The 57,671-nt window shown below is 58.2% G+C and carries 43 protein-coding genes and 1 pseudogene; 17 read left to right on the plus strand and 27 right to left on the minus strand.

What is annotated here, in order from left to right; genetic code table 11:
• Positions 1 to 167: 167 nt before the first annotated feature.
• Positions 168 to 374, plus strand: coding sequence for a DUF2283 domain-containing protein (locus tag EKD05_RS18265; protein ID WP_129675501.1), 207 nt, complete (start codon positions 168 to 170; stop codon positions 372 to 374).
• Between the two features lie 256 nt (positions 375 to 630).
• Here EKD05_RS18265 and EKD05_RS27245 read toward each other — a convergent pair whose 3' ends face one another.
• Both EKD05_RS27245 and EKD05_RS27250 read right to left on the minus strand, forming a co-directional pair.
• Entirely contained in the window at positions 631 to 1,200 is a 570-nt protein-coding gene (locus EKD05_RS27245; RefSeq protein ID WP_370374914.1) for a restriction endonuclease subunit S, read from the minus strand.
• Positions 1,201 to 1,319: 119 nt separating this feature from the next.
• Positions 1,320 to 1,653: pseudogene (locus tag EKD05_RS27250) on the minus strand (type I restriction endonuclease subunit S); the annotation flags it as partial.
• Between the two features lie 372 nt (positions 1,654 to 2,025).
• Here EKD05_RS27250 and EKD05_RS27010 point away from each other — a divergent pair.
• Together EKD05_RS27010 and EKD05_RS18280 are read left to right on the plus strand one after the other, a co-directional pair.
• Positions 2,026 to 2,460: a hypothetical protein gene (locus tag EKD05_RS27010; protein ID WP_129675507.1), complete on the plus strand. Its 435-nt coding sequence runs from the start codon at positions 2,026 to 2,028 to the stop codon at positions 2,458 to 2,460.
• The gene (locus EKD05_RS18280) at positions 2,453 to 3,064 is read left to right on the plus strand and encodes an ISAzo13 family transposase (RefSeq protein ID WP_165360794.1); all 612 of its coding nucleotides are present in this window, start codon (positions 2,453 to 2,455) and stop codon (positions 3,062 to 3,064) included. Before EKD05_RS27010 ends, EKD05_RS18280 begins: the two co-directional genes overlap by 8 nt.
• 10 nt (positions 3,065 to 3,074) lie before the next feature.
• Here the strand turns inward: EKD05_RS18280 and EKD05_RS26390 are convergent, their stop codons facing one another.
• The 6 genes from EKD05_RS26390 to EKD05_RS18310 form a co-directional block, all read right to left on the minus strand.
• Positions 3,075 to 3,677: a hypothetical protein gene (locus tag EKD05_RS26390; RefSeq protein WP_205703973.1), complete on the minus strand. Its 603-nt coding sequence runs from the start codon at positions 3,675 to 3,677 to the stop codon at positions 3,075 to 3,077.
• Positions 3,674 to 5,131: a class I SAM-dependent DNA methyltransferase gene (locus EKD05_RS18290; RefSeq protein WP_129675512.1), complete on the minus strand. Its 1,458-nt coding sequence runs from the start codon at positions 5,129 to 5,131 to the stop codon at positions 3,674 to 3,676. The genes EKD05_RS26390 and EKD05_RS18290 overlap by 4 nt, the downstream gene beginning before the upstream one ends.
• A 3-nt stretch (positions 5,132 to 5,134) precedes the next feature.
• Positions 5,135 to 7,585 carry an EcoAI/FtnUII family type I restriction enzme subunit R gene (gene hsdR, locus EKD05_RS18295; RefSeq protein WP_129675515.1) on the minus strand — a complete coding sequence of 817 codons (2,451 nt, stop codon included), beginning with the start codon at positions 7,583 to 7,585 and terminating at the stop codon, positions 5,135 to 5,137.
• Positions 7,586 to 7,609: 24 nt separating this feature from the next.
• Positions 7,610 to 8,707: a glucosaminidase domain-containing protein gene (locus EKD05_RS18300; protein WP_129675518.1), complete on the minus strand. Its 1,098-nt coding sequence runs from the start codon at positions 8,705 to 8,707 to the stop codon at positions 7,610 to 7,612.
• A 107-nt stretch (positions 8,708 to 8,814) separates the two neighbouring features.
• Positions 8,815 to 12,696: a magnesium chelatase subunit H gene (bchH, locus tag EKD05_RS18305; protein WP_129675521.1), complete on the minus strand. Its 3,882-nt coding sequence runs from the start codon at positions 12,694 to 12,696 to the stop codon at positions 8,815 to 8,817.
• A gap of 105 nt (positions 12,697 to 12,801) precedes the next feature.
• A complete protein-coding gene (locus EKD05_RS18310) occupies positions 12,802 to 13,269 on the minus strand; it encodes a flavin reductase family protein (RefSeq protein WP_129675524.1) in 468 nt (155 codons plus the stop codon).
• A 489-nt stretch (positions 13,270 to 13,758) separates the two neighbouring features.
• Here EKD05_RS18310 and EKD05_RS18315 point away from each other — a divergent pair, with 489 nt between their 5' ends.
• Positions 13,759 to 14,019 (plus strand): type II toxin-antitoxin system Phd/YefM family antitoxin, encoded by a 261-nt coding sequence (locus EKD05_RS18315; protein WP_129675527.1) that lies wholly within the window; start codon positions 13,759 to 13,761, stop codon positions 14,017 to 14,019.
• 297 nt (positions 14,020 to 14,316) lie between these two features.
• Here EKD05_RS18315 and EKD05_RS18320 read toward each other — a convergent pair whose 3' ends face one another.
• The 3 genes from EKD05_RS18320 to EKD05_RS18330 form a co-directional block, all read right to left on the minus strand.
• The gene (locus tag EKD05_RS18320; protein WP_165360795.1) at positions 14,317 to 15,084 is read right to left on the minus strand and encodes a HEAT repeat domain-containing protein; all 768 of its coding nucleotides are present in this window, start codon (positions 15,082 to 15,084) and stop codon (positions 14,317 to 14,319) included.
• A 75-nt stretch (positions 15,085 to 15,159) separates the two neighbouring features.
• Entirely contained in the window at positions 15,160 to 15,447 is a 288-nt protein-coding gene (locus EKD05_RS18325) for a hypothetical protein (RefSeq protein ID WP_129675533.1), read from the minus strand.
• A gap of 59 nt (positions 15,448 to 15,506) precedes the next feature.
• A complete protein-coding gene (locus tag EKD05_RS18330) occupies positions 15,507 to 16,988 on the minus strand; it encodes a replication-associated recombination protein A (protein ID WP_129675537.1) in 1,482 nt (493 codons plus the stop codon).
• A 735-nt stretch (positions 16,989 to 17,723) separates the two neighbouring features.
• On the opposite strand from EKD05_RS18330, the gene EKD05_RS18335 reads away from it, so the two are divergent.
• Positions 17,724 to 18,485: an ABC transporter ATP-binding protein gene (locus tag EKD05_RS18335; protein ID WP_129675540.1), complete on the plus strand. Its 762-nt coding sequence runs from the start codon at positions 17,724 to 17,726 to the stop codon at positions 18,483 to 18,485.
• 153 nt (positions 18,486 to 18,638) lie between these two features.
• Positions 18,639 to 19,055 carry a hypothetical protein gene (locus EKD05_RS18340; protein WP_129675543.1) on the plus strand — a complete coding sequence of 139 codons (417 nt, stop codon included), beginning with the start codon at positions 18,639 to 18,641 and terminating at the stop codon, positions 19,053 to 19,055.
• Positions 19,056 to 19,106: 51 nt separating this feature from the next.
• Here EKD05_RS18340 and meaB read toward each other — a convergent pair whose 3' ends face one another.
• From meaB to EKD05_RS18355, 3 genes are read right to left on the minus strand one after another with little or no spacing between them, the layout of a single operon-like run.
• Positions 19,107 to 20,237: a methylmalonyl Co-A mutase-associated GTPase MeaB gene (gene meaB, locus EKD05_RS18345; protein WP_129675546.1), complete on the minus strand. Its 1,131-nt coding sequence runs from the start codon at positions 20,235 to 20,237 to the stop codon at positions 19,107 to 19,109.
• A complete protein-coding gene (scpA, locus tag EKD05_RS18350) occupies positions 20,234 to 22,480 on the minus strand; it encodes a methylmalonyl-CoA mutase (RefSeq protein WP_129675549.1) in 2,247 nt (748 codons plus the stop codon). The genes meaB and scpA overlap by 4 nt, the downstream gene beginning before the upstream one ends.
• Positions 22,477 to 24,648 (minus strand): methylmalonyl-CoA mutase family protein, encoded by a 2,172-nt coding sequence (locus EKD05_RS18355; protein WP_129675552.1) that lies wholly within the window; start codon positions 24,646 to 24,648, stop codon positions 22,477 to 22,479. The genes scpA and EKD05_RS18355 overlap by 4 nt, the downstream gene beginning before the upstream one ends.
• 423 nt (positions 24,649 to 25,071) lie before the next feature.
• Between EKD05_RS18355 and EKD05_RS18360 the strand changes: the two genes are divergently transcribed.
• The gene (locus EKD05_RS18360) at positions 25,072 to 25,272 is read left to right on the plus strand and encodes a hypothetical protein (RefSeq protein WP_129675555.1); all 201 of its coding nucleotides are present in this window, start codon (positions 25,072 to 25,074) and stop codon (positions 25,270 to 25,272) included.
• A gap of 109 nt (positions 25,273 to 25,381) precedes the next feature.
• Here the strand turns inward: EKD05_RS18360 and EKD05_RS18365 are convergent, their stop codons facing one another.
• The gene (locus EKD05_RS18365) at positions 25,382 to 26,080 is read right to left on the minus strand and encodes a Crp/Fnr family transcriptional regulator (protein ID WP_129675558.1); all 699 of its coding nucleotides are present in this window, start codon (positions 26,078 to 26,080) and stop codon (positions 25,382 to 25,384) included.
• Entirely contained in the window at positions 26,077 to 26,829 is a 753-nt protein-coding gene (gene argB, locus EKD05_RS18370; protein ID WP_129675560.1) for an acetylglutamate kinase, read from the minus strand. Before argB ends, EKD05_RS18365 begins: the two co-directional genes overlap by 4 nt.
• Before the next feature lie 257 nt (positions 26,830 to 27,086).
• On the opposite strand from argB, the gene EKD05_RS18375 reads away from it, so the two are divergent.
• The 3 genes from EKD05_RS18375 (at position 27,087) to EKD05_RS18385 (ending at position 38,783) form a co-directional block, all read left to right on the plus strand.
• Positions 27,087 to 32,480: an Ig-like domain-containing alpha-2-macroglobulin family protein gene (locus tag EKD05_RS18375; RefSeq protein ID WP_165360796.1), complete on the plus strand. Its 5,394-nt coding sequence runs from the start codon at positions 27,087 to 27,089 to the stop codon at positions 32,478 to 32,480.
• A 64-nt stretch (positions 32,481 to 32,544) separates the two neighbouring features.
• Entirely contained in the window at positions 32,545 to 34,335 is a 1,791-nt protein-coding gene (locus EKD05_RS18380; protein WP_129675566.1) for a cellulase family glycosylhydrolase, read from the plus strand.
• Between the two features lie 155 nt (positions 34,336 to 34,490).
• Entirely contained in the window at positions 34,491 to 38,783 is a 4,293-nt protein-coding gene (locus EKD05_RS18385; RefSeq protein ID WP_129675569.1) for a PAS domain S-box protein, read from the plus strand.
• On the opposite strand, the gene EKD05_RS18390 is transcribed toward EKD05_RS18385, so the two are convergent.
• The 3 genes from EKD05_RS18390 to glsA are packed head-to-tail and all read right to left on the minus strand — an operon-like array spanning position 38,784 to position 41,500.
• Positions 38,784 to 39,662 carry an alpha/beta fold hydrolase gene (locus tag EKD05_RS18390; RefSeq protein ID WP_129675572.1) on the minus strand — a complete coding sequence of 293 codons (879 nt, stop codon included), beginning with the start codon at positions 39,660 to 39,662 and terminating at the stop codon, positions 38,784 to 38,786.
• Between the two features lie 18 nt (positions 39,663 to 39,680).
• On the minus strand, positions 39,681 to 40,541 hold the full coding sequence (gene rnhA / locus EKD05_RS18395; RefSeq protein ID WP_205703974.1) for a ribonuclease HI: 861 nt from the start codon (positions 40,539 to 40,541) through the stop codon (positions 39,681 to 39,683).
• Complete coding sequence (gene glsA, locus EKD05_RS18405) at positions 40,538 to 41,500, minus strand: glutaminase A (protein ID WP_129675575.1); 963 nt, start codon at positions 41,498 to 41,500, stop codon at positions 40,538 to 40,540. The genes rnhA and glsA overlap by 4 nt, the downstream gene beginning before the upstream one ends.
• Positions 41,501 to 41,653: 153 nt before the next feature.
• Here glsA and EKD05_RS18410 point away from each other — a divergent pair, with 153 nt between their 5' ends.
• Entirely contained in the window at positions 41,654 to 42,034 is a 381-nt protein-coding gene (locus tag EKD05_RS18410) for a PPOX class F420-dependent oxidoreductase (RefSeq protein WP_129675578.1), read from the plus strand.
• 175 nt (positions 42,035 to 42,209) lie between these two features.
• On the opposite strand, the gene EKD05_RS18415 is transcribed toward EKD05_RS18410, so the two are convergent.
• The 4 genes from EKD05_RS18415 to EKD05_RS18430 form a co-directional block, all read right to left on the minus strand.
• A complete protein-coding gene (locus tag EKD05_RS18415; RefSeq protein ID WP_129675581.1) occupies positions 42,210 to 42,842 on the minus strand; it encodes a response regulator transcription factor in 633 nt (210 codons plus the stop codon).
• Positions 42,843 to 42,844: 2 nt separating this feature from the next.
• The gene (locus EKD05_RS18420) at positions 42,845 to 44,095 is read right to left on the minus strand and encodes a sensor histidine kinase (RefSeq protein ID WP_165360797.1); all 1,251 of its coding nucleotides are present in this window, start codon (positions 44,093 to 44,095) and stop codon (positions 42,845 to 42,847) included.
• 163 nt (positions 44,096 to 44,258) lie between these two features.
• The gene (locus EKD05_RS18425; protein WP_129675587.1) at positions 44,259 to 44,765 is read right to left on the minus strand and encodes a DUF4188 domain-containing protein; all 507 of its coding nucleotides are present in this window, start codon (positions 44,763 to 44,765) and stop codon (positions 44,259 to 44,261) included.
• 90 nt (positions 44,766 to 44,855) lie between these two features.
• The gene (locus EKD05_RS18430; RefSeq protein WP_129675590.1) at positions 44,856 to 45,149 is read right to left on the minus strand and encodes a hypothetical protein; all 294 of its coding nucleotides are present in this window, start codon (positions 45,147 to 45,149) and stop codon (positions 44,856 to 44,858) included.
• 326 nt (positions 45,150 to 45,475) lie between these two features.
• On the opposite strand from EKD05_RS18430, the gene EKD05_RS18435 reads away from it, so the two are divergent.
• From EKD05_RS18435 to EKD05_RS18455, 5 genes are all read left to right on the plus strand, one after another.
• Positions 45,476 to 46,921 (plus strand): FAD-binding oxidoreductase, encoded by a 1,446-nt coding sequence (locus EKD05_RS18435; protein ID WP_129675593.1) that lies wholly within the window; start codon positions 45,476 to 45,478, stop codon positions 46,919 to 46,921.
• Positions 46,922 to 47,101: 180 nt separating this feature from the next.
• Positions 47,102 to 48,403 carry an FAD-binding oxidoreductase gene (locus EKD05_RS18440; protein ID WP_129675596.1) on the plus strand — a complete coding sequence of 434 codons (1,302 nt, stop codon included), beginning with the start codon at positions 47,102 to 47,104 and terminating at the stop codon, positions 48,401 to 48,403.
• 163 nt (positions 48,404 to 48,566) lie between these two features.
• Entirely contained in the window at positions 48,567 to 49,184 is a 618-nt protein-coding gene (locus tag EKD05_RS18445) for a helix-turn-helix domain-containing protein (RefSeq protein WP_129675599.1), read from the plus strand.
• Positions 49,185 to 49,419: 235 nt separating this feature from the next.
• Positions 49,420 to 50,763 carry a BCD family MFS transporter gene (locus tag EKD05_RS18450; protein WP_240695846.1) on the plus strand — a complete coding sequence of 448 codons (1,344 nt, stop codon included), beginning with the start codon at positions 49,420 to 49,422 and terminating at the stop codon, positions 50,761 to 50,763.
• Positions 50,764 to 50,806: 43 nt separating this feature from the next.
• Positions 50,807 to 52,192 carry an amidohydrolase gene (locus EKD05_RS18455; RefSeq protein ID WP_129675602.1) on the plus strand — a complete coding sequence of 462 codons (1,386 nt, stop codon included), beginning with the start codon at positions 50,807 to 50,809 and terminating at the stop codon, positions 52,190 to 52,192.
• Positions 52,193 to 52,275: 83 nt separating this feature from the next.
• Here EKD05_RS18455 and cls read toward each other — a convergent pair whose 3' ends face one another.
• The 3 genes from cls to EKD05_RS18470 all read right to left on the minus strand — a co-directional run bounded on the left by cls (position 52,276) and on the right by EKD05_RS18470 (position 55,441).
• Positions 52,276 to 53,745, minus strand: a complete 1,470-nt coding sequence (cls, locus tag EKD05_RS18460) for a cardiolipin synthase (protein WP_129675605.1) — start codon at positions 53,743 to 53,745, stop codon at positions 52,276 to 52,278.
• 16 nt (positions 53,746 to 53,761) lie between these two features.
• Complete coding sequence (locus EKD05_RS18465; protein WP_129675608.1) at positions 53,762 to 54,532, minus strand: phosphoribosylaminoimidazolesuccinocarboxamide synthase; 771 nt, start codon at positions 54,530 to 54,532, stop codon at positions 53,762 to 53,764.
• Between the two features lie 78 nt (positions 54,533 to 54,610).
• Positions 54,611 to 55,441: a GNAT family N-acetyltransferase gene (locus tag EKD05_RS18470; RefSeq protein ID WP_165360798.1), complete on the minus strand. Its 831-nt coding sequence runs from the start codon at positions 55,439 to 55,441 to the stop codon at positions 54,611 to 54,613.
• 416 nt (positions 55,442 to 55,857) lie between these two features.
• Between EKD05_RS18470 and EKD05_RS18475 the strand changes: the two genes are divergently transcribed.
• Complete coding sequence (locus tag EKD05_RS18475; RefSeq protein ID WP_129675614.1) at positions 55,858 to 56,139, plus strand: 4a-hydroxytetrahydrobiopterin dehydratase; 282 nt, start codon at positions 55,858 to 55,860, stop codon at positions 56,137 to 56,139.
• 76 nt (positions 56,140 to 56,215) lie between these two features.
• Here EKD05_RS18475 and EKD05_RS18480 read toward each other — a convergent pair whose 3' ends face one another.
• Positions 56,216 to 57,553, minus strand: a complete 1,338-nt coding sequence (locus EKD05_RS18480; RefSeq protein WP_165360799.1) for a VanW family protein — start codon at positions 57,551 to 57,553, stop codon at positions 56,216 to 56,218.
• Between the last annotated feature and the right edge of the window lie 118 nt (positions 57,554 to 57,671).

Here is a 57,671-nt window from a genome sequence, read left to right on the forward strand (position 1 = left end):
CATCAACATTCTCAACCGGGGCGGACAGCTCCGTTGGTCGTTAAGCTCGCCAGAAGGCGGGTTGGGCCAAGAAGCCGCGCGGCTTTAGCCGCTGCGGAGTGTCACCCTGCTATCGTTGTTACGGTCTATCGCACCAGCAAAATCAGCAAATACTGGAAGACAATGCCATGAAAGTTACCTACGATGCCGAAGTAGATGTTTTGCGTCTCATCTTCAGTAATGCACCAATTGAGGAAAGCGATGAGGAGAAACCCGGTCTGATCCTCGACTATGATCAGGCAGGGAATATTGTCGGCATCGAAATCCTTGATGCCTCGAAGTGTACTGATAATCCGTTTGCAGTTGAGTATGCGGTCATCGGGAAGGCTGCTTAGTGCCGAGCCAGGCACGGGCTTCTCTACCCACGCCTGGCTTGCCAGCGTTCCCTCAGCCCTCCGCCAAGCACACGCAGAACCAACCCGGTCAAACCACAGTTCAAGGCTGCGAGGTGCCGTCATGACCCTATCAGTTCAGGCAAAGCCGCCGAACTGCTCGGCGCGGCAATCTGCAATCTAAAACCTGCAATCTAAAACCTGCAATCCAAAACCTGCAATCTAAAACCTGCAATCTAAAACGGTGTGCCACCGCCTGCTAGCCTGACCCAAGGGTTCCGTGCAGCACTGCGTCGAGCAGCCGTCGCCGTGTCGCCTCGCCCTCAACCAGGCTCGCCTCGAGCCGGTCGCAGAGGGCCATGAGTTCGTCGACCCGGGCGACGATGCGGTGTTGCTCGGCGAGAGGGGGGAGGGGCAGAATCAAATTTCCTAATGTTTGTCCATTAACATTTGGTTGGCCTGTCCCTCTCGTTCCAGCTCGTAGCTGCTCCCAATAGAGTGGCGACTCCAAAAAACATTTCAAATACTCATCAAATACATACTTAGTTCCTTGAATTCGTATCAAATAGGAAGCAAATACAGCTGTCACAGGGATATCCCGTACAAGAAAAGTTTTTCCTATTGTTCCTCCTGTTCTAGCAATGAGAATATCACCTTTTTCCAATTTGTACTGATTAACGTTTTCTTTATTAATTACACACCCGGGGACATTGAGCCAATCTACCGAATTATCTTGGATGTCCGTAATTCGTAGCATACGAACTTCTTTTAAAGCAGCATTGGCAGAGGCTGTAAAACCATAGTGTATACGGCGACTAACCATTGACATTCGGGTTAGAACCCATCCTGACTTCAGGGGGAGATCATTCTGGTCAAATTCTACTAATGTCTCATCACGTTTAGTGCGCTTCTCTCTGATTGGTTGCCCCTTCTCCTCCTTAATTCGCTCCAACAACTCCGCCGCTGGCTCGTCGCTCGGATCCTGCGGCACGAGCTTGCCGCGTACGGCGAGGTTGAGAATGGTCTGGCGCAGGGCTTTGATCTGGTCGGGGCGTGCGGTGATTGCGCCGAGATGCTCCAAGGCAAACGCGGCGTGCGCGTGCAATGTCTGCGGGTCGGGGGTGGGTTGGTTCAGTAGGGCAAGACTCGCTGCCGCCAGTCGGTCGCGGGTCGCTTCCCGCCGCGCCCGCGCTGCCTCGATCTGGTCGCAGAACGCCATGAGTTCGTCGACCCGGGCAACGATGCGGTGCTGCTCGGCGAGTGGAGGAAGGGGGAAGGGTGCTGCAACCGCATCTTCGGTTCTTAGTCTGGGCATTTTGGTGCCCTGGCCAAGCTTAGGGCTCATAAAAGAATAACTTCACCCCCCATGGTACACTGGGCTATGATCATCAGGGGGGCACCAAGTGACATCAGGAGTACGGTCCACGATTCATCAGTGTCAATGTCGCGTGTGTCAGGAAGGCTGTGACCTGGCAATCATGGAGTATCACCACACAATCAATGTGCTGCTCAGCCGGTTGACGGAACCTCAGCGGCGTTGGTACGTTGCCACCCTTGCCCAAGGGCCACACGCGCTCAGCCTTTACCAACTGGTGCGGATCACCGGGTTGGATCGGAATACCATTCGCCGGGGGTGTCGCGACGTGGCCGACGGTTGCGCCGATGTCCCACAGGGCCGCCAACGGCGACCGGGCGGGGGCCAACCCACAGCAGAAAAAAAGATCCCGCCCTCGAAGCCTTGATCCTGGGACTGGTGGCCCCGCATACGGCTGGCGATCCGATGAGCAGCGAGAAATGGCTCAACTGTCGGTTGGTCGACATCCAGGAACGCTTGGCGCACCTGGGACACCCGGCGAGCAAACCGGTGATTAGTCGGCTGTTGCGGGCGCATGACTATCGCTTGCGGGCCAATGTCAAACAGGCCGGGGGGGCGACCCATCCCGACCGTGACTGCCAATTTCGCTACATCGCGGATCACCGCACCCGGTATTTGGCGCAGGGCCAGCCGGTGATCAGCGTTGACACCAAGAAAAAAGAACTGATTGGCAACTTCAAGAATACAGGACGGACAATGGGGACAGGTGCCTGAACGAGTCGATGCGCACGACTTTCCGCATGATGCGCTGGGCCGAGCGGTTCCCTATGGCATCTACGATCTGCACGCCAATTGTGGCACGATCTATGTCGGCCAGTCGGCTGATACCCCGGCCTTCGCCGTTAGCAATCTGGCGCACTGGGTCAGGAGTGAAATGCGCGAACGGTATCCGTGTGCAACGCAGCTGTTGATCGAAGCCGATAGCGGAGGGAGCAATAGCGCCCGCTCGCGGGTCTGGAAGTATCGCCTGCAAACTCAGATTGCAGACCCCTATGGGATCACGCTCACCGTGTGCCATTATCCGCCGGGGGCATCGAAATGGAATCCGATCGAGCATCGGCTTTTTAGTGAGATCAGCAAGACTTGGGCAGGCTGCCCGCTGCGGTCGTTTGACGTGATGCTGCACTACCTGCGCGACACCACGACGCAGACCGGCTTGCGGGTGCGTGCCCATCTGGTATCTGAAGTCTATCAGACGGGTGAGCGCGTTACGGATGACGAACTGGCAACCCTCTGTCTCGAAGCCCATACCGTTTGCCCCCAGTGGAATTACACCATCCGGCCCCGCCCTCGCTCCCCAGAAGCGTCAGGGGGGTGAACTTATACTTTTATGAACCCTTAGTGACATATTCAACGAAATCAGGGCGACGGAGAGCAGTCGCACAGTAATCAGAACATAGAGGAATGAATGAGCGAATTGCTACAATCTCGGTAGTTGAATAGCCATCCTCGTCTGCCACGAGAACCTTGTTCAAATATGGCCGGAGTTTTCCATAAAGAATGTCGCCGATTAGAAACTCAGATTTTGTGCTGAGAGATGAGCGTTCATAGGCACGGACACGAACAAGAAGGCGTGAAGTATCCTTCTCAATGTCCTCAAGCTCAAGAAGCCATTTCTGAGGATCAAGGACCTTGGGATCGCGTTTGATACCTGCATCGTACAGGAAGATTTCACCCAGTGGCGCCCATACCCATGTTGATGGCAACTCAAACGGTATTGCAGCAAGTTCAACCTCTTTTTTACCCTTCACCATCCGCGCCTTCTCAGCCGCTATCCGCTTCAGCAACTCTGTCGCTGGCTCATCCGCTGGATCCTGTGGCACAAGTTTGCCGCGCACGGCGAGGTCGAGGATGAAGCGGCGCAGTCGGGCGATGGCATCAGGCGCGTCGGCGATGCGGTCGTAGTGGGTCAAGAGTTGGTCGGCATTCATCGCAGCAGCGCCTCCGCCAAAATCGCCTTTAGCTGGTTGCGCAAGGAGGCTGTCTCGCTCTCGGCCCTGGTCAGTTCGGCGAGCAGTTGTTCGGGGTCGCCGTGGTTGTCTGCGACGGTATGGGGGTTCTTGATGTCGAGGTTATAGCCGCGTGCCTTTATCTCCTCGGCGGTGACCTGCCACGCCTGCGGTGTCTCTTCGCGCCCTTGGCGCTGCGGCCCACCCCACCAGGCGATGCACGGTTGCATATGCTCTAGCCTGATCGGCTTCGTCATCGAATAGGCCTTTTGCCCCGCTGGCACCTGGTGTTCATAGTACCAGATCGTTTCGGTCGGTTGGCCTTTTTCAAAGAAGAGCAGGTTGGTACCGATTGAGGCGTAGGGTTTGAAGACCGAGTTGGGCAGGCGCACAATCGTGTGCAGGTTGCATTCGGTCATCAAGTGCTCTTTGAGGCGAGTCTTGACGCCCTCGCCAAAGAGTGTGCCATCGGGTAGCACGACAGCAGCGCGGCCACCTGGCTTCAACAGGCGGATGATCAGGGCCAGAAAGAGATCCGCCATCTCTTTCGTACGAAAGTGCTGCGGGAAGTTGCTCTCGATGCCGTCCTCTTCGCGCCCCCCAAAGGGCGGATTGGTCAGGACGATGTCAACGCGATCTTTCTGCTCCCAGCTGATGTAGGGGCGGGCCAGGGTGTTATCGTGGCGCACGAAGCTCGGCGCTTCGATGCCGTGCAGCAGCATGTTGGTCACACAGAGCATGTGCGGCAGTTGCTTCTTTTCCACTGCGCGCAGGCTCGCCTGCATCTGCTGCTCATCCTCAGGAAGCTTCACATAGCGCTCGCGCATATGGCGGATCGCACAGGTAAGAAAGCCGCCTGTCCCACAGGCCGGGTCAAAGAGAAGCTCGCCTGGCCTGGGGTCGATGCGATCAACCATAAAAGCGGTGACGGCGCGAGGGGTGTAGTACTCACCAGCATTGCCAGCCGATTGCAGGTCGTTGAGGATCTGCTCATAGATGTCACCAAAGTGCTGGCGCTCGGTCAGATTGTTGAAGTCGATCCCATTGATCTTGTTCACCACCTGGCGCATCAACTGGCCGGACTTCATATAGTTATAGGCATCCTCGAACACATCGCGCACCACGCGCCGACGGTCATCGGGCTGGCCCGTTACAGGCAGGTTCTTCAGCGCTGGGAAGAGTTCATCGTTGACGAAGGTAAGTAGGGCCTGACCAGTAGAACCTTCCGGGTCTGCCGCCCAGGTACGCCACTGGAAGCGCTCGGAGATCGGTGAACGATACGTCGCGTCCAGCAACTCCAGTTCCTGATCCTGGTCATCAATAATCTTGAGAAAGAACATCCAGCACAACTGGCTAATACGCTGAGCGTCACCATCAACACCCGTGTCCTGGCGCATAATATCTTGAATGGACTTGACGAGGGTACGAGCAGACATAGTTCAGGCGGTCTCCTGGTAGAGTGCGGCTTGCAAGTCGTGTACCGCGCGGTCGAAGTCGTCACGGGTACCAAAGGCTTTGATCAACTGCATCGGGGTGCCAAGGGCCGAAAAGGGTGGAATCTTGAGCACCTGCGGATCATCGAGGTTGAGCATGCCTTCATCCTCATACTTCGCCAACAGGGCTTCGAGCACCGCACGAGCCTGGGTGCCGTACCTGGCAAATACATCGCGCTGCTTAACATTCGCTGCCCGCTCGCGGCGCGTCAGCGGCTTTGCATCGAAAGCGAGGTAGCAGATCAGATCGAACGGGTCGAAATCCTGGCCTACTTCATCAACCAGCAGGTCAAGGCTCAACCCCTCGGCTTCCAACTCTTCGACAATCGCCTGCTTGCGCGCAGCCGACTCCCAGCGCTTCAAAAAAGCATTGAGACTGACAAACCGCTTCTTGAGCGCCTTCCTGGTATAATCGTGCAGGCTCTCGGTAATGAGCTTGCCATACTCATCGAGGTATTGTACGCGCTCAGCGATGATCTTGACCGCAACACCGTCTACATAGACCTTGCGTTGCCCGTAGTCATTCTCTGGAAAGCTAATGTCAGGCGGAACAACGACAACCGTCTCTCCCTCACCGGGTTCGGGCGCAAGCGGCTCGCCATCATCGCCAACTGGCACCTCGTCCTCAGGCGGAGTGAGCGGATCGCCCTCACCGGGCTCGTAGATCTGCACCGGCTCGCCGTCAAACTCCGGATCAGCGAAGTGGTTCGTCGCACCACGGAAGTCCATCAGAGTGAAATAATACTTGCGCGTATCTTCATGCACGCGGGTGCCACGCCCAACGATCTGCTTAAACTCAGTCATCGAGCCAACCTCACGATCGAGCACGATCAACCGACAGGTCTGCGCATCCACACCCGTCGAAAGCAGACGCGAGGTTGTAACAATGACCGGATGCGATGCCTCCGGGTCGATAAAATTGCCAAGCTGCGCCTGGCCCTCGGCGTCGGCCCCAGTAATCCGCATAACATAGCGATAATTCGCGGCCACAAGGTCGGCATTCTCATTGATCAAAGCCTGGCGCATGCGTGCGGCGTGCTCTTGATCAACACAGAAGACGATCGTTTTCTGGAAGCGGTCGCCACTCTCCTTCAGGAAAGACGTCACCTTGCGGGCCACCACCTTCGTCCGCTCATCAAGCACAAGCGTCCGATCGAAATCCTTGACATTATAGATCCGGTCTTCGACCTCATCACCCTCGCGGTCGCGCTGACCGCGCTCAGGGCGATAGCCCGTGACATCGCGGTCAATATGCACCTTGACCACCTTGTAGGGCGCGAGGAAGCCATCGCGGATCCCTTGCTTGAGCGAGTAGGAGTAGACCGGCTCGCCGAAGTAGTGGATATTAGAGACGTAGCGGGTCTCCTTCGGGGTCGCCGTGAGACCAATCTGCGTTGCCGCAGCAAAATATTCGAGGATCTCACGCCAAGCCGAATCTTCCGCCGCGCTCCCGCGATGGCATTCATCGATCACAATCAGGTCAAAAAACCCAGGCGAAAACTCCCGAAACAGCTTCTGACGCTCCTCAGGGCCAGTAATTGCCTGGTAAAGACCGAGGTAAATCTCATAAGCCGTATCAATGCGGCGCTTCTTATCAAGCGCGAGGGGCAACTCCTCCGTCGTGCCATCACTGCGCTCGATCGTCTTGGCGCTCGTCGAAAGCCGGGCCATCGCCGCACCAAACGGACGAAAATCATTAACCATCGTCTGATCGACCAGCACATTGCGGTCAGCGAGGAAAAGAATGCGCTGCTTACGTCCCGCCTTCCAGAGACGCCAGATAATCTGGAAAGCCGTATACGTCTTGCCAGTCCCCGTCGCCATAACGAGCAGAACCCGCTCCTGCCCTCTGGCGATAGCCTCAATAGCTGCATTGACCGCACTCACCTGATAATAACGCGGAGCTTTGCCGCCGCCGTCATCGAAATAATCCTGAAGCACAAGCGCCTCAGCCTCGGGCGTCAGACCCTTCCAGGCTCGATAGCGCCCCCAGAGCTCCGCCGGTGAAGGAAAGGCATGCAGGCTCAGGGTCTCCTCCAGCTGCGCGCCAGTGCCAGTGCGGTCGTGGAAGACGAAACCATCGCCATTCGACGAGAAGACAAAGGGAATATCAAGCGTCTGCGCATAGTCAAGCGCCTGTTGCATACCATCGCCAACACTATGGGTATTATCCTTCGCCTCAATAATAGCAACCGGAAGATTGGGCTTATAGTAAAGAATATAGTCAGCGCGCTTCGCCTTGCCGCGCGTAACCAACTTGCCACGCACAATAATGCGGCCATTCGTAAAGCTCACCTCTTCGCGGATCTGCGCCAACTCATCCCAACTCGCCCGGCGCAGGGCAGGCGTAATGAATTTCGTACAAATATCACGCTCGCTGAGGCTCTTTTTATCCATTGGCTTTGGGTGACCTCCAGCCCATTACCTCCCCGGCCCAACCTGCGGCGTTACCGTGGGTGCCGGGGCGAGCGGGGGGGCCAGCAGGTCGCTCAGGCGGCGCACGTCGCTCCAGTTGGTCTGGCTTTCAACGGGGGCAATTGGGGTGTAGAGGGTGTCGAGGGCAAAGACTTGCACGGCAAAGCGTTGCCCGTCAAGCATGATGATCCGGCTCTCGTCCATCGGGACGCCAAGCGGTCGCCCGGCCCGCGCTTCGGCGAGCATGTATTGGTGAAAGGCCCAGTTGGGGTAGTAGACGACTGATGAGGCCAGGAAGGTTTCGCTGATTAGCGCTTGATCGAGCGGGCCGGTATAGGCGCGGAGCGCCACATCGGCACCGGCGTTCGCACTGCCGCTCCACGAGGCGACTTGCCGCCTGATCGCGTTGATGTAGGCCGTCGGGACATTGCCGTCAGACGTGGGCGCATAGACTGGCACGGCTTTCTCGACGGTATCCATGCCCCGGTTGACATAGCCCAGCATCAGTTCTGACCAGTCACGGGCACCGTCTTGCCAGGTGGCATACCGCGCAAAGCCATCAACAAGGCCTGCGTTGCGTTCCTGTTTGATGTGCCGACGCAGCATCCCCCAGTTTTGCAGCCCCGAACGAGCACAGCGCCCGGTCGTGCAATACTGACTCTCGTGCTGAAAAAAGGCGAGCGCCACCGCCGGATCAAGCCCATAGCCACGGATAATATCGTAGAGTTCGTTGCCATACGGGGCGGCGGGTGAACCGGCATTCGCCAGGATGCGGCTGAAATTGGTCTGCGAGATCCGGGGCGTAGCCCGAAATGTCAACCCCTGGCTCTGCGCAGAGGCCGCAGGGGGCAAGGCGGTGACAACAAGGATCACCCCCGCCAGGGCTACCATCCCGACGAGCAGGCCAAGCCGACGACTCTCACGCTGCAACAGGGCAGGGAGCCGCAACACAAGCAGCGAAACCGCCACCCATGCGAGCACAATCGCAGACTGTTGCAACTGAAGCGACGTAAGCAGACCGAGGAGGCGCAAGGGCACCAGGCTAATGCCCAGCAGAACGAGGATCGTCAGCGCAAGTGGTTCACCATAGGTACGCCACCGCATGAGCTTTGCTTTCCTGGGCTCCGCCCGCAGGCCAGCTTTGCTGGCCTGCGGGCGGAGCCCAACCAACACTTTCAGCTTCCGGGAAGCTCTCAAGCTTCCCGGAAGCTTTACACGACCCCTTCCAGCCGATCTTCGAGATCGGCGTAGAGTTCGCGCAGGCGGTCGAGGGTCTCGTCATCGGTCTGCCACATACCACGGGTATTGGCCTCGAGCAGACGCCCAACAGCATTGCGCGTCGCCTCGGGATTCGCCGCCTCGAGGCGCTGGCGCATCGCATCGTCGAGCACAAAAGTAGACGCGGCCTCATCATAGACCCAGTTGTCAACCGCCTCGGTCGTCGCACTCCAGCCGAGCATATAGGTAAAGCGGTGAGCAATCTCGGCAGCCCCATTGTGCCCATGCTTGAGCATACCCTCGTACCATTTGGGGTTGAGCAACTTGGTCCGATATTCCACGCGCAGCACCTGGTCAAGATTTTGTATCTTGGTTTCGGCGGTATAGCTCTCGACATAGTTGAGCGGCACCTGCTGGCCGGTAGCGCGTTCAGCCGCCGCCTTGAGCGCCCCGGAATAGCCATAGTAGTGCTGCATATCGGTCAGGCCATACTCAACACTATCAATCTCCTGGGCCACCCGCCCCACGGTACCAAGCAACGAACGCAGGACTTCGGGCTGAGCACCGCCCGCCTTCTCGCCGCCAAACGCAAAGGCATTGCGCTTAATAAAAAGCTCTTCCAAATCCTGGCGATCTTCCCAGGCGCTGCCATCAATCGCCTCATCAACATCGGTGCCATAGGTACCCTCGGCCTGCGTAAAGATCCGCGCGGTTGCGGCCTCCAGGGTCTTGCCCTCAGCGAGCATCGCATTGACGTGCTTGCGGATAAAGTTCTGGTCTTCGGGCTCATCGGCCACCGCCGCCTCGCGCACCAACCGATCGAGAATGTCGATCGTCCCGGCGAAGGTATCACGGAAAATGCCCGACGCAGTCATCAGCACATCAATGCGCGGGCGACCGAGTTCTTCCAGCGGGATCAGGCTATAGCGCCCAATCTTGCCCTGGCCGTCTTTGACCGGGCGGGCACCCATCAGGCCAAGCACAATCCCGATGGACTCACCCTTGGTCTTGATCGCATCAAGACCCCAGAGCACCTGCGCAATCGTCTCGGGGTACTCGCCCTGATCAGCAACGTGCGCCGCGATCAGCGACTCGGCAATGCGGACACCGCGTTCATAGGCGCTATCCGAGGGCACGCGGAAGGGGTCGAGGCTATGGATATTGCGGCCCGTGGGCAACACGGCCATACCATCGCGGATCAAGTCGCCACCGGGAGCGGCGGGAATATACTTGCCTTCCAGCCCGTGCAGCAGATAATCAAGTTCTTGCGTATTATCACGGAGGGCCGTGAGCATCGCCCGCCCGTGTTCAGCCAGCGGGTTGAGCGCCATCGACCAGGGAACAACCTCGGTGAGCCCAAAGATCGCACGCCAGGCACTATCAGGATTTTCGCCATTGAGGATCGCCCGGCGCACAAACGCATGGCAACCTGCCTCAATGCGGTCACGCAGGGCAAGAGCGTGGACATCACCGCGGCGTGCGGCTGCCAGCATACCAGTATAATCACTGAAACTCGACCGCACACCATTGCTATCTGGCCCATTGCCCACAGCGGTCAGCGCCAGATCACCCAGGCCCATATTGCCATCACGCGGAATCTTGAGTGCCTCGGCGATCAGGGTCAACTGCTGATCGGGAGGCGGCGCACTCCCCATCACATGCAGACTATCGGTAATCAGCGTATTTTCGAGTTCACGGAGGTAGGCATAGGCCCGTGAGACAAACGCGCTGAACGGCTCATCAGGGAGTTGCGCCAGCTCTACATCAAGATTGAGCAACTCGATCTTCTGCTGGATCGCCAGCATCGCCGGATGCTCACCAGTCTCAGCTTCAACGTCGCCACGTTCACCACGGCTACGATGTTCTTCCAGCAGATCCTTGAGCGCCTGCAGCTCTTTATAGAGCCCAGCGCGGCCATAGGGCGGAATCGCGTGACCAATGATCGTCGCATACCCACGGCGCTTGGCGATATTAGCCTCAGCCGGATTATTGATCGGATAGACATAGAAATTGGGCAACGTACCAAGCAACACATCAGGCCAACAATGCTCGGTCATCCCGAGTTGCACCCCCGGCATCCACTCAGACGTCCCGTGCATCCCAACATGCACAAGCGCGTGGGCACCGAACTCTTCGCTGAGGTACTTATAGAAGAGCGCGTACTGATGGTGGGGCGTATTCTCGCGGTCAAAGAGCAGCCGCATCGGGTCACCGGGCATGCCAATCATCGGCTGGATACCGACATAGACATTGCCGAGGTGCATCCCACCGAGGCGCACCCGGTCGCGGCCAGCGGGGGCAATATCACCAGGGAACGCGCCCCAGCGGCTATTGATCCGCTCTTGATCCTGGGGGCGGATCCAGCGATAGAAAGCCTCATTATTGACCGTTGGCAGATTGAGGGGGGGATGGTCGGGGGGCAACTCGGGCATATCAGGCCGCAGCGTAGCCTCAAGGCAGCGGGCAAACTGAACGGGATCACGCGGATAATCACCGACCGTATAGCCAGCGGCCCGCATCCGATCAAGCAGCGCAATCAGGCTAGACGGCACGTCAAGCAGGGCTGCCGTTGCCACATTGCCCTGCCCAGGCGGATAATTGTAGACCACCAGGGCAACCTTCTTGTCACGATTCGGCGTCTTGCGCAGCCGCACATAACCGCTGGTCTGCTCACCGAGGCGATGCAGGCGGTCAGGCACCGTGCCAATCTCACTGCCACGCATCCCACCGAGCACCACCGGCGCAATTGCACCATCCATCTCGGGCAACGCATACATCATCGTCGCCTGGATCGGCCCAACGCCATGTTCGCGCCAATTCTCTTCATCTTGCACAAAGAGCGGCGAAGAGACGATATAGGGAACATCAAGCTTGCTCAGCAACTCACGGGCCACCGCAACCGTCAGACCAGCCTTGGTGGAACCAGCGGGGCCGCCAACAAGGGGAAAACCCATGGTATTGATCACCGCATCGACGTGCATCCGCCCGAGCCACTCACGCACAACGACGTGGCCTTCGATGCCCTGGACAAAAATGGGCAACACACGCAGCTTGGCCGCCTCGAGGGCGTGTACAACATCATTGTGGTAATGCGTCCCACCGAGAATATGGCTCCGGAACGAGAGCACGGCGACGGTACCGAGTGGTTCAGAGGCCTTCTTGCCGCCATTGCTACGTTTGCGCCGTTCACGCTCCCACTTCTCGTACTCATCAGGTTTCGCAAAATATTTTGGCGCATCGGGATGCGCAAAACCCATATCGGGCACCTGGACGGGAGGGGGTACCTGCAATTTGGGCATATTGCAATACTCACGAAGAATGAGCTTGAACATGCTCGCCGTATTGGCGACATTGCGCGTATTCCAATACGTCGTGACATTCGTCCAGTTGCGGAAATCGGTCAAGCGCTTGCCGGGCAAGAAATTGACCAGCTTGCTCGTAATCTTCTGGAGCTTGACATAGCCATAGAACGCATCTTCTTCGCGGTTGCCCACAAGCAACCGGGCGACATTCTGAACAGGCTTGGGCATCCCGCCGCCGCCGCCACTCTTGCCGCCCATCGCATAATTGCCAACCTTGGTGAGGCGCATAATCTCGGGGACGCCTTCGAAAGAGAAGACAATCGGCGGATCGTGGCGCTGAACCACAGGCACCAACCACTCGGTGCTTTCGGCGAGCGTAATGAGCGAAGAAAAGAAACACGTGCAGCGAGCGATCGCCGCCTCGACCTCATCGGGTCGCTGTTGAATATCACGATCTTCAAAGACCCGCAGCCGAAAACTCGGTACCTCTTTACGTACCTCAGCTTCAGCAGCCGCAAAGAGATCCTGGCTGTAACGCTGCAAACCCAGTACCATCACAAACTCATGCGCCATTGCTCCACCTCGCTTCTCAGGCACAAAACGTGCAAAGATCTAGCATACATTATCGGTGAAATGCGGTGAAAGAACAAACTTTGCATTCTATGAACAAAAGAAGAACTAGCCAAGGCGATGATAGCCTGAGCGATAGTAGAGCAACGGATTACCCTCGTAGCACTGCGCAGCGATCACCTCACCGACAAAAATCGTATGGTCGCCCCCGGGCAACGTACTGTGGACGTCACACTCGATATGGGCAAGCACGCCACGTAACAGAGGCAAGCCATTGGGCGAAATATCAAAGGTTCCACTGGTAAACTTCTCGGCCTCTTCGCTAGCAAAGCGGCGCGAGATATACTCTTGATCTTCGGCCAAAATATTGACGGCATACCGACCCGAGGTACTGATCACCGCGTGACTACCTGCACGATGATCAATCGAGACGAGCACGAGCATGGGATCGAGTGAAAGTGAGGTAAACGAACTAACAGTCAACCCGGCTGGCCGACCTTCATAGACCGAAGTAACAACCGTAACTCCGGAAGGAAAGCGCCCCATTACTTGACGAAAACGCGATTGGTCAATCATCCTCTGTTATACCTCTATCTCTACATCTTGGAACAGTCACTATCTCAAAGGCTATTTTCATTGTACCTCAACTTCCACATGTGCGCCTTGTATAATCTGTCAGCTTCATGTATAATAGTTAAAATTTAGTTAGGGGTCATCCAGAAGGTCACAGGCACCTGCCAGATCCAGCTCAACACCTCGTAGCTATACCTTGCTCTAAAGCGAATCTCAGTCTTGAAAGTCATAATATGCATCATTATCATAACAAATAGATCTAGATATTTCTTCAACAAATAGAAAAAAGGCGTTATAATTATAACACGAACAGCATAAGATTCAGGTTAACAAACTATGTTGTTTTAGTCTACCATGTAGCCCCGCACAGTCTCATCCACTGTACAAACTGACAGCAATGCGGGTAAGCGGGTAGAGCTATTGTTGGCATCGTCAACAGCCGTGTTGACTGTGTGGATCGTCATGGTGAGAAGATTGTAGCGGAGGATTAGAATGGTAGATCTGAAGGATTATACGCTGGACGTTGACTTGAAGCAGGGTGTCGTACCAATCTCCAAGGCCGCATCGTCGTTGGCAGCCCTCATCAAGCGGTCACGGGCCAACCATCAGCCCATTATTGTGACGCAAAAAGGCTATCCGACCGGTGTCATTCTTGATGTTGATCTGTTTACCGCGCTGCGTGAACTTGCCGACATCCATCTTGAGAATGAGACGGTTGAAAGCGCGACACCTTCTGAGACCGTTGAAGGATAGGTTGCCGTAGAACCTCGCGTACCGATACAAAGAAAGAAGGTGAAGAACCCCGTTCTTCACCTTCTTTCTTTGTCACCTGCAAGCTCATAAAGCATTGATGGCGCAGTGGCTTCGCTTCAAGAATACGCTGGTACATCAAATGAGCCTGTCCCTCTAACACCTGATCTTGCTTGAGGCAGATTATCCCACGCCAGAGGACACCATAGGCTTTGCTCACGAGATCATCGGCCTTGGTCTTCCACGCATCATTGTCAAGATCCTGGATCGCTTCCTGCCAGTGGGTCGCACTCAGGTAGGCTAACGCCCGCCAGTAATAGTTGATACCATCCGTTGATTTGTCTCAAAAACCCTTCCTTGAGCAAGATAGTTGTCAGCCTCCTCAAAATCGGCGAGCGCAAGGGCATATTTGCCCAATTCATAATATGCCCAGCCACGACGTGAGTAATCAACTGCTGCCTTCAACGGCCTGAGTGCCGCCTCACCAAACTTGATCAGGGCCTCAACGGCGACGCTATTGACGAGCGCATCCTCTTCTTCTTCCGGCTCGGCCCTCAGCCAGTTCGGGATAGAGACGTCAAAGGATTGCGTGGCATCGTCACCAGCTTCATCTTCGTTATCATCTTCATCGCCCTCAGGAGCTTCAAGAGCGAGGGCGGCAATCAGGGTTGGCAGCGCCCGCACATCCTGCAGATTGCCAAGCGCCTCGATCGCGCTGTCGCGGAGATCCGTGTCTGGCGTGTGCAGCACAGCCATGATCGGCTCGACCGCGCGATGATCGCCAAGCTTGCCAAGGGCCGCAATCGCTGCGGCGCACACATAGATATCTGGATCATCAAGCAGAGTCAGCAGTGGATCAACCGCACGCTGGTCGTTGATCGCTCCGAGGGCCGAGGTTGCATACAACCTGACATTTGCCTGTGCATCGTGCAACACGGCAACCAATGGGTCCAGGGCGACCTCGCCAAGGGCGGCCAACGCGCTTGCGGCGCACTCACAAACATCCTCATCCTCGTCCTGCAAGTGGGCAAGCAGCGGTTCAAGCACACACGGATCGCGTAGACGCAAATGTCCGCTCGGCTGGGGCCAGTTGCCCAAAGCCAGGTGTAGTCGTACGAACAAAGCTCTCGAGCACGTGCAGAGTCACCGAGGTTGAGGCAGGTGCCACTTCATCATCAGGTGAAGACCTCGGAAAAGAGGGTTGCCGCACGCCTCCGAATTCGTCAACTGCATCGCAACACCAGCCTCTGACACGGCGCTCAACGCTGGCGCAAGGCCGGTCAACAGCCCGCGCTCGTGATCACCAGGCTGTAGCATCGCCGATTGACAGGCGTGGATGACAATCAAGCGAATGCCCTGAAGCAAGGGGGCCAGGCGTTCGGCACGCACCCATTCGTAGCGGGTTGCCAGATCAGGCCCATCAAAAAGCAACTCGCCCCGGCCATCCTGATAGCGCCCTTGCCCATAAAAAGGACCGTCCCCGCTACTACTTATGACCGGCGTGCTCGCCGAGAACCCTGCGGTGGGGGCGGGGTTGCTTCGGGCAATTCCTGGGATTCTTCGCCTGAGAGCGCCTGAGGGTCAAGGGCAACCGATGATGCTGGCGGGGAAGATGGACGAGCAGGTTGGCGTTGCTCACGCCAAGCGAATCGTTCGCGCACCAGGCTCTCGAAGCCGCGGTCGGTTGGCTCATAATAGATGCGGCCCTCAAGATTGGGGGGCAGGTGAGTCTGATCGCTCCGGCCTTCGGCGAGGTCGTGGGCATATTCGTAGCCCTTGCCGTACCCAAGGCCCTTCATCAAACGGGTCGGTGCATTGCGCAGATGCAGGGGCACTGGTTCATTGCGGGTCTCGGCGACATCCTTGAGCGCCGCCCCATACGCCCGATAGACGGCATTGCTCTTGGGAGCCTGGCAAAGATAGACGACCGCCTGCGCAAGCGCAAGGTCGCCCTCGGGCTGACCAAGAAAGTGGATCGCCTGCTGCGCCGCGATGGTCTGCGGCAACGCGGCTGGATCAGCCATGCCAATATCTTCCAGGGCCATGCGGACGATGCGCCGCGCAATATAGAGCGGGTCTTCGCCCCCATCCAGCATCCGCCCAAGCCAGTAGAGCGCCCCATCAGGATCGCTATCACGCACGCTTTTGTGCAGGGCCGAGATCGCATCGTAGTGCAGTTCGCCGTGCTTATCATAGCGGGTCGCCCGGGTCTGCAAGGCATCACGAAGATCATCAAGCGTAATCAAACGCTTATCACCGAGACTCGGCGGCTTGGACAAAACTGCGGCTTCGAGGGCATTCAGTGCGGTACGGGCATCGCCATTAGACATATTGACCAGATAGCCACGTGCATCGGCAGCGAGCATGACCTTGAACGAGCCGAGCCCGCGAACCTCATCAGCCAGCGCCCGATCAACTAGTTGCCCCATCGCCTCATCACTGAGGGCCTGGAGGGTAAAGACCCGCGCCCGCGAAAGCAGCGCATTATTCACTTCAAACGAAGGGTTCTCGGTCGTCGCACCGATGAGCGTCAGCGTGCCATCTTCCACAAAGGGCAACACCGCATCCTGCTGCGCCTTGTTGAAACGATGGATCTCATCAATGAAAAGCACTGTCCGCTGCTGAAACATCCCCAGGCGATCCTGCGCCTCTTGAATAACCCGACGCAGATCGCTAACCCCGGCACTGACCGCACTGAGCGGCTCGAAGTGTGAACTAGTACTTGCCGCAATAATGCGGGCCAGCGTCGTCTTGCCGCTACCGGGGGGCCCCCACAAAATGATCGAAAAGAGCTGATCGGCCATAATCGCCCGCCGCAGCAACCGGCCCTCGCCAACAATCTGCTCCTGTCCAAGATACTCATCGAGTGTACGCGGGCGCATCCGCGCTGCCAGCGGCGCCTGATGTTCAAGCGCCTGCGCACGTTGGGCATCAAAGAGCGTTGGACCTGTCGAGCTACGTTTCGGCGGCATACGCTGTCACCTGCTGAGGCTAATCTATTTGCGTTGAATTGTACCACAGGCGGTGCCGAGGCCATAGCAGAGCCAGGGGCTCGGCCAGGGCAATGGCAGCATACGAAAGCGGATACAACGGGGCACCCGCCAGGGGTGCCCGTACCGGGCCAGGGGGAGGGCCCGGTGTAGGGGCACCCCTGGCGCGTGCCCTGGCGCGTGCCCTGGCCCGTGCCCTGGCGCGTGCCCTGGCGGGGTGCATATACGGAAGATGCAAGCGCCCTGGGGTCGCGGCACCGCCGAGGGCTCGGCAGTACCGTGCCCCGCCGCTGCCATACGGACCCGGCACCGCCGTGCCCCGCCCCCGCTACAGGGCCTCCATCACATGGGCCATAGCAAAGGGGGAGTAAAGGACTATTGAGAGTCAGCCCGCGATCATATATGCTGGAAGCATCTAGAAGAACGCGGCCCCACTTGATGAGTGGCAAGCAACTGCCTTCCGTTGTGATCCAACAACGTGCTATTATTGCTTCTTATTTCTCCGTGAACCTCATCTTCTCCCCGCTGGTTTGCTAGAATCGAGCGGGACAGCGAACTTCTCGTAATCCGTGCGAGTGCGGCGACCCAATGGGTCGCCGCTTCGTTTTGCGCCCCTGTGAGCTACGACAAAATCATGGTATGCTGAAAGGGCGAGGGCTTTTTCACACAACGCGTTCTGCCTGACATATTACCAGAACGCCTGGAAATAGTGATTTCATGCATGCTCAACAGGAGAAGACCCTGATCCAACTTGACGGGGTCAGCAAGAGTTATGAAGAGGCAGGACGGAAACGGGTTGTGTTGCACGAACTGAATCTCCAGGTCAACCGGGGGGAACTAGTCGTGCTGATGGGCAAGAGTGGCAGCGGCAAGAGCACCCTGCTCAACCTGATCAGTGGCATTGACCAACCCGACGCAGGCAAGGTCTGCGTTGACGGCCAGATCCTGAACCAACTCAATGAGCGAGCGCGAACCTTGTTTCGACGGCGGAGCGTCGGGTTTGTCTTTCAATTCTTCAACCTGGTGCCAACGCTCACTGTTCGTGAGAACGTGCTCTTGCCCCTTGAACTGAATGGACAAACTGGCCCCAAGGCCGAGCGTAAAGCCCAGACGATGCTAGAGGCCGTCGGGCTTGGCGACCGGGGGGCAAGCTATCCTGACCGGCTCAGCGGGGGGGAACAGCAGCGGATCGCGATTGCGCGGGCCCTGGTGCACGACCCGGCGCTGATCCTGGCTGACGAACCGACGGGCAACCTCGATGCGGAAACCGGACGTCAGGTGCTCGATCTGCTTGATCGCCTGACGCGGCAGGCCGGGAAGACCATCGTGATGGTCACGCACGCGCAGTTCCAACGGCATCCTGAGCCGTATCAGCCCAACCAGAACAATACCGATGGGCTCTACCTCGAACCTGATCGCGTCTTTCACGTTATCAATGGCAAGCTTGCCGAGACAACACCCAATGACACGTACGCATAAAACCAACGCAACGCTTGACACCCCGCGACGCAATAGGATTGCTCCTAAAGCACATTTGAACATCATGCGCGGCAATCTGCAAGCCAAAATCTGCAATCTGAAATGGTATATAATACCGGCATGATCGCGCTAATTGTGAGGAGTACGCAGCGTATGCAACTGACCGAAACCTTTGATCAGTGGATGGGCAAGATCCTCTTTGTGACGGTGCCACCGCCGGTAACCGTCGTTGAGCCTGAAACAGGCGAGGTGTTTGAGGAAGATGCAGAAGTGCCGAGCGCCCCTGCTGAGCGGCGCTTTGGGCTGTCGTTGATTATTTCAGGGGTGCGTTGCACCTTGCAATACATGATTTTGCCAGTGGTACTCCCGCTGATTGGGCTAACAGGCGACTTTTCGCTGGCCCTGGTACTTCTGCTTGATGTCATTGCGCTGAGCCTGCTGGTCAGCAGCCTGCGCTATTTCTGGCGCAATCGTCACCCACGTCGCTTTGATATTTTACCGCTGTCGGGCGTGATTCTGCTGCTCATTCTCGGCTCGCTGAGCTTTGATCTGTGGCGGATCTTTACGTAGGGCATGCGAACCAGCGTTGCTGGCTCGCATACCCTGGCGCAGCAGGGCGACTCAAGGCTGACGCTCAAATGCCTCGAGCAAGGTCTGGGCAGCGACGGTGACAGGAAGTTTGCCTTCGACAACAGCGCGCTCGATCTGGGGGAGTTGCGCTTTGACGGCAGGATGGGCAAAAAAGTTGGCTTTGAGCTGATCTTCGACCATCGTGTAGACCCACGCGAGCGCCTGATCGCGGCGCCGGGCCGCGAAGAAACCCGAGACGGTCGTTGTTTCGCGGAAACGCTCGATCATCGTCCAGACTTCCGGGATGCCCTCGCCGTTCAGCGATGAACAGGTATAGGTGCGCGGTTTCCAACCCTCGGTGGCGGGGGTCAGGTAGTGCAAGGCGCGATTGTATTCGGCCTGGGCACCTTTGGCCTGCGCCCGGTTGTCGCCATCAACTTTGGTGATCACGAGCGCGTCGGCAAGTTCGATGATGCCTTTTTTGATGCCTTGCAGCTCATCGCCCGCACCCGACAGCATCAACAAGAGAAAGAAATCCACCATCGAGCGCACGGCGATCTCACTCTGACCGACGCCGACGGTTTCGACCAGGATCACATCAAAGCCAGCCGCTTCACAAAGCAGCATACTTTCGCGGCTCTTGCGCGCCACCCCACCCAGGCTGCCACTGGTTGGCGAGGGGCGAATGAAGGCGTTCGGTTGCTGCGAGAGTACCTCCATCCGCGTTTTATCGCCGAGAATGCTGCCCCGGGTCAACGTACTGCTCGGGTCAACGGCAAGCACGGCGACATTGTGACCACGTTGGCAGAGCAAGGTGCCAAGCGCTTCAATGAAGGTACTTTTGCCCACCCCGGGCACACCAGTAATGCCAACCCGGATCGAGTTGCCGGTATGCGGCAAGATCGCCTGGATCACCTGCTGGGCTTTGGCAATATGGGCAGGCGCATTGCTCTCGACGAGCGTGATCGTACGCGCCAGCACCGTGCGATTGCCCGCCAGCACCCCTTCAACGCTCGCTTCCACCGAAAGCGGAGGGCGGCGTTTCGAGGGAGGGACAGACGGTCTAGCGGGCGAACCCGCCAGACCGTCGTGTCCACCGGCCACGCCATCCATGACATGAGTGGCAAAGCCTTCAGCCCCCGTTGCCGGAGTCCACTCTGTTGGATGTCTGCGGTCGGTCATGCGGTGCCCCGATCTCCGGCCATCGCCCCAGGATGCGCCGATGGCTCTTCTTCCGACTCACCAAGCCGATGGTTGAGTTCGTGCAGGATCTTTTGGGCGGCAACCGGAATGACCGTGCCCGGGCCAAAGATCGCCGAAGCCCCATGCTCGCGCAGGAAGTCGTAGTCTTGCGCGGGAATGACGCCGCCGACGATAATCATAATATCCTCGCGGCCCTGTTCGCGAAGGGCCTCAACGAGCTGAGGGAGCAGCGTTTTGTGCCCGGCGGCGAGGGAACTCATTCCAATGATATGGACGTCGTTCTCGACCGCCTGACGTGCAACCTCATCGGGGGTCTGGAAGAGCGAGCCAATATCAACATCGAAGCCGAGGTCGGCAAAAGCGGTCGCGACCACCTTGGCCCCGCGGTCGTGCCCATCCTGCCCCATCTTGGCGACCAGGATCCGGGGGCGGCGTCCTTCACGCTCAGCAAAGTCGTCGGTCATGGCACGCACCGTGCGGATCGCCTCGGCATCGCTATACTCGCTGCCATACACCCCAGAGATCGAACGGATCTGGGCTTTGTAACGCCCAAAGACCTGCTCCATCGCCATCGAGATCTCGCCAAGGCTTGCCCGGACACGGGCCGCCTCGATGGCCAAGCCAAGGAGATTGCCCTCACCGCTTGCGGCCGCCTCGGTGATCGCGCCGAGCGCCGACTTGACGCGGGTCTCATCGCGATTGGCGCGCAGATGGGCGAGCCGATTGAGTTGCGACTCACGCACGGCGGTATTATCCACCTCAAGAATATCAATCGGATCTTCCTTCGTCATGCGGTAGCGATTCACGCCGACGATGGTCTCCTGGCCCGAGTCGATATGGGCCTGACGCCGGGCGGCGGCCTCTTCGATGCGCAACTTGGGCACCCCGGCCTCAATCGCCTTGGCCATCCCGCCAAGGCCTTCAACTTCCTCAATATGGCTCCAGGCGCGGCGAGCGAGCGCATCGGTGAGCGCTTCGAGATAGTAGGAACCGCCCCAGGGATCAACAATCTTGCAGATCCCCGTCTCGTCCTGGAGGAAGAGTTGGGTATTGCGTGCAATGCGCGCCGAGAAATCGGTGGGCAGGGCGATCGCCTCATCAAGCGAATTGGTATGGAGCGACTGGGTATGCCCGAGGGCGGCAGCCATCGCCTCGATGCAGGTACGGGCCACATTATTGAAGGGATCCTGCTCGGTAAGGCTCCACCCCGACGTTTGCGAATGGGTACGGAGCGCCATCGACTTGGGATCCTTGGGATCAAACTGCTTGATCAACTTGGCCCAGATGAGGCGGCCAGCGCGCATCTTGGCTACTTCCATGAAATAGTTCATGCCAATGGCCCAGAAGAAGGAGAGGCGCGGGGCAAACGAGTCGATCGGAATCCCGGCCTGGAGACCGGTGCGCACATATTCGAGGCCATCAGCCAGAGTATAACCAAGCTCAAGATCGGCGGTTGCACCAGCCTCTTGCATATGGTAGCCCGAAATACTGATGCTATTGTATTTGGGCATATGTTGCGACGTATGCGAGAAGATGTCGGCAATAATGCGCATCGAAGGCAAGGGCGGATAGATATACGTATTGCGCACCATATACTCTTTCAGAATATCATTCTGAATCGTCCCGGTCAGCTTCGCCTGGGGCACCCCCTGCTCTTCGGCGGCAACGATGAAGAAAGCGAGCACCGGCACAACAGCGCCGTTCATCGTCATCGAGACCGACATCTGGTCAAGCGGAATGCCATCGAAGAGGATCTTCATATCGAGGATCGAATCGATCGCGACCCCGGCCTTGCCCACATCACCGACCACACGGGGATGATCCGAGTCATACCCCCGGTGGGTAGCGAGGTCAAAGGCCACCGAAAGGCCCTTTTGACCAGCGGCAAGGTTACGGCGATAGAAAGCATTGCTCTCTTCAGCCGTCGAAAAACCGGCATACTGGCGCACTGTCCAGGGTTGGGCCACATACATTGTCGGGTAGGGACCACGCAGATACGGCGGCACACCTGCGAGGTAGCCCAGGTGACCAAGCGACGCGAGATCGGCCTCGGTGTAGAGAGGTTTGACATCAATCTGCTCGATCGTACGCCAGACCAGTTCATCAAGCGAGACCCCGGCCGCCTGGGCGGCGCTGGTCGCTTCAGCCTTCCACGTCGCATAATCGGGCGTCGAACCGCCCCCGGCATAGGGCAGCGTCGTAAAATCCGGCGTTGCACTCATAGGGCTACTCCTTGTTGCTGCTGGAGGCGGGCCAGGACAGCGTAACAATTGGCGCGCAGGTGAATGAAATCATCCACCCCGGCCTGCTTATAAGCGTCAACCTGATCGGCGGGATAGCCCGCCAGGATAACGGTCGTCGAAGGGCGGGCAGCCTTGATCGCACCAGTGAGCGCCGGTACAATCGTCGGGTAGGTATCATCAGTCGAACAGATCACCACCACCGGTGCTTCAGCAGCAAGGGCAGCTTCAGCAGCGGCCTCAGGCGTCTCGAAGGCCTGATCGCCAACGATCGCAAAGCCACCTGGCTCAAAAAAGGCGGTGGCGAATTCGGCGCGAGCCTTGTGCTGGGCAACCGGGCCCATTTTCGCCAGAAAGATCGTCGGGCGATGACCAGCCGTGGTAGCAAAGGCATCGGCAGCGGCACGCAGCGCCTCAAACTGCTCAGAGGCGCGATGGGCGGGAATCGCCTTGAAACGCGGACCCGGCCCCACACTGCACAAAATCGTGGCGAGTTCGCTGAGCCAGATCCCATGATCGGCGGCTGCAATGGCGGTTTCCACCAGATCCGAGCGCAGCGCCACCGCCTGGACGAGGGACTGCAACGCCTGATCACGCACGGCGGGATCAGCGGCAGCACGCACCCTGTGCAAGGCAGCCCCACGTTCCGCCTGCAGTGCCACGGTATCAGTCGTCCGCACCACAAGCGGGCGCTCTTTGAGATTGGGGTACATATTGGCACCAACAATCACATCTTTGCGCTGGGCAACCGCCTTGAAGCGTTCCGTGCGGGTCTGCGCAACCTGGTCTTGCGGAGTACCCAGGGCAAGCGAGGCCGCCATGCCGCCCTCAGCCTCGATCGCCTGGAACATCGCCCAAGCGCTGCGGGCCAGTTCATCGGTGAGCGTCTCGACGGCTGACGAGCCGCCGGACGGATCAATCAAGTGCATAAAATTGCACTCTTGCTGCAGAATGATATGCACATTGCGCGCAATGCGACGCGAGAACTCATCGGGAAGACCAATGCACTCATCGAAGGGGCTGATATGCATGCTATCACAGCCGCCCATCACCGCCGCAAAGGCTTCAGCGGTCACCCGCAGCATATTCGCATGGGCATCGGTACGTGTCTTAGTCCAACTTGCGGTACGGGCATGAAGAACCATCTTCTGGGCCTCGTCACCACCCCCAAAGGCCGCGATCACCTGTGACCAGAGCAGCCGTGCTGCGCGGAGGCGGGCAATCTCCATGAAGAACTGGCTCCCAATGGCAAACGAGAAGCGCATCTTGGGCGCCACCTGGTCAACCGAGAGACCACGATCTTGCATCGCACGCAGATAGGCCACCCCCGTTGCGAGCGCATAAGCCAGATCCTGCACCGCGCTACTGCCACCGTTGCTATAGGGATCGAGGCTCACCAGAATGGTCTGCAACTGAGGCGCATCCGTGATCGCCCACGCCGTCAGCGCGGCCATTTGATCATAGGCAAAATGAAGGGGCATCGGCAAACCACCTGTTGCCACCATCCTCCCCAGCGGATCCATACCGATGCAGCCCTGCACCTGAGCAGGCGCAACACCGAGGCGTTGCGCGGCGGCCATGATCAGCGCCGTAACCGGCAAGGCATGCACCCCAGGGGCAATCAAGAGCGGCAGGCTAGCAAGGTCAAGCCCATCGAGCAGCGTCAGGACATCCTCAACCGAAGCGAGGGACATCCCACCCTGGCCCACATGAGCGGGCGATGCAGAAGCCGGACTCAGGCCAGCCAGCGTCGCCTGGTCAAGGGGCAGATTGAGCATCGTCTGACCGCGGGGCAGATCGGCGCGTGCCGCCGCATTGACCTCGGCGGGCGAACCATACGGCAGTTCTTGCGCGATAGCCCAGGGCTTGACGGTAAAACCGAGCGGACTGGTACCACGCACATAGGGCGGTAGGCCAGGCAGCGCTTTGATATGGGGCAGTTCAGCGGTATCAGCACGAACATAGAGTGGCCGCAGATCGATGCCCTCATACGTCTTCGTGATCAACTTCTTCTCGAACGGCACCCCCTTGAGCGTCTTCTCGGCAGCCTGGCGCCAGGCCTCATACGACGTAGGCGGAAATTCGCTGAAGAGAGCCGGATCTTCGGGATGGGCTGAGTCTGGCGTAGTGACCGCGGGGTCATGCGTCATCGCAAAAACTCCTTTTTCCTGAGACACGCACCAAGATCATGCGCGTGCCTAATCATCGCAAAGCAGAGTACAGGCCACATTGAAACATAGAGCAGTGCTATCTAGGTTGTAAACAAGAGTTCCGACTTTAGCCGGCTAAGGCCGGAACTCCTCAGACACACATCGTCTAGGACTGCTATACTTGAGCAGGATGCTTTCCTGTTATGTCACGCAAACCATACGAGAACACGGGGGTATTACTGTGGAGGATTATAGCATATCTCATCAAAAATTGTCGGGAGCGTGTGAATAATTGTATAATGCAAATGTTTGCAAAAGAAACTTTACCCAAACCGTGGGCAAGGCCCACAAAAGGCTTGCATCTACCGTCAGGGCGCGGTATGATATGTCACATAATGAGTGCGCAGGAAAGGCAGGGCCTCTATGGATGGCTGGGTTATGTTCGGAATCATGGCCTTTGTAATCATCGCACAGGGTGCGCTCTGGTCATGGGTATTGATCGAGCGACGCCGCAAAGTTCCCGATGTGAAACTGATGAACTGGCGTGAACTCTATGACGCCAGTCGCAAAGCTATTGACAATTACTACAATAGCATGCGCAATCGTCCCCGTGCACGGCGCTAAGCGCCTAACGGTAGGCACATCTTCTCGACAGAGAAACCGGCTAGCTTTGCTAGCCGGTTTCTCTGTCTACAACCAATACCCTGCACATGAGGACGAGAAGCGACCTCGTTTAGCGATGCGCCAGTTTGCGCAAGCGGGGCAGATCAATCAAGCTAATCGCTTCATCCTCAATGCGGATCATGCCACTCTCGCGCAACTCACCGATGGCTTTGGTGACCGTCTCGCGGTACGAGCCGATCATTTCGGCGAGTTGCTGATGGGTATAGCGCACCACACTCGGCGGCGTTGATGGTTGAGGTTGCGCCATAGCGCTCACCCCGGCCAAATTGAGCAGCACACTGGCGAGCCGCTGCGGAACGCTCTTGAAGGCAATATCAGCGAGTTTATTTTCCATCGCTTGGAGGCGCTGGCCCATCAATTCCATAAACGCTAGGGCGACCTGAGGGTAGCGCTCGATAATCCGGCGCAACGTGTCACGACCCAGCACACCAATGACACACTCGGTCATGGCATCGGCAAAGGTGTCGTGGAGCCACTGTCCGACCATGGTCATTTCACCAAAGATCGTCACTGGTTCGAGCACCATCAGCGTGAGCGCACGGCCTTCAGGTGACAGCTTGTAGATGCGCACGCGCCCCGAACGCAGCACAAAGAGTTGCTCACCGTACTCATTGGGCGCATGAAAGATCTGGCCGGGCGGATAGACATTGTAGGCAATTAGCCGTTCAACTTCAGTCCGCTCGGTCGGATTCAGGTCACGAAAGATGTCGCTCGCGACAACATAGTGAATTGCTGGTTCGTTACTCATGAGGCAAAAAACCGGGTACCGCCCGAGGCAAAACCCGCAAGATTGGTGATCCGGACCTGGGTTGCCCCCGCTGCCAGGGCGTCAAGGGCCGCACGCACCTTGGGGATCATGCCACCGCTGATCGCGCCACAGGCAATGGCCTGCTCAACTGCGACCTGATCAAGCACAGGCACCACCTCGCCCTCAAGGATAACACCGGGAACATTGCTCACAAAGACCAGTTCGCTCGGGGCGAGCGCACCAGCTACCGCCTGGGCCACCATATCGGCATTGACATTGTAGCTCAGCCCATCGTCGAGGCCAAGCGCGACTGGGGCAAAGGTCGGAACCCAACCCTGGGCGAGCATCGCGTGAAGCGCAACAGCATCAACCAGGGTAATCAGGCCGACACGCCCTAGTTCAAGCCCGTCGGGACGATGAGGCACGCAGCGCAGCAGGCCAAGATCAAGCCCGCTGAGCCCGAGCGCTCGCACGCCAACCCGTACCAGGCTCGCAACAACGCGCTGGTTGATTGTCCCACAAACAACTTGTTGCATCACGGCCATAGCCTCGGGGGACGTGACCCGTAGCCCGGCAATGAATTCGTTAGGCACACCAGTCTGGGCAAGCGCCGCCGTGATTTCTTTGCCTCCGCCATGCACAAGCATCAGTGGCCCGACAAACGCAGCCACTGCCTCGGTCAACCCGGTCAGAAACGCCGGGTCATCAAGCTCGTTGCCACCAACTTTGACGACAGTAATCTGTTTCACAGGTATCCTATGCTGGGGCTGATGCCCCATGCGCATAGGTTTTAGGGCTGTCGCCCTAAAACCTATGCTTGTGCTGGCGAAAACAGCCAGCTTCGCTGGCTGTTTTCGCCAGCACAAGTGAGAGCTCTCCGGGGCCGCCGAAAGGCGTAGCTTGATCGCGATAACAGGTTATAGCATAACAATGATCAATTGATCGCGCAACCTGATATGCTATACTCATACTGCGACCTGCGCATACGATGGAGGGTGTGTCCGCGATGGCCGTACTGCGCCTCCTCGCTCGGATCTGGCTCGTTTTACTTGGTACCACCACACTCGTGCTGGTACTTGTTGTTCTAGCCCGCTGGTTCATCCCATTGACTCCATGGGCCACAGTACCCACGTTGCTTGCGATCAACCCGCCTGATGGTGCCGTTGATGTGCGCCCGCGGGATGCCCTTGCGCTACAGTTTGCCGTGCCGATGAATCGGGCAAGTGTTGAGCAAGCTCTTGCGATTGAGCCACCAGTCCGGGGGGATCTGCTCTGGTCACCTGATGCCCAAGGGCTGACCTTGCGCCCTACCGAGCGCCTGACATCGGCCATGACCTATACGGTGCGCCTTGACCAGGTGGCACTGAGCCGCTGGTGGCGACCGCTCGAAGAGCCCGTCGAGGTGGTGTTCCGTACCGCCGTTGAGCCTGCCGTGCTCGCGGCGCTACCCCAGGGGAACGGTATTGCGCCTGATACGGCGCTGGCCCTGGTCTTTAGTCAGCCAATGGTTGACGCTGATCAGGTGCAGCAACCAATCACGCCAACCTTTCTGCAGCTTGAGCCGTCCGCCGAGGTTGAGGGTCAGTGGCTCGATCAGTTTACTCTGTTGATCCGGCCCCTGCGTCCGCTGCTTCCCGCAACCGATTATACCGTGACCGTCGCAGCAACGCTGACTGACCTGCGTGGCATTGAACTGGGAACGCCAGTGATCTGGGCATTTACCACACGCTGGCCCGAATGGCACTCACGCACGCCCGAACCCGGGGCGACTGCGGTCACGCCTCGTACCCCGCTGAGCTTCGTGCTCGATGCTCCGGTTCCCCTGGAGCGGTTACGGCAGGCGCTTGTGATGAGTCCGACCATCGAAGGTGAGTTAGCCACGGCGCAAGTTGGGGCGACCCAGGTGGTTACGTTTACCCCCACATCAGGCTGGGCCTACGGGACAAGCTATGCGGTGCAACTGGGCGAGTCGCCGTCAGATCAGCGGGGAGCCGCCGCGATCTGGCGTTTTCAGGTTGAACCACAACCCCGCTTGATTGCCTTCTTTCCCGGCCAGGGCCAGATCTTGCCCCCGGAAGAGGCCATTCGCTTGATCTTTAGTACGCCGATGGACGCCGCGTCGCTTGAGGCGAGTGTGCGCTTTGAGCCACCAGTCACTGATCTCGCGCTGACAACCAGTTCGAGCGAGGTGCTGCTACGACCCGAGCTTGAACCGTCAACCCTTTATACGTTGACCGTTGCCGCTGACGCACGCGATCGCAGTGGTGAGCCCCTCGGAACTGACGCAGTTGTGTCGCTCCGTACGGCCCCGGCCCCACCGTCACTCGCGATTCCTGGCGCCTTTGCTGGTCTGGTCAGCCTCGAACCTTCCACACCAGCAACGCTCGATCTCGCGCTGCGCAACGTCTCTGGCGTGAGTGTCAGTCTCTATCCGCTCGATCAACCTGCACTCTTGCGCTTTATGGCGTTGCGTCAGGAAGAACGGGCAGGGTTTGTCCCGGAGCGCTACGGACAGGCACCATCACGCATCTGGCGTGCGCCAGGCACCACGGGACCCGATCAACTGGTGCGCCAGAGTCTGCCCATCGGGTTGGTTGATGGCGACCCGCTTGATCCCGGAGCCTACTATGTGCGACTGACAACACCTGAAGGGCCACGAGCCGACCTGGTGGTGCTCGTAAATACGACCCGCCTCCTAGTGCAGCACTACCCCGATCAGGTCTTGATCTGGGCGAGTGATCGTGACGGGACGCCTCGAGCCGATCTGCCAGTGGCCCTCTTCCGCGACGAACGCCTGGTCGCCCGCGGGCGCACAGATGCCAATGGAACCTGGATCGCCTCGGGACTCACAGCAAGCACGGGGAGCCTGCTCGCCCTGACAGAGGATGGCGAACCAGCGGTTGTGCAGACTGATTGGCGCCTGGTGACACCAGATGCGACCCGTCCCTCGTTCAGTGCGCTGCTCTTTCCCGATCAGCCGATCTATCGCCCTGGTGAAACAATCACGGTGACTGGGTTTGCCCGCCAACAATCAGGCACCCTGCTTGCCAACCCACCGAACTGCCGCCTCCAACTGCGCCAACCGATCGGCAACCCGGTCGGCCTCGCAACAACCTGCCAATTCGAGCCAGCCACTGGTCTCGTGAGTGGGACGCTGGTTTTGGCGAGCCGTACAGCACCCGGGCCATACCGGCTCACCGCAACGCTCGGTGATGCGCAGATCCTGATGCCCGTGCGCGTTGTGTCGCCTGTAGCACCTTCGTTTGAGCTCAACGCTACGCCACTGAATGAGCGCGAACTCGAAGTGACGGTGCAACGCAACGGCCTGCCCCCGCTTGAGACCAGGCTTACCTGGAGTCTTACGCTCGAAGCTGTGGCCCCACCCGCGCCGCCTGATGGCTTCGTGGCCGACACACCGGCGTGGCCGACACCTGTAACCCTCACCGGCGCGGGCCAAACCGATGCCGAGGGGCGTCTGACGTTGAGTCTGCCAGCATTAGGTGACGTGTTGCACGCAATGACCTATGTGCTGCTCGTGACCATCGATGGGCAACCCGAGCCGGTCATGGTCGAAGGTGTGCTTACGCCAGGCCGCAACAATCTTGCGCTGCGCCTACCGAGCCGCCTCGTGGCAACCGACCAGCGCAGCCAGGTCGAAGTGCTGGTGCGCGATGGGCGTGGTCAGGCTGCCGCAAATGTCCCGGTGCAACTCGAAGTCTTGCGCGCAAGCAACGCAACCGCCCCGATCTTGACCCGCCAGATGGTGAGCGACGCCGATGGCCTCGCCAGCACCGAACTGGTGCAACTGAATCCTGGTGAGTACAATGTGCTCGTACGAAGCGGCACTGTCATCCACCAGCAACCACTCTGGGTCTATGGGCAGCGCTTCATCGGATGGAGCACAAATGAGCGCAGGTTCGCGCTGGTGACGGATCGTGAGCGGTATCAGCCCGGCGATCTTGCCCGGCTGTTGATCGCTGCTCCGGTCAGTCAGGGCAACATCCTTTTGACGATCGCGGGCGATGGGTTGCAGCAGGTCGAAGTACTGACAGTGCAACCCGGACAGGTCTTTAATCTCCCGATCACGGCAGCGATGGCCCCGGGCCTCGTCATCGGGGCGGTCATTGATACAGGCAGCACCTATCTTGCCGGAACGACACGTCTATTGGTGGATGGAGAAGAAGCCGCCCAGACGCTACGCATTGCCTCCAGTCCCGCCGAGGTGCGCCCCGGGGCGTCAGTGGCGCTCACGCTCACGACAAGCGCCGACCCAGGCCAGGCTGCCTCGGATCTCTTGATAACGCTCGGGGCAGCCGAGCACCTGCCCAACGCGGTTGATCTGCGTCTCTTTGCGCCCGAACCGTCGCTGGCGCCAGTGATCGCTGCGGTTCCGCCACAGGGCACAACCGTTGCCCCGGCACGCCTCAATACGCCCCAACCCCAACTAATGCCGTTGGCCTACCGACTTCTTCCCGCCTTGCGTCCAGATGGCGAGGCGGTGTTAGCGGGGGAAGTTGATGCGCCAACGACAACCGGGACGTGGCGGCTCACTGCGTATGCCTTTGGGGCAGACGCACGTCCTGTTGCCGACGCGACAACGCTTACCACGACTCTGCCGCTTGCGACCCGGTTGATCGCACCGGTCATCCTGGGGCCAACCGATGAAGCTCAGATCGATCTTGCGCTTACCAATACGAGCCCCTTCAGCCGCACGCTCACCGTGCGCGCCACCACCACCGCCCTCGAACTGAGCCCGGCCAGTGTAGGTGGACAGACGCTCGGCCTGGCCCCCGGCGAAACGACCGCGCTGGCGTGGCAGGCAAGCCTGGAAGATCAGGCGAACGAGGGGAGCGTAAGCCTTGCGATCACCGGTGATGGGCTAGGCGAACGACTTGAACATACGCTCACCAGGGCCACGCTGCTCCCCGATCTCCCGCAGCAGAGCATTACCGTGGCAAGGAGTGGAACCCTGACGACCCGGGTTGACCTTGCGAGCGAGGAGAGCGAGCGACTGAGCGTGGCCTTTGCGCCTGGTCTACGGGCCGCGCTTGCCACCCAGGCCGAAGCGCTCGCCCAGATTAGCGACCGTTCCAACGAAGAAGTGGCCGCCCTTGCCCTGATTGCCGCAGGGCTGGCCAGTAGCAATGATGAGGCTGAAGCGACCCTATGGGCCGACGTGGCGCGTGATGCGCTGGCCGAACTCGAGGGGGCGCAAGCGAGTGATGGGGGCTGGGGATGGTGGCCCGGCACAACGTCCGAGCCCTTTGTGACCGCCTTTGCCCTCGAAGCGCAACTCGCCGTGCGCACGCTGCTCAACGATCCGCGCCCACCCGACCTGCGGGCAATCAGTTACCTGGGACGGGTCGGCTCAACCGTGGACGCCGACACCCGAGCCTATCTCACCTATGTGCTGCATCGGGCTGGACGAAGCGATCCAGGGATCGGAGGCTTGCGCAGCGAAGCGCTCGAAGCCGATGGGTTAGCGTTTCTGGCGCTGACCCTGCCAGTCAATCAGGCCGCGCCGCTGATCGACCAACTCAGTAGCCTGGCGATCCGTGAACCAATGCGCCCCGGGGCAAGCACAGCAATTCACTGGAACAGCGAACTACCCGGCGCGCTTCCACGGAGTCCCACCGCCATCACTGGTGCCGTCACCCAGGCCTTGCGCTATCGACGGCCTGGCTCTGCCGATCTGCCAGGGGCAAGTCAGGCTCTTCTGGAAGCCTGGACGGCCAGGGGATGGCCGAGTGCCTATGATGCGGCACGGGTGGCCGTTGCACTGCTGCCAGGTTCACCAACGACCGAGGCAACCTCGGTGCGCCTCACCCTTGACGGCGTACCAGTGCTTGACACCGAGGCAACCGTAACGCGAACGGTACGCACTGAGCTCGCCACAACTGGGCTAGCCGCGCAGCCTGAACTACGCATCACAACCTCGCGTGACGAGCCGTACCTCTTGGCGTATCAACTGCTTCCAGTCGTGCCTACCGACAAGGCGCGCCTCTTTGTCCTCGAGCAAGCATTGCTTGACCCGACGAATGGCGCACCACTTGATCCCGCCAACCTTCAGGTAGGCCAATTGATCAGCATCAGACTGACGACCGTCATGATCCAACCGATCTTGCGGGCCGACCTGCGCGTCAAATTTCCTGCCGGCATCGAGCCGCTCGGCCTATCAGCGCAAGCACCGTGGATCCACGCAGCGGCAACGAGCCGCGACGGGCAGATCATTCGGCTCGGCGGCACCAACCTCGTACCGGGGGTCTACACCCACACGCTCACCGGGCGGGCCCGTCTTGCCGGGCGTTACAGCGGCCCCCAAGCACAACTTGAAGCCCTCTACGAACCTGAAGCAGGCGTGAGCGTAACGACTGACGAAGTTCTTACAATTGCCCCGTAAAGCGATGGACTCGCTTCGCGATCCGAGGGATCGTGGGTAATGAGCATCCTAGAGAGAAGAAACCATGCGACAACACCTGTGGCGGTGGTGCCTGATAAGCTTCATTGCAGCGCTGATGATCGGGAGCATGATCCCGGTGACAGGCTATGCCCAGCAAGGCTCAGTTCCAGTAACTGGCCCCACCGGGCCGGCGGTCTTCGGACTCAACACCCATCTAGCTACCCGTTATCCCGACGCAACCACGATGGACACTCCAGCAGCGCTGGTGAGCGAACTAGGCGTCACGTGGGCGCGCGAAGATTTTCACTGGCACCGTGTCCAGCCTCAGCCCGATGTCTGGGACTGGACCTTTACCGACGCAGCGATGCGCGCCCTGTTGAGCCGCAACATCAACGTCCTTGGCGTGCTGGGACCGTCGGTCGGCTGGGCAACCCCGTACCCAGGCGACCCGAGCAACGATGTCTCATACTACGCCCCTGATCCCGACGCCTTTGCCGCGTACGCCCAGCGTGTCGTCACGCGCTACCGTCGTTATGTCAATCACTGGGAGATCTGGAACGAGCCGGATCACCCGATCTTCTGGCGGCCTGCCCCTGATGCGGCGGCCTACACGCGGCTTTTGCTCAAAACAGCCACGGCCATTCGCGCCGCTGATCCGAGTGCAACGATTTTGATCGGCGGGATCAACCCCTACGACACGACGTTCTTGCGCGAAGTAGCGGCGCAGGGTGGCTGGGACAGCTTTGATGTGCTGGCAATCCACCCGTACGTCGACCCCTACGGACCCGAGGATGGCAACCTGGCGGCGGCGCTCACGGATGTCCGTGCCGTTGCGAGCCAGCATGGGCAAAAGCCGATCTGGGTCACCGAGGTGGGTTGGGCGAGTGGGCCAGGCGATCGCGACACGGTGGGGCGCACCAACGAGCAGATGCAGGCCGATTACCTTGTCCGCGCCAACCTGATGCTCTGGGAAGCAGGGGTCGCGAAGATCTTCTGGTACAGCTTCAAGGATGATACGAACAACCCCTATGGCCTGATCAGATATGGCAGTGGGCGCGCCGACTACCGATCACGGAAACCGGCCTTTGAGGCCTTGCGCACCCTCAACCAGCAGATAGCCGGGGCAACGTATGTGAGCAGGCGTGATCTTTTTCAGCTGAACGTGGTGGACAACTTTGAAACCTTCGCCACCTGGCAGCGGGTCAGCGAACCCAACGGCACGCTGCGCCCAAGCAGCCGTGCGCGGAGTGGGCGCAGCGGGGCAGAATTGAGCTATAATTTTGCGACGACGGGCAATAATTACGTCGCATTCGAACGTCAACCAGCGTTGCCGCTGCTCGGCGAACCCTATGCCGTCGGGGTATGGGTCTATGGCGATGGCAGCCCACACAATCTGAAGGTCTTGATCCGCGACGCGGAAGGCGAAGTCTTGCAATTCGTGCTTGGCCCGGCGGGAGCACCAGGCTGGCACTTTCTGCGTGTCCCGATCCTGGGCACAGTCGAACCAGGCAACGTCATCGTCCCAGGAGCAAACCGGCGGGTCGATTTTCCGGCCTCACTCGTCACGATCGTCTTTGACGACATTGTAGACAGCTTTGTTGGCAGCGGAACCATCTGGCTCGATGATCTCACGGTCATCACCGGGTACGAGGTGTATGATCTACGCCTCCAACGGGGCAACGAAGCCCTCGACATTCTCTGGTCGCCGCCGGGGGCGTGGGTCAACCTGGCGACGCGGTCGAGCAGTGGGCGCGTCATTGATCGCTCGGGCAATATGCGCACCGTCGAAGCCCAGGGCGGGCAGATGCGCATCGACGTGGGGAGTGCACCAGTGTACCTATGGCATCAGCGCTAACTGCTTCCAAGGAGAAGTTGCGGCAGGGAGGGTCTCAGGGAGGGCAAGCCCTCCCTGAAAATTCACTACGTACCCACTTCAATGCCGCAAGCGCAGCTTGCAAGCATTGAGTGACTGACCATCCAGGCCCAAGCAGGGGCATCAGGAACAACAGCATGCAAAATAATCTCGACGATAGCGAGGAATTGCTTGAACCTTCACCCGGTACGAACATGGATAGCACCGAGGACAAGCGGTTAACGGCAGAACAGTGGGAGAGCTATGAACGCTTCCGCTCGTTCATCGAGCATGCCAACGACATTATCTACGCGGTCTCCCCTGTGGGACTATTCACATACGTTTCCCCAAACTGGCGCGAATTCATGGGCGAGTCGGCGGAAGAAGCGCTTGGCCGATCCTTCGAACCGTACGTCCATCCTGAAGATGTTCACCTCTGCCGCGAGTTTCTGGAAAAAACGCTTACAACCGGCGAGAAGCAAAGCGGCTTGCAATACCGGGTTCAGCATCAGGACGGTTCCTGGCGCTGGCATGTTTCCAATGGCGCTGCGTTGCGGGATGCCAACGGCACGATCACAGGGTATGTCGGCATCGCCCGCGATGTGACTGATGTGAAGCGATCCGAGGACGCCCTGCAAGAGGCCTTTACCCGTCTGGAGTTGTTGGCCAGGCATGTCCCCGGTGTCCTTTACCAGTATTGCCGCCGACCCGACGGAAGCGCCTATTTCCCCTATGCCACGGCGGGCATTCAGGACATCTACGGGGTCACCCCCGAGCAAGTCGTCCAAGACGGCACGGGGGTGCTCAACGTGCTCCATCCTGAAGATCTCGAGCGGGTTATCGAGAGTATCGAAGAATCGGCTCGGACACTCAACGATTGGCATGCCGAATATCGTGTCAATCACCCGGACGGGCGAACCATCTGGGTCGAGGGCACGGCCACCCCCATGCCCCTACCCAACGGAAACATCCTCTGGCACGGCTATGTTCGGGACATTACCGAGCGGGTGCTGGTGGAAAAAAATATCCGCGAGCGCGAAGCGTTGCTGAGCGGCATTCTTGACAATCTGCAGGATGCCTACTTCCGCGCCGACCTGTCCGGCCGCTTCACGTTCGTCAACCGTGCCGCGCCCTTGACCTATGGCTTCAGTTCCGCAGCCCAGATGATTGGGATGCCAGCCGAGGAACTGTACGCAGACAAAGCACAGCGCGAAGCGCTGCTCAACGAATTGCGGAGCAAGGAATCCGTCACCGACTGGGTCGCTCAGGCACGTCGCTCAGACGGGTCAACCTTCTGGGCTTCGATGAACGCAAGACTCATACGGGACGATGACGGTCACCTCATTGGGACGGAAGGCGTGGTGCGTGACATCACCGCAAGGAAGGTGGCCGAGGACGATCTGCACGAGCGGCTGCGCATCGAAACCCTGGTAGCCGACCTCGCCGCCCGCTTCGTCAGCGTCGATGCCGAACATTGCGGCAGCGAAATCGAACATGCGCTGCATCGCATCTGTGATTGCATCGACCTGGATATGGGGGCTATCTGGCAACTCGCCGACCGAAGGGATCCCAACACCCTGGTGCTGAAATACCTGTACCACCGCGACGACGATCCACCGTTGCCGAATGTGGTCAAGGCCCAGGAATCTTTTCCGTGGATGCTCGAGCAACTGCGCAAGACGGGGACGACCGTGGTGATGAACGACGTTGCTGCGTTACCGGCGGAAGCATCCCGCGATAAGGAGGTGTATACACGCTTCAGCGTTACGAATAGCGTCAATGTGCCGCTGCAAGACGGAGATGGCACCCTGATCGGCGTACTCGCCTTTAGTACCAAGAAGAAACGCACGATTTCCGAAATCGTGGTCAGTCGCATCGAGATGTTCGCCAACATCCTGTTCGCGCTGCTCGAACGCACCTATGCGGAAGTGGCGCTGAAGGAGAGTGAAGAGCGTTATGAAGTTGTTGCGGCGCGGAGCGGCACCTACACCTGGGAAGTCAACGTGCGCGGCCTCTACACGTTTGTCAGCCCTCTAGTTCAACGTGTCCTCGGCTACCATCCTGACCAACTCGTTGGCAAAAAGCACTTCTACGATCTCGCACCTCCTGAAGAGAGGGAGGCGCTCAAGGAGGACTTTCTTCGCATCATGCGGGTCGGTGACGACATGTTGGCGTATGAGCATCGCATCCTGACCAGCGATGGCTGCGTCATCTGGGTCATCACTTCCGGTGTGCCCAGACGCAACGAGCAAGGCAACGTCATCGGCTATCGGGGCTGGGACAGCGATGTGACCGAACGGAAGCAGTCCGAGCTTGCGCTCCGCACCTTGACGGATCGTTACCGTGAAGCGCAGCATATGGGCAGTATTGGCCACTGGAACTTCGACCCCGCCGCGATGGAATTTCGAGGCTCCGAGCAGACCAATCGCATCTACGGGTTCCCACCAGGAGTCGTGATGGCGTACGACGATATCTACGCGCTGCTCGCGCAAGCAGATGCCGAGCGTGTCGTAACTCGTCTGTTTGCGCTTGCCGCCGAGGGGGAACCCTTCGAAGAGGAGTTCGCGATCCAACTCAGAGGCACAAACGAGACCAGGGTGATCTGGGCGATCGGTGAGCGCGTCTTCGATGATTATGGCAAACCACAGATTCACGGCATTCTGCAAGACATTACCGAGCGCAAAGCGGCAGAAGAACAGATCCGTCTGCAATTGCGACGCCTGAATGGTCTGCGCAAGATCGATACCGCGATTAGCTCGAGCGCCGACCTGTGCGTCAGTCTTGAGGTAGTGCTCGAACAGGTTCTTTTGCAGTTGAAGGTGGATGCCGGCATTATCCTTTTGTACGACCCCACCACCCAAACGCTCAAACATGCGGTTAACCACGGGTTTCGCTCTGCTAACATCGGCATGAGGCACGTGACACTGGATGAAGGATATGCAGGTCGCGTTGTACTCGAACATGCAATGATCCATATCCCGGGCTTGATGAAGGAAGATAAGCAACCTTCCGAAGCTCTGTGGTTGGCTGACGAGAAGTTTGTTGACTACTACGGCGTTCCCCTCATTGCCAAAGGCGAGATCAAAGGCGTGCTCGAGGTCTATCACCGTACGCCGCTGCGTCCCGAACACGGCTGGCTAGAATTTCTCGAAACGCTGGCAGGCCAGGCTGCCATTGCCATTGACAATGCACAATTGTTCCAGAACCTCCAGCGTTCCAATGCCGAGCTTGAACAGCGCGTGGCTGAACGCACCGCCGAGTTGTATCGCGCAAATGCCGAGCTTAAGCATGCCAACCGGGCCAAGGACGCCTTCCTGGCAAACATGAGTCATGAACTGCGCACCCCACTCAATAGCATCATGGGTATGGCCGAGGTGCTAAACGAGGGTCTGCGCGGCCCGCTCAATGAAAGACAACAGCTGTATGTTAAAAATATTTATGCCAGTGGACAACACCTGCTCAGCTTGATCAACGATATCCTCGATCTCGCGAAGATCGATGCGGGCAAGATCAATCTCAACCTCGAAACGGTGCTTGTGAACGATGTGTGCCAGGCCAGCCTGATCTTCATCAAAGAAATGGCGCTCAAGAAAGCTATCGAGGTCAGCTATCGCGCCACGCCTACCTCACTCATGATCACAGCCGATGCTCGCCGATTAAAGCAAATCCTGGTCAATCTGCTGACCAATGCGGTCAAATTTACGCCAGCCAACGGCAAGGTGGCCTTTGAGATACACGCAGATGCCGAGCAGGAACTGGTACGCTTTGCCATTCGTGATACCGGTATTGGTATTGCCCTCGATGAACTACCAAAACTCTTCAATCCCTTTACCCAGGTCGATAGTAGTCTCACCAGAGCACAGGAGGGAACCGGGCTTGGCTTGGCCCTCGTGCGCCGCCTCGTCGAGTTGCACAGAGGAAGTATCGCGGTCGAAAGTGACCTTGGACAGGGCAGTTGTTTCACCGTCAGTTTGCCCTGGGTGAGCGAGGTGAGCGCATCATCGCTTGCCCACCCGCCCATCGAAGCCTTAAAGGTCACCCCCATCGCCTCCAGGTACCAGGGCACGATCTTACTGGTCGAGGATCATGCGATGACGGTTACGACCATCAAGGATCTTCTCACCAACCATGGCTATAACGTGGTTAGCGCCGAAAACGGCCTGGAAGCCATTCAGATGGCAGAGGCGATCACGCCCGACCTGATCTTGATGGATATCCAGATGCCAGTGATGGATGGTTTGGAAGCAACACGACGTTTACGCGCCAATGTGCGCTTTGCCAACACACCAATTATCGCGCTGACCGCGCTGACCATGCCCGGCGACCGGGAACGCTGTCTGCAGGCGGGCGCAAATGCCTACCTGAGCAAACCAGTAAATCTAAAGACATTAATCAAAGTGATCGACTCGATCACTGGCGATGCGCGTCCTCAAACACCGCAGCAACCATAATCACGCACGGGCTGGCTCCCGAAGGAACGGCAGCATCGCCGCAGCCAAATCGTCGGGAGCCTCTTCCTGCACGTAGTGGCCCACCGTCGCCAGTTCCACCGTGCGGGCCGAGGGGAAACGCGCCTGCCAGCGCCGCAGCTCTTTCGGGCGGAAAGCAATGTCTTTCATCCCCCAGACGATCAGCTTAGGAAGCGCCTCCACCGTATCCATACGCTCCCAGATCTCACCCAGCCAGGCTGATGAACCAACGATCTGCCCAGGAAAGACATGGCAGCCAATGCGCTCGGCGGGAGTAGCCAGATGCTGCAAATAGTGCCGGTGGGCCTCACGACTAAGCTTGCGCTTGTCACCAAAGGATTGGCGCAGCACTGACCATGCAAAGAAGTTGTAGCGCATGATCAACACACGACCGATGGGTCCGCCCATGATGCCACTGAACGCGATGTAATACGGATCGCGGTTGACCGGCCAGGCCCAGGTATTGATGATGACAATGCGGGCAACATTAGCGGGGTGGTTGAGTGCGTAGGAAAGACCGAGCGGGCCGCCCCAGTCTTGCATGACCAGGGTGATCTTTTGCAACCCCAAGCCCTCGATAAAGGCGGTCAGGTTAGCGGCGTGATCCTTCGGCAGGTACGACCACTGTTCCGGCTTGTCCGAAAGACCAAAGCCAAGGTGATCCATCGCGATGCAACGGTACTCCGGCTGCAGCCGCTTGATCAGATTGCGGTACAAGAACGACCAGGTCGGGTTGCCGTGAATCATGACGATTGGCTCACCGCTTCCCTCGTCGACGTAGTGCATGCGACCCGCCGGCACGCTGAAGAACTGCGATGCAAATGGATATTCTTCTCGATTGATCCAAGCTGAATTGCTCATAGCGCTCTATGCTCTCTTTCACTCCTCAACAAACCCATGATCGATCAACAGATCACCCTGCGCCATCGCCAGCGAGGCAAGTTCGTGGCAGCGTTCGTTCTCAGGGATGCCAGCATGACCACGCACTTTCACAAATTTGACCTCGTGATAAGCACAGAGATCCAGCATCACTTGCCACAGGTCGGCATTGCGCGCCGGTACAAGCTCGCCCTCGACCTTGCGGTGCCACCCATTAGCCCGCCATCGCTTCGCCCAACCCTTCGTCATCGTATTGATCACATAGGCCGAGTCACTAAAGAGCACGACCGGTGATGGTTTTTGCAAGGCCTTCAGGCCAACAATGCACGCCATGATCTCCATCCGATTGCTCGTCGTGAAAGCATAGCCTGCTGAAAACTCTTTGCGGTGGTTTTTGTACAACAGAACCACCCCGTAACTCCCTTTGCCAGGGTTGCCGTGGCACCCGCCATCGGTGTAAAGTACCACCTTGCCCTGCGCAAGCGCCTCTTCATGGAGGCTCGGGTTGGAGACGGACGCACCCACCGACACCCCTGTTCCAACCGCATCGCGCTCGGGCATCGACTCGTGCGGGGCGGTCTCTTCCCCAGCCTCGGACTTTTCAACGGTACGTAACGACACCTCTACGCCAGGTGGTGCGGCGCGTTCGCCTCTTGCCAACTCTGCCGCCGCTGTGCGATGGCGCACCCGTTCAGCCTGCTGCTCGTACCAACGCTTGGCTTCGGCGTGCGTCGCAAACCCTTTGAAGATTGCGCTAGGAAACCCTTTGACCTGCGCCTCAGCCCCATTCGCCCCAGCCCAGGCCGTATAGATGCCCGGCATACGCCCGACAACCACCGCGTAGAAATGCTTTTTGCTCATACAGGCTGCGATGCAAACAAATTGAGGCCAAGTTGCGCCGAAAGAAAGTGCGCCACAAGCTGGCCTTTGACACTGTTGCCTGCCGCATCAAGCGGCGGTGCAAACGTGCCCAAGCCACCTTTACCCGGCGCGATCGTGAGAATGCCGCCCCCAACGCCACTCTTGCCAGGCAACCCCGTCAGATACAACCACTCCCCCGAGGTCTCATACATCCCGGCCGTCGCCATCACCGCCAGCACATACCGGCATACACCCGCGTCAATAACCCGCACCCCGGTGACCGGATTGACCCCACCATCAGCGAGCGTCGCCCCCATGATCGCCAGATCTTTCGTGGTGACATTGAGTGACGACTGGCGCGTATAAAGATCGAGCGTCGCAGGCGCATCAAAATAGAGCCGGTCGTAGCCCCAGAGAAACGCGGCCAGCCCGCGGTTGCGGTGATTGCTTGTCGACGCCGATGCATACACCTCTTCGTTCACCGTCAAGGAACGCCCGGCAAACGCCGACAGCCCCTCCTGGATATGTTGCCACTTGAGTTCCGCCGTCGCCCCGGGGATCAGGCTGGTTGCCGCTAACGCACCTGTGTTGACCATCGGATTCGTCAGGCGTTGTGGATGGAGTTCAACCGCCATGATCGAATTGAAAGGCAGACCCGTTGCATTGACGCCTATCTTCTCACGCACCACCTCGGGGCCAAGCGCCTGGCAAACCAGCGCCAGCACAAACGGCTTGGCCACACTCATAATCGTAAATTCGACCTCGGCATCGCCAACAGCATAGATCTTGCCATTGACCCCGGCAACACAGATGCCAAAGAGATCACGGGGCACCTGTGCAAGAGCCGGATAATGCTGCGCATTCTCGCCCTCGTCATACGAGCGAAACCGGGTATAGGCCGCATCAACCTGTGCCTGAACCTGTGCATCAGCAGGCAATTGACCAGTCGAAATAAACATTTGGTGCCTCGTAGTTCTTTTGGCATAACCGCTGCCTATGCTATTGAGGTATGATAGCATAGCACTGGACACTGATGTAGCGCAAAGCAAAACCTTGTATGCTACATACGTCTACTGTTACGTCAACACAAGCCAAAATCTAAGGAGTGCCCCATGACGGGATCGACAGCGTTTGCAAGTTTACAGGGTCACAAGTATCTCAACCTGACCACCTACCGCAAGAATGGCGAAGGCGTACCCACACCAGTCTGGTTTGCCTTGCAAGGTGAACGGATGTACATTGTTACGCAGGACAATTCGGGGAAAGTCAAACGCATCCGCAACAACGGCAAAGTAACAATGGCCCCAAGCGACGCCCGCGGCAAAGTGCTCGGTGAAGAAGTGTCTGGGATGGCCCGCGTGCTCTCCTTCGAGGAAGGCGTTGCAGGCGATCAAGTCCTCCAGCACAAGTATGGTTTGATGTACCGCGCCTTTGGTTTCTTCTGGAGTCTGCGTCGCATCACCCCAGTGATCCTTGAGGTCATACCCGCTTGATCCGCTGCGCGAGAAGCACACCAACCGCTCTAAGGCCAATACTTTTCAAATAAGCTCACGCGAAGACGCGAAGACGCGAAGGGTTACGCTCACCTACGCAAAAACCTTTGCGCCTTTGCGTCAAAAAAGCCGCCTTCTTTGCAAGGTATTGCCTCTAAGGCGTGCTCCACACGCATTAGAGCGAAAGAACCCCCTGCCGCACTGCAATCGCGACCGCTTCGGTGCGATTCGCGGCGTTGAGCTTGCCCAGGATGTTCTGGACATGTACTTTGACGGTACGCGGCGAAATGTTGAGCGCGACGGCAATCGCATCGTTGCTCTGCCCCCGCCCAATCAAGGTGAGCACATCAAGTTCACGGGCCGTCAGGGGCTCGGGACCACCCCCACCAACGCCCGCAACGAGTCGCGCCGCAACCGCAGGCGATAACTGCGTCTGTCCTGCATAGATTGCCTGAATTGCCGCGATCAATTCGTCCGCCGAGGCGTCTTTGAGCAGGTAGCCTTTGGCCCCGGCTCGCAGCGCCGCAAAAATAAATTCGTCGGTCGCATAGGTCGTCAATACAAGCACCCGCGCATGCGGATCGAGCGCACAAATCCGCCGTGTCGCCTCGGCCCCATCCATCCCTGGCATCTGCAAATCCATCAAGACCACATCCGGACGCAAGGCTTCGTACTGCGCAACCGCAGCTTCACCATGCGCCGCCTCGCCGACCAAAAACACCACCGTCTCATCCTCCAACAGGGCGCGCAAGCCTTCACGGACAATGCGCTGGTCTTCGACGATCAAAATACGGATCGGTGTAGCCATGCTCATTGTTCTTCATCTCGTTTCTGATCTACCGAAAGGATCAGGCTCAACGTCGTGCCGCCTCCTACCCGACTCGCAAGCTGCAGATCGCCGCCCGCAAGCCGCGCTCGCTCGCGCAAGCTGATCAGCCCGAAACCTCCCCCATTGGTGCTGGATATAGGTTGCGCTGGGTCAAACCCAACGCCATCATCACGTACCCAAACCCGATACACCGCCTCTTCAGCACAGAGACCAACCTCTACATGCCTGGCGTATGCATGTTTCTCGATATTCACCAGAGCCTCTTGCACAATGCGTGCCACCTGCTCAGCCTGTTCAGGTGGCAACGCAAGCCCTCGGCCAGCATAGTTCCACGTCGTCGCAATGCCAGTCCGTTCTTGAAACTGGCGTGCCTGTTGTTGCAAAACAAGATCAATCTGCTGGTCGGAAAGCGAAGTCTCAGCGAGCGTCCAGACACTGCGACGCACATCGCCAAGCGTCGTGCGAGCCAGTTCGTGAGCACGCGCCAGACGCACACGCGCCCGTTCGGGGTCGCGCTCAAAAGCCCGTTGCGCCGCCTCGAGTTGCATCGTGATCGCAGTCAACCCCTGGGCAATCGTATCATGCAACTCACGAGCGATCCGGTTGCGCTCGGCAAGCGTCGCCGCAGCACCCGCCTCACGCGCCAGACGTGCATTCTCAAGGGCGAGTGCCGTTGCCTGCTGCCGTTGTTGCGCCTGAGTCAACGCAATTTGCACCACTGCATACATAAAAAGAAAAATCGATGCGTAGATCGCTATCGATGTAAAGAGTACCTCAGAAACCCTGACACCACCCAGCCAGAGCCCACCCAGAATAAGCATCAAGTAGCTCACACCCACCCAACTTGCCTGACGGGGAGCAAGGCTAATGACCGCAATCACAAACGGCACCGTTAGCGCAAGAGGCTGCGTCCGGGTCTCGCCACTGATCACTAGCAACGCCGCTCCAGATAGGCCACTGAGCGCCAAAAAGAGACCGATCCGTGCGTTAGCCCAAATCACGATCCGCGACGAAACCAGATAGCCTATCACAAGGCCAAGAAAGCCGACAGCCAGCACCAGGTACGTCAGCACACGCAGTAGCGACCAACCCCCGATTACCCCGGTCACCAACGGCAAACCAACGCTGACCAGCGCAGCCAGCACCCCCGACACATTCAGCACACTCCCATGGGGGATAGCATCGTGATAATCATGAAAGGGATCATCATGCCGCGTCTTCTCTGCCACCATAGACAACCTAAACTCTCCTGTGCGCCCGATCGGGTTTGTTTGATCCATCTCCACACAGCTTTGCGCCTTTGCGCCTTTGCGTCAAAAAAACCACCTTCTTTGCAAGATATGGCCCGTAAACCTCCAGCGGGGGAGGGTTGGGGAGGGGGTGGCCTCACCCCCATTATAACAACGACACCACATCGGCCTCAACAACCGTATGCACCTCCTGAGCCATCCGCGCCCGGGCACTCTGCTTGCCGCGCACCACCGGCATCAAGCGCCCGGCTTTACCCAAGCCAAGCGCGGGAACCCCGGCATAGAGCGTCTCATAATTGCCTGGCGTCACCCGATACGTCTCGTGCCAAATCCCCACAGCCCCGCCACTCTTACGCACACGCTGATGAAAAGCCTGCCAGGCCGGCAGATGCGCATGCTCACGACTACGGGCATACGCCTCGAGATGCTCAAACGAGCGCCAATACTGTACCATCACTGGCAACATTCCCATCGAACCAAGAAAACCCAATTCAGGTTGCGCCTCCAACTCGCGCAACATCCGCGGCATCGCAAGAAATGCTGGCAACCAAGCTGGCACATTCCACCACTGATTAATTCGCATCCCAATCAAAAACACCACAAACTCACCCTCAATGTCCGCCGTCATTGGTTGTACCGATAAATCAGCCATTATGCATCCTCCGCCCCGCATACGGGCACGGCACCGCCGTGCCCCTACAGCCCTATCCCCGCCCCGTACGGGCACGGCGCCGCCCTGCCTCTACCCCCGTCGCATCCGATCAATCACCAGCACCGCAATCCCAATCGCAACCAGCAGCAACGGCAACGGTGTCACCGTCAACACCAACGGCTCCCCAAGCCACGCTACCAGCGGGCTCGCCCCGTGCCACACGCCCTTCACCAGAAAAAAGAATGGCCAGGCCATCCAGAGCATCCACCACGGAAAGCGCCCCGCACACTGCCGACCAGTCCCTTCCAATGCCCCCAATTGCACCGTCTCACCCTCAACCGGGTAATGGAAAGATCGCGTACGTTCCTGAATACGGCACATCATCGACTCCTTATTTCCGTTTCAACCATTCCTGTTCCCAAGCATACCAGTCACTCCCGGCCTTGCCATCAGCGCACGGGGCTAACTACCCTTGCCTCAAGAGCAGATGCTGCATCTAGGCGCAAAGAACTAGAAGGGGCAAAGCACCCACCCCTGCCGCATCCCGAAGCGGTGATGTGGCATGTGCCTGCATCACCGCCACGCGGAAAAGAAAGGCCCAAACAATGGTACAATTCCTCGATAGAAAAGCCTCTGACCCGAATTGTGTCCTTCAGCCCTGACGCCAGGGCTGGCGAAGCGCATTGTTGCCCTTCATGGAGGAATAAGGTATGGATCATACCCGGTTGATCGCTGAGCTAAAGCAGATTGTCGGTGTCACTGGTGTCGTCGCCGATCCCGATGCACTGATGACCTATGATGCCGATGGATGTGTCATGGATACCCACGCCCCACACGTCGTCGTGCTCCCTACCTCAACCGAACAGGTCAGCGCAATCGTGCGCCTGGCTGCTCAGCACGATGTTCCGGTGGTGCCCCGAGGGGCCGGTACCGGCCTCTCGGGCGGCGCAACGCCAATGCACGGTGGGATCATTATTGGTACCTCGCGGATGAGTCAAATCCTTGAACTCGATATCCCCAATGGGCGCGTCCTTGTCCAACCAGGGGTGATCAATTGGGAACTGACCCAGTACCTTACGCTCTCAGGGTACCACTTCGCTCCCGATCCCTCTTCGCAAAAGGCATGCACTATCGGTGGCAATATCGCGAATAATAGCGGTGGCCCCCACTGCCTCAAATATGGCGTGACGACCAACCACGTGCTCGGTGTTGAGATGGTGCTCGCCGATGGTTCGGTGATCTGGACAGGGGACGGTACCCCTGATTGCGCTGGCTATGATTTGACCGGGGTGATCAATGGCTCTGAAGGTACCTTCGGGATTGTGACCGCAACCTGGTTGCGCCTTACCCGTTTGCCCGAGGCGATCCGTGTCGTGCTGGCCCTCTATCCCGCTATCGCCGGCGCAACTAGTACCGTTTCCCAGGTGATCGCCCGCGGGCTCTTGCCCGCCGCTCTCGAAATCATGGATCGCCTGGCGATCAAGGCGGTCAATGCTATGTATCGCCTCGGTATGCCCGATGAGGCCGGCGCACTGCTGATTGTAGAGGTTGATGGAGTCACCGATGGCCTCGATGAGCTCATGAACGATATTGTGGCGATCTGCTGGTCAAATGGTGCCCTTGATGTCCGCCCCGCTCGTACCCCCGCCGAACAGGTGCGCGTCTGGTCTGCTCGCAAGAATGCCTTCGGCGCTATGGGTCGCCTCGCCCCAACCTACCACCTCGTTGATACGGTTGTTCCTCGTACCCGCCTCCCCAAAATGATGGACGAGGTCGCCCAGATCGCCCAAGAGTTCGATCTGCCGGTCGCCAATGTCTTCCACGCCGGCGATGGCAATCTTCACCCCATCATCCTCTTCGACCGGCGCGATCCCGACCAGAATGAACGCGCCCTCCATGCCGTCAACCGGATGATGCTCGTCAGCATTGAACAGGGCGGTGTGATCAGCGGCGAACACGGCATCGGTGTCGAAAAACAGGAGTTTATGCCCTATCTCTTCAATCAAGACGATCTCGCCGCAATGGCCGCTCTCCACCAGGGCTTCGATCCCGAGGGTCGTTTCAATCCCGGCAAAATCTTCCCCAAAGCCCAGAGCGCCCGCGCGCTCGCCGAACAACGTCACACCATGGCCTTCGCCGATCATGACGTTGCCTAGCTTGGTTGTCCACCGATCATGTTCCTGAGTGGTCTGTCAACAAAGTTTCCTGATACGCTTCTGGCACAGCCATCCGTCGAGCATTTGGCGTCTCGATGCGCTCTGAACATCCTTTGCGCCTTTGCGTCAAATCATTAGCAAATGTAGTTGACCCACCCTTGATGCAAAATGGGGAAACGAATGTCACATGCACTGCTTGCCCACCAGTTGTCCGCACTTGTTGGCGAAGCCCATCTCCTGGAAGACCCCGCAGCTTGCGCTCCGTTTGCACTGCACAACCAGGTTCCCGCCCTCGTCGTTGAGCCAGGTTCAGTGGAGGAAGTCGCCCACGTCGTCGCCGCTGCTGCCGCTGAAGGGATGACGGTTGTCCCCTATGGGGGCGGTACACGCCAAGCCTGGGGCTCCCCCGTCGCTAGTACCAATGTCGTGGTCGTGCGCACCACGCGCCTCAATCAGGTCTTGATCTATGAACCCGATGATCTGACTATTTCGCTTCAAGCAGGCATGACCACAGCCGCGCTCAACGCAACGCTCGCCCAGAACGGCCAGATGTTCCCGCTTGATGTCCCTTTGCCCCACCAGAGTACCATCGGTGGCCTCCTCGCCACCGCGATGGACGGGCCTCGCCGCCTGGGCTACGGTACCAGTCGCGATCTCCTGCTTGGTGTCCAGGTGGTCGAGGCAAGCGGGCGCATCAGCAAGGCCGGCGGGATGACCGTCAAGAATGTCAGTGGCTACGACCTGATGAAGCTCTACACTGGCAGCCTGGGCACCCTCGCCATCATCGTGTCGGCCAATTTCAAACTCATCCCTCGCGCCACCACCGAGGCGAGTCTCCTCTGCTCTTTTGCCACATCAGAACAGGCCTTTCAGTTGATCGAGGGCCTCCGACCAAGTCAGTTGACCCCGATGGCGCTCGAATATGTCGAGGGCCTCACGTTTGCGCCCTTTACCGACAGCACCATCCACGTCGCCCTGCGCACCGAAGGCTTGACCGCCGCCGTCGAGCGCCATCTGCGCGAGCTAACAGCGCGTACCGCACAGGCCGGTGGACAAGCCCATCCCCTGCACGATGAGGCCCATCACCAACTCTGGGCACAACTCAATGATCTGCCCCAAACCGCCACCGTCGCCGATGATGAACTGGTTATCCGACTCACGACCCTCCCCAGTCAACTGGCCCCCGCCTTGACCCGAGCACGCACCGCCGCCCGCGAACTCGGTATCACCCTGACCGTGAGTGCGCGGTCATTGAACGGGGTCGCCTACCTCCGCGCACGCGGCAGCGATGAACAACTGCGCACCTGGCACAGCCGCCTCTATGCCCAGCAACCGACCACCGCCGTCCTCGGTGGCCCGCTCCACCTGCGCCGCGAAATGCCAGCCTGGGGCCAACCACCCACAACCGTTGCAGTCATGCGGAGGATCAAACACCAGTTTGACCCGACCAACCGCCTCAATCCAGGGCGCTACGTCGTCTAAACACACCGCCCGCAAGACCCCACCTTCGCTCATTGAAAAAGCCAGCCTAGCTGGCTTTTTCAATGAGCGAAAATACACCTCAATGCAATTGACAGAAATAACCAACCTTGCCTATAATTAAAGATGTTTACTGAGATTTCTATAGATTCACCAAAGGTTCACCATGCCCGAGCGTGATGAGGTCACCTTTCTCTCGCTTTCCGTAGCCAGCAAGTTGCTTGGTGTCCATAGCACCACGCTGCGTCGCTGGGCCGATGAAGGCTCGGTGCCAGTCTATATCACACCCGGCGGGCATCGCCGTTTTGCCCGTCACGACATCGAGACCCTTGCCCGCCGCACGTCGCTTACCGGTCGCGCTTTTGGCTCAGAACTCGCCACGCGTACCTCCGCCCAGACGCGGAGCGAAATTGCCGCTGCGCCCCATTCCCATCGCGCCTGGCTCGCCCGCATCCCTGAAGCTGACCGTGAGGCCTGGCGCCGGATCGGGCAACAGTTGATGGGCGTCGTCCTGCACTATATCAATAATCCCCACGATGATGAAGAGTTGCTCCGCGAGGCCCGCCGGATCGGCGGCGAGTATGGCCTCCTGGCCCTCCGTGCAGGCATGCCTCTAACCGCTGCCCTCGAAGCAGCCCTCTTTTTTCGTGATACCCTGGTTGACTCGGCGATGCAACTCTCCGAAGAGACAAGGCCACGCAATGAAGATCGGGCCCGTCTCTTACGCCGTATCAGTCATGTCGCCAATGAAGTCCATCTCGCCGTTGCCCAGAGTTATCAATAAACTCATGCTAATGGTCTTCCTGAAATGAATCCGGTCTAGCCCGCACAGGCCGGCTTCGCTTCCCCTAGCCGTGGGCTTTAACCCCACGGCATCAGGCGCAGAGCGGATCATTTACTGAAAGACCATTAGCAGTCCTAGACGATGTGTGTCTGAGGAGTGCTGGCTTTAGCCGGCTAAAGCCAGCACTCCTGTTTACAACCCAGATAGGACTGCTATAGAACCCCAGGAGTTGTCTGTGAGTGATACGCCACGTCGCTTTAGTGTGCTACGCACGATGAAGATCGGGTCTTTTCATATTGGTTCGTCGTTTGTTGATCTCTTGACTTCAGGTGTGCTTAATCGCATCCTGATTTCAGACTTGAATATTTGGGCCGCCCCGGTCGCTTTGCTCTCAGCCTTGCGTTATCTGCTCGCCCCGTTGAGCATCTGGGCTGGCTATCGCTCCGATACCCGCCCGATCTTTGGCTTTCATCGCCTGCCCTATATCTGGGGTGGACGCATTCCGATGCTGCTCTCGTTACCGTTGCTCCCCATCATTACGGTGCTGCTCGCCGCCAATCCACGCTCAATCCTCGCCTGGTCACTCGCCGTCTTCGCCTTCCTCATCTATGGCGTCGGTACCCTGCTCTCGGGCAGCACCTTCCTCGCCCTTGTGCGCGATAGCGCTCCCCCAGAAAAACGCGGACAGGCTATGAGCATTGTGCAGACGTTCCTTGTGATCAGTTTTCCTATCGCCGGGGTCGTCTATGGCCTGATGATGCCTGTCTACGATCCGGCCTCTTTCTGGCAGATCGTGCTCTTTGGCATGGGCATTGCTACCGTGGCCTTCTTCTTCTCGCTGCTCGGCGAAGAACAACGCCACGGTACCATTGTCGCCGATGCTCCATCTGAACAACTGCCTTTTCGTATGCTCCTGCGCGAAATGTGGGGCGACCGCCGCACCCGGCTCTTCTTTCTCTTCCTCGCGCTTGGTGCCACCAGTGCGTTTGCCCAGGACGCTGTGCTTGAACCCTTCGGTGGTGATGTGTTCGGTCTTTCGGTTGGCGAAACCACCCGCTTCAATGCCTATTGGGGTACCGGGGTTGTGCTCAGCCTCATCGGTACCGTCATCTATACCCGGAATCGCCAGGCCCACGAGCAAACAGGGACTACCGTGATCGGCCTGATCCTCACCAGTATCCCCCTCGCTCTGCTCGGGGTGATTGCCCTCACCGAGGCCGAAGCCCTGCTTATCCCGGTGCTCTTTGCTTTTGGCCTCGGGTTTGGTATCTATACCGTCGGTGCCGTTTCGCTCTTGATGGCAATGACCTCTGACCGACGCGCCGGGGCCTACCTCGGTCTCTGGACCGTCGCTCAGTTGCTCTTTCGTGGTCTCGGGATCTTGCTCGGCGGTTTGATCCGCGATCTCGGCCTGATCACCACGGGCTCGCTCAACATCGCCTATGGCCTGGTCTTTTTTCTCGAAGCAATCGGTCTTGCGATCTGTGTTATCCTGGTGCGCAGAGTAGATGTCCCCGGCTTTGCCCGGCAAACGCGGACGTCAGTTCCCTCTGCTTCATTGGCCGCAGCCGCCGAGTGAAATGACCTCGCACCAAGGGTTGCTCTGCATCAAGGAAGATCCTATGCCAACCACGCCGCCCAAACCTGAACTACACCAGGCTCTCGCATTCGCTCGCCCAACCATCGAGTACCTCGCGCATGAAGTCTGGCATCTGGCCGAACTCAGCCTCCACGAGGTTGAGTCAGCGCAACTCTATCAGCGTATCTTACAGGCCGCAGGCTTTACCCTCGTTAGCGTCGGTACCGCTGGCATCGCCACCGCCTTTATCGCCGAGTGGACCCAGGGCTCCGGCGGCCCAAACGTTGGCTTCCTGCTTGAATATGACGCCTTGCCCGATCTCGGCAATGCCCCGGTACCCCGCCAACAGCCACGTGACGATGGCAAGACCAGTGGGCACGGGTGCGGCCACAATCTCCTTGGCGCAGGGCTTGCCGGTGCCGCCATCGCGGTCAAGCATATGATGGAGACCGAGGCGATCCCAGGCACGCTCCGCCTCTATGGGTGTGCCGCCGAAGAGACCGAAGGGGCCAAGGTCTACATGGCCCGCGAAGGTCTTTTCAATGACCTTGATGCTTGCCTCCACTGGCACCCCGCCCCTATGGCCGTTGTCGCGAGTGCCCGTACTGCAGCCAATAATTCGCTCAAGATCGAGTTCTTTGGCCGTAATGCCCACGCCGGCATGGAACCCTGGCAGGGCCGCAGTGCCCTCCACGCGATGGAACTGGCCGCCCACGGACTCAATTTGATGCGTGAACACCTCGAGCCAACCGCCCGTATCCACTATGTCTTTGAGGCCGCCGGTACCGCCCCCAACGTGGTGCCTGCGTATACCCGCCTCTGGCTCAAGGTACGCGATCTTGACCGCGCCCACGTGACCGCCACCACGACCTGGGTCGAACAGATCGCCGCAGGGGCTGCCCTTGCCACCCAGACCGAGGCACGTGTCAAACACTACTACGGTGTCCACGATCTCTTGCCCAATACCCCCCTGGCCGAACGCATGCACGTTCATCTTGAACAGGTCGGTGTGCCTGAGTGGAACCAGGAAGAACAGGCTTTTGCTCAGGCATGCCAGCACGAGTGCGGCCTTCCCACACACGGTCTTGCCACCAAGATTCTCCCCCTTCAGCCTGAGCGCACGATCGGAGGGTCGTCTGACGTCGCCGAAGTGAGTTGGCAGACCCCAACGATGGGGCTTACGATGCCAACGATGCCGCTGCATGTCGCGCTTCACACCTGGCCGGTCACCGCCTGTGGGGGCACCACCATCGGGCTGAAAGGTGCCGTTGCCGCCGCGCACGTGCTCGCCCTGATGACGCTCGACATCCTCACCGATGCTGAATTGCGCACTGCGGTACGCGCCGATTTTGACCACCGTACCGCCGGCTTTACCTACGTCTCGCCTCTGCCCCCTGAACAACGACATCCTGTTGGTCTGCCCGCATAGTTCCTCAACGATGGGGTCAGCGATGCGCAAGGCAAGACAACATAGAACGCTGCCCACCGAAGGGAAAGCATCATCCCCACAACCTACTGCAAGGCCGCCGTCAGACGGGCAATATTCTCGAAGAGCCGACGATAAAGCGGACGGATCGACCAGACATCGCGGCTGAGCATCATCGAGCGTTCGAGGTACGTCGCTTCAATTTCGCGCAGATCAGCTACAACCTTGCGGTCGTAACAGACCATGCTCACCTCGAGATTCAACTGGAACGACCGCATATCAAAATTACTCGAACCAACCATCGCAATATCATCATCAATCGTCATAAACTTCGAGTGCAACAAGATCGGCTTCTTATAGAGCGCAATCTTCACCCCACAGCGCAGCAATTCGTCGTAAAACGAATGCTGCGCATAATAGACCATAAACTGATCCGGTGCCTCCGAGTTGATCATCGTGACATCAACACCACGCTGGGCCGCACTCGTCAAGGCCAACATCAGACTATCATCAGGCACGAAATAGGGGTTCACGATCGTCAGTTTACGATGCGCACCATGGATCATCGCGGTAAAGAGTTTGAGATTGTTCTCGTCGTCATGTCCCGATCCGCTCGGCAAGACCTGGCAAAGCATCGTCCCTGTCGCAACGATCGCTTCCTCACCCTGATAAAGCTCATCTCGCGTCAAGAGGGTATCTGTCTCGCTGTACCAATCGGTGATAAAGACCGCATCAAGTTGCCCAACAATTGGCCCGGTCACCCGCACAACCACCTCATCATAATAGAGGTCATCCTTGCGAAAATAGTCACGCCGGATCAGATTGAGCGAACCAGTATACCCAAGCTTGCCATCAATCACCGCAATTTTTCGGTGATTACGCAAATCCGGGCGCGACCACTGGCCTTTACTCAAACGAATCGGCAAAATACGCTCATACCCAAACCCAGCCGCTTTCAGGTAATCATCTGTCTGCTTGCTCGTAGGATAACGGTTTGAGCCAAAATCGTCGAGCATGATGCGCACCTGCACACCCCGTTGATGCGCACGCTCAAGGGCGCGGAAGACCACTTCGGTCACTTCATCATAGTTGAGAATATAAAACTGGATGTGCACAAAACGCTCAGCCGTGTCAATATCCTCAGCCAAACGACGGATAATCTCATCGTAATCGTCAATGACCGCAACATCATTACCGGCAAAGGCTGACATACCGCCAAGATGCGCATTGAGTTTTGCAAACGGAAGATACCGTGCAGGCACATGAGGATTCAACAATGGGCCAAACACCGGATGCTCACGCGCTTCACCGATCGCCTTCGCTACCAGTTCGTCCATCGTCAATTGCCTGAGCCGACGCTCATAGGGAAGTTTGGGACTGCCAATCAGCAAGAAGAGCACGAGCCCCGCAAAGGGGAAAAGCGCAATCAACATCAGCCAAGCCGTCGCCGAGGATGGCTTGCGATTAACCGGCACCGTAAAGAGTGCGCCGATCAAGAGAACCCAATGTAAAAGCGCCCCCACGAGTGCAAGCAAACTCAGCCAATCTTCACGCATATGGATACTGTCGATTTCAATTCAACCCAAACTCACCAAAACGCTCAGTCCGCTGAGCTACCTGCTCATACCGCGAGCGTACATCCGCAAGCACACCTTCATTGATCGTGGCCGCATTGCGATAGACCTGCTTGTCAAGCATCCGTCCCGCTTCTCCCCCCGGCCAGATGCGCCACGAGTCGTTGTCAATGACATCAGCAATCAGCAGGTTTGCCCCCTGTTCAGTACTGACCGCACGCCCAAACTCAATCTTGAGATCAACCAGCACCACATCCTGTTCAACCCAGGCTCGTTCTAACAGGGTAAAGACCTCTACCCCAAGCTCAATCATCTGACGGACTTCATCAGACGTCGCAAGATTCCGCACAGCAATCTCATGTTCACTAATTTGGGGATCGTGCGCAATATCATCCTTCAAGAAGAACTCGACCAGCAGTGGGTCAAAACGCGTCCCCTCAGCAACCTCGGGATGGCGTCGCAGGTACGAACCAGCCGCCAATCGCCGCATCACAACCTCAAGTGGCAGCATCAGGCAACGACGTACTACCGTAATCGCTGGCTCAGGGGCCTGGACAAAATGCGTCGCCATACCCGCTCGCTCCAGTAAGGCAAAAACATTCGCCGTCGTCCGCCCAGCCAGCGCCCCTTTGCCAGCAATTTCACTACGCCGCGCCCCATCTCCTGCGGTAATGCCATCTTTATGCACAAGAATGCAGAGCCCACTGTCATCAGGGTGCGCATACACAATTTTCGTTTTGCCTTCGGTAATACGTGGTCCAAGTTGCATTGTAGCGCTCCATTACTATGATCTACGCAGCGAAACCACCATCACAACTGGTCACTCATGATGGTCGTTTCGCTTAGCTTACAACGCCATTGTCAACTCATACTGCTCATCAGGCACCACAAAACCAGACCGCAAAAAAGCACCCGTCAATGGGCTGTCAGCAGGCTCATTGATGCAGGTTAAGTTGGCCGTGTGCGCCTGAAGTGCATGAATCAACTCACGAGCCGCCATCTCATCACACGCGCCTAGATCAAACAGGCGCATACTAATTTCATCGCCCGTCACCAGTGCATAGGCGGTCACATCGCCATCTTCACGCAGTACCATGCCACGCAAATTGGGCAGTGCCAAAAGGGTAGCCGGCTCACGTTGCCACGAGGCATGAGCCGGATGGAGGTCAGCAAAATAGTCAAGCACGAGCGTCTCGGCCTCAAGTTCATCAACCCTCGGTCGACGCCCAAACTCATCATCCCCAAGATGCCACGCCATAATCAATAACCGACGGGTCACCTGCATTCCTGCATGCTCATATGTCCGCAATGCCGCAATATTCCGCGTCAACACTTCCAGGGTCAACTGGCGAGCACCTGCTTTTTGCGCTTGCTCAATCATTGCTGCGGTGAGGTGCTTGGCATAACCCTTACCCCGGTGTTCGGGCACAATGCCAAACCCACCACACCAGGCACGTGCACCACGCCGCGCAAGCAGCGCAACGCCAGATGGCTGACCATCAATACACAAAATAAGTGATGAAAACAGATCAATATTCTCTGATGCGATCCGCCGCGATAAAGTCTCCGGTGTCGTTACCCCCGAATAGAAGTAGGCCTCGAACGAGCGCGTAAACAGATCCGCCAGCGCTTCCATCGAAAGCGCGGAAGCCGGAGCGAAGTTGACTGATGTATGCATAGGTACCTGCCCCTGTATTGCCGTCGTTGCAACCAGCATCTGGAAGGTACAACCACTTACTTCTCACCCTGCCAGTCACATAGACGGAAGATATGTATCATCATTATAACAGCCCTGGCTACACATAGGCGTGCCTCGCCTCAAAGGGTTTCTTCTGCCCTGCGCATGGCTGCCTGATCGAGCCGCCCGCAAAACCATCAACCCGACGGTGCTCCGGTCAGGTGGACGTTGCATCAGCACGCGATGCCCCTGTCGGCGCACCACCACGCAGGAAAACGGGGGCGTGGGGGAACGTGGTTCCCCCATTTTCAGCGTAGCCCTGGCTTCTTTGTACCCTCCCGACTCACTACGCTACTCTGATGTATACTGAACATATAAGTTCGTTCGTTACTAGACACTAGACTCAGGAGTAGAGTATGACAAAATTGAGCGAGGAACAAATCAGCCTAGCCCTTGAGAATCTCCGGGGATGGCGTCGTCAGGGTGATATGCTGAGCAAAACCTTCAAACTCCCTGACTTTCCACGGGCCATTGCTTTTGTGACCCACATAGGGTTTCTCGCTGAAGCCGCAGCACATCATCCCGATATTGACATTCGCTACAACAAAGTCACCCTCGCCCTCACGACCCACGATGCGGGAGGCTTAACCGACAAAGATATCGCTCTGGCGCTAGCTGCCGATGAAGCCATGAACTAACAGCCTGCACTGGCTGGGTGAGCAAGTGCAACTTGCTCGCCCAGCCTGCACTGGCTGGCAAAGCACGCTCATCGCCTTACTTTTTGACACGATCGCCATCAGGCAATTCTTCAGATGGCGCAGGTGGCAAAGTTGGCCCAGGCGTCACAGGTGGCGCAGCCCGCACCGGAAGCGCAGCATACCGTGTCAACACCTGTTCCTGACGCACAATACTGCCATCAGCACCTCGAATTGTGCGCCGGTTGATCACGTCCCTTGCCTGTTGTTGCGTATTCTCCAAGGCCGCAAAGCTAGACCTGCTCCCTTCAGGCTCGACCACAGCAGCATTGCTCGCTGATGCACGTCCTTCTGTCCGTATCTCTGGTTGCGCTACAACCACGGTACGCCCATCAGAACGCCCCCAGATCCGCACACGCACAAACTGATTGATCACCTCCGCTTCGACGATCAGTTCCCCAAGCGTGTCATTGCCAAGCGACAATTCCAGATCCGGAACCGCAACAGCCGCTTCAAGCCCTGGCTGATCAGCATAGGCCCGCAGCCAGTAACGATGGCCTGTGCGCTCAAAAATAGGTAACCCCGTATGCCACGCGGCTCGATACAGCAAGGTCGAGACCGTGCAGATCCCCCCTCCGATCATATTGTTGACAATGATCCCATTTTCGATGCCACTACCAGGCACGTAGCCATTCGCCACCGAAACCTCGCCAATCGTGGCGAGAAACCCCAAACGCTCACCCGGAAGCAACATAACCCCATTGAGCCGACTAGCGGCAAGCGCAATATTATGTCCATCTGGACTCGTAGGATGAAACGGCAGACTAGCCTCAGCCAGAATCTGCAAAGGAGCCTCTGGTTCAAGGCGAAGAGGTTCTACATAGAGGTGCGCATAGCGCAGACCAAGAGGTTCACGGATCACTTCATCTGATGTGCCCTCAAATCCTGGTTGATAGATCAGAATGCTTCGCTCAAAATATTGAGTCAGGCGAGATGCCCCATCAGGTTGCGCTTCATAGAACTCTTCTGAAATCGGCACCCCATGCCTGAGCACTCCCCCAGTTTGCTGCCAGTACCACCGGAAAGCACCACCAAGCGTATGCCCGGCATCAGCCAGATAGATGCGATCCTCCTCCAGCACTTCATCTGCCTCATGCCAGGTAAAGGCCCCCTCCATCTGATGCTGCTGAGCAAAAAATCGTCCAAGATGAGCAAGACGTACCTGGTCATGCCACTCAAACCGAGCATACTCAAAATACTGAACGGTCAGTCCACCCGCATCAACAAAAACACTCGTGATGGGCAAGCCAAAGCTTGCCTTATCACCATGTGCTTCATAATACGCACGAAACTCACCATAGAGCAGGTGTCCATTTTCATAGCGCATCAGGGGTACAGAGGGGGCCGCTCGAGCCACAGTGTGCCTCCACACTGGGTAATACCCCAGACCAAAAAAACAGACGATCAATATCCATCCCAACCATTTGGCATCGCGTATTTGCATTGCGCTTCCTCCTACGGCATCAATTGGTCAG

The organism is Candidatus Chloroploca sp. Khr17, assembly GCF_004138165.1.
Lineage (GTDB): Bacteria > Chloroflexota > Chloroflexia > Chloroflexales > Chloroflexaceae > Chloroploca.

What these genes read in the sequence shown, in the direction of transcription:
- EKD05_RS18265 (WP_129675501.1), top strand. Translation starts at nt 168, where the DNA reads ATGAAAGTTACCTACGATGCCGAAGTAGATGTTTTGCGTCTCATCTTC.
- EKD05_RS27245 (WP_370374914.1), bottom strand. Translation starts at nt 1,200, where the DNA reads ATGTCAATGGTTAGTCGCCGTATACACTATGGTTTTACAGCCTCTGCC.
- EKD05_RS26390 (WP_205703973.1), bottom strand. Translation starts at nt 3,677, where the DNA reads ATGAATGCCGACCAACTCTTGACCCACTACGACCGCATCGCCGACGCG.
- EKD05_RS18290 (WP_129675512.1), bottom strand. Translation starts at nt 5,131, where the DNA reads ATGTCTGCTCGTACCCTCGTCAAGTCCATTCAAGATATTATGCGCCAG.
- hsdR (WP_129675515.1), bottom strand. Translation starts at nt 7,585, where the DNA reads ATGGATAAAAAGAGCCTCAGCGAGCGTGATATTTGTACGAAATTCATT.
- EKD05_RS18300 (WP_129675518.1), bottom strand. Translation starts at nt 8,707, where the DNA reads ATGCGGTGGCGTACCTATGGTGAACCACTTGCGCTGACGATCCTCGTT.
- bchH (WP_129675521.1), bottom strand. Translation starts at nt 12,696, where the DNA reads ATGGCGCATGAGTTTGTGATGGTACTGGGTTTGCAGCGTTACAGCCAG.
- EKD05_RS18310 (WP_129675524.1), bottom strand. Translation starts at nt 13,269, where the DNA reads ATGATTGACCAATCGCGTTTTCGTCAAGTAATGGGGCGCTTTCCTTCC.
- EKD05_RS18315 (WP_129675527.1), top strand. Translation starts at nt 13,759, where the DNA reads ATGGTAGATCTGAAGGATTATACGCTGGACGTTGACTTGAAGCAGGGT.
- EKD05_RS18330 (WP_129675537.1), bottom strand. Translation starts at nt 16,988, where the DNA reads ATGCCGCCGAAACGTAGCTCGACAGGTCCAACGCTCTTTGATGCCCAA.
- EKD05_RS18335 (WP_129675540.1), top strand. Translation starts at nt 17,724, where the DNA reads ATGCATGCTCAACAGGAGAAGACCCTGATCCAACTTGACGGGGTCAGC.
- EKD05_RS18340 (WP_129675543.1), top strand. Translation starts at nt 18,639, where the DNA reads ATGCAACTGACCGAAACCTTTGATCAGTGGATGGGCAAGATCCTCTTT.
- meaB (WP_129675546.1), bottom strand. Translation starts at nt 20,237, where the DNA reads ATGACCGACCGCAGACATCCAACAGAGTGGACTCCGGCAACGGGGGCT.
- scpA (WP_129675549.1), bottom strand. Translation starts at nt 22,480, where the DNA reads ATGAGTGCAACGCCGGATTTTACGACGCTGCCCTATGCCGGGGGCGGT.
- EKD05_RS18355 (WP_129675552.1), bottom strand. Translation starts at nt 24,648, where the DNA reads ATGACGCATGACCCCGCGGTCACTACGCCAGACTCAGCCCATCCCGAA.
- EKD05_RS18360 (WP_129675555.1), top strand. Translation starts at nt 25,072, where the DNA reads ATGGATGGCTGGGTTATGTTCGGAATCATGGCCTTTGTAATCATCGCA.
- EKD05_RS18365 (WP_129675558.1), bottom strand. Translation starts at nt 26,080, where the DNA reads ATGAGTAACGAACCAGCAATTCACTATGTTGTCGCGAGCGACATCTTT.
- EKD05_RS18375 (WP_165360796.1), top strand. Translation starts at nt 27,087, where the DNA reads ATGGCCGTACTGCGCCTCCTCGCTCGGATCTGGCTCGTTTTACTTGGT.
- EKD05_RS18380 (WP_129675566.1), top strand. Translation starts at nt 32,545, where the DNA reads ATGCGACAACACCTGTGGCGGTGGTGCCTGATAAGCTTCATTGCAGCG.
- EKD05_RS18385 (WP_129675569.1), top strand. Translation starts at nt 34,491, where the DNA reads ATGCAAAATAATCTCGACGATAGCGAGGAATTGCTTGAACCTTCACCC.
- EKD05_RS18390 (WP_129675572.1), bottom strand. Translation starts at nt 39,662, where the DNA reads ATGAGCAATTCAGCTTGGATCAATCGAGAAGAATATCCATTTGCATCG.
- rnhA (WP_205703974.1), bottom strand. Translation starts at nt 40,541, where the DNA reads ATGAGCAAAAAGCATTTCTACGCGGTGGTTGTCGGGCGTATGCCGGGC.
- glsA (WP_129675575.1), bottom strand. Translation starts at nt 41,500, where the DNA reads ATGTTTATTTCGACTGGTCAATTGCCTGCTGATGCACAGGTTCAGGCA.
- EKD05_RS18410 (WP_129675578.1), top strand. Translation starts at nt 41,654, where the DNA reads ATGACGGGATCGACAGCGTTTGCAAGTTTACAGGGTCACAAGTATCTC.
- EKD05_RS18415 (WP_129675581.1), bottom strand. Translation starts at nt 42,842, where the DNA reads ATGGCTACACCGATCCGTATTTTGATCGTCGAAGACCAGCGCATTGTC.
- EKD05_RS18420 (WP_165360797.1), bottom strand. Translation starts at nt 44,095, where the DNA reads ATGGTGGCAGAGAAGACGCGGCATGATGATCCCTTTCATGATTATCAC.
- EKD05_RS18425 (WP_129675587.1), bottom strand. Translation starts at nt 44,765, where the DNA reads ATGGCTGATTTATCGGTACAACCAATGACGGCGGACATTGAGGGTGAG.
- EKD05_RS18430 (WP_129675590.1), bottom strand. Translation starts at nt 45,149, where the DNA reads ATGATGTGCCGTATTCAGGAACGTACGCGATCTTTCCATTACCCGGTT.
- EKD05_RS18435 (WP_129675593.1), top strand. Translation starts at nt 45,476, where the DNA reads ATGGATCATACCCGGTTGATCGCTGAGCTAAAGCAGATTGTCGGTGTC.
- EKD05_RS18440 (WP_129675596.1), top strand. Translation starts at nt 47,102, where the DNA reads ATGTCACATGCACTGCTTGCCCACCAGTTGTCCGCACTTGTTGGCGAA.
- EKD05_RS18445 (WP_129675599.1), top strand. Translation starts at nt 48,567, where the DNA reads ATGCCCGAGCGTGATGAGGTCACCTTTCTCTCGCTTTCCGTAGCCAGC.
- EKD05_RS18455 (WP_129675602.1), top strand. Translation starts at nt 50,807, where the DNA reads ATGCCAACCACGCCGCCCAAACCTGAACTACACCAGGCTCTCGCATTC.
- cls (WP_129675605.1), bottom strand. Translation starts at nt 53,745, where the DNA reads ATGCGTGAAGATTGGCTGAGTTTGCTTGCACTCGTGGGGGCGCTTTTA.
- EKD05_RS18465 (WP_129675608.1), bottom strand. Translation starts at nt 54,532, where the DNA reads ATGCAACTTGGACCACGTATTACCGAAGGCAAAACGAAAATTGTGTAT.
- EKD05_RS18470 (WP_165360798.1), bottom strand. Translation starts at nt 55,441, where the DNA reads ATGCATACATCAGTCAACTTCGCTCCGGCTTCCGCGCTTTCGATGGAA.
- EKD05_RS18475 (WP_129675614.1), top strand. Translation starts at nt 55,858, where the DNA reads ATGACAAAATTGAGCGAGGAACAAATCAGCCTAGCCCTTGAGAATCTC.